The sequence below is a fragment of the Marinobacter alexandrii genome (assembly GCA_039984955.1).
Lineage (GTDB): Bacteria > Bacteroidota > Bacteroidia > Cytophagales > Cyclobacteriaceae > Ekhidna.
Map to the genome: position 1 here is coordinate 1 of JBDWTN010000007.1, position 57,671 is coordinate 57,671.

Sequence of the window (57,671 nt, forward strand, 5' to 3'; positions counted from 1 at the left end):
GGGCGTCAAGTACCAAATCGCCCAATAGGTCAACGTAACATCGTTACCTGGTTAGCGCGTGGTTCTCACTTGACGTCCTTATCTTTAAGTTATTAAATTCAGCTTCTTTAAATAGTTATAGGAAGGGAAGCTAAAGGTTAATAGCTATTATCTGGTGGGCCTAATTACTTGCTCAAAAAGAAAGGCAAAAAATAGAATAGAAGCGAGGGATATTGAAAAATAGTACGTCCAAACAACTAAACGTATGTTTAAAATAAACCTTGTAGTAAATGAGACACTTAACATTTCTATTCATCGCCTTAATGAGTACCACTATTGTGCTCACCTCTTGTGGAGAAGATGATACAACATCAACTGGAGTTGCTACACCTGTATCTGCTTTTGACGAGTTTAATCCAGATGCCGTAACTGTCTCTTTTGATGGCGATGAAATTACCATTGAAACAAATGGTTTGCCCAATCATACATCTCCTTACTGGGAAGAGACGGATCCATTATATATTGAACCTGTAGTTGCTACACGTCAAACACCCGGTCGCATTGGTGGCGATCGAAGTTTAACTGTTACTGTTTCTGCTGCGCCAGAAATAGCCGCTTCCAGTTCAGCTACCGGATTAGGCCCTATTGGTATTTCTGTGACTGGTGTTCCTATTTTCAATGACACGGAAGGTCCTAATCGTCCCATAGAAGAAGAAATTGTCCAAACGTTTGATTATGCGGGAGCTCACAATGGTCCTAGTGGTTATCACTACCATATTGAGTCGTATGATGTTCCTGAAAATACCGTACTCTCTCATGATGATGAAGAACTGGTCGGTATCATGGCAGATGGATTCCTTATTTATGGAAGAAAGTGTAATTCTCTGGGAGATCACCCAGCAGACCTGGACGTTTCAGGTGGTCACACTTCATCCACACAACATGGCGATGAAGCATTTTATCATTACCACATCATCAACGAGTTTTATTTAGGAAATATCATCGCACTTTTTGCTTTTGATCTCCAGGGTACTCCTAGCAGTATCATGTAGCCACAGCTTAAATTATTGATTGAGAAGAAGCCGTCATTCATCTTTATGACAGATGGCTTCTTTGTTGGTTGAATTATGGAAGTTCTAAACATTAAAATGAAAATTATTTTTTGGATGTCTTTGCTGGCTAGCTTTCTACTGATTGGCTGTTCCGCAGAAAAAGCACAATCTCCAGAAAGCGATAGTGCTGAAATCTTTCTGGAAGTGCCAAATATTACCACCGTAAAGTCCACCTTGCATTATGATCATCAAATATCGTTATGGCTATTAAATGGGCAACCCTATTCAGGATTTGCTGTCAGCTATTATCCAGACAGTACTTTGATGGAAAGAATTGGAATTTTAGATGGAAAAAAGCAGAACGAGGCTATTAAATGGTATCCCGATGGGCATTTTAAAAATGTTTCTAATTACCATCAAGGAAAACAACACGGGGAGAAAAAAATATGGGCTAATGATTCAACACATGTGTTAATTGCTCACTACAATTTTCGCAAAGGCAAAGCACATGGGGAACAAAAGAAATGGTATCCAACTGGAGAGCTTTTTAACGTTTTAAACCTCAATATGGGAAAAGAGGAAGGCCTGCAAAAAGCGTTTAGGAAAAATGGTGCCCTATATGCCAACTATGAAGCTCGGGAAGGAAGAATTTTTGGGTTAAAAAAAGCGGCTCTTTGCTATGGGTTAGAGGATGAAACCGTACGAACTAAAAAAGAATAAAGAGAAAAGATGATGCAGGATGAATTGAATTATCACTGCTAATTTTATTTCTCTGCTAGGAAATGGATGATGAAGCCTTATGGATTGATGAAAGACTATATCGAAACGCTTAATATCCATTCCACCGCCTCTGTTGAACAGATCAGAAATGAGATATTGAAAATAGAATCCGCGAAACTTGAGTATACCTATAAACACTTCGAAGAATTAAAATCGATTTTAAATGAACAGCAAAAATCTCGTTTTGGACTGATTATCAAGGATATCACAATCATTCTAATTGGCGAAGAAAGAGAGCACCCCGTCCTCCGAGGGATTAGGAAACGCAATCACGTCTATAGTTGAAATAGAAACTATGGAAGTACGAAAATATCTTTTAACTATTACTTCCAATATTCTGATAGCCATATGACTAAATACATATTCATCCTTCTTGCTCTTACCGCAATAGATTGTAGCTCACCTGGCAGGGAAACCAGTCGAGTGGGTCAATTGCCCTATTACAATGAGGCCACATTTACGCCAAAGTGGTTTGCTTCATCAAAGGAAGTTCCGGAGGATTTTCATCAAATCCCATCGTTTTCTTTGATCAATCAACTAGGAGATACATTGACACAAAAAGACGTAGATGGAAAAATATTTGTAACTGATTTTTTCTTCACTACCTGTCCAGGTATCTGTCCAAAAATGACCTCTAACATGCTAATGGTCCAGAAAGCTTTTTTGGAAGATGAGGCTATCATTATTCTCTCACATTCGGTGACACCTGGGTATGACAGTGTGGCTATACTCAGGGACTATGCGGACATGAAGGGTGTAGTAGACGGAAAATGGCATTTACTCACGGGGGATCGCAATGAAATCTATGACTTAGGTAGAAATCAATACTTTGTGGAAGAAGATCTGGGTTTAGAAAAAGAACCTGAAGATTTTATACATACTGAAAATTTCATTCTGATTGATCATGAAAGACGTATTCGTGGCATTTATAATGGACTTAACAAAGCGGCAATCAATCAATTGATTGCCGACATCAAAACTTTAAAAAATTCAAATTCACTTTAAAATGTACAACAGATGAAAAAAATTACTTTAACACTCTCATTGATGATTTTAGTTATGCTTGCTTGGTCACAAGGGCCTAAAGAGGGAGGTCATAGACCAGAAAGACCCTCTGCTGAGGAAATGATAAAACGTGCTACCAGAGAGCTCAGTTTAACAGATGAACAAGCTCAACAATGGACTGAGATACATGAAAAATATGAATCAGATATGAAGAGTCAGTCCAAAACACGAGCGACGAAGGAAGCAATGAGAAAGGAATTAACAGTAAATCGAGAGCTAGACAATAATCAACCTTAATCTTAGTTTTGTCGTAAAGAAGTAGAGTTTCTAACTCTATATCCAAATGAGAATCCAATTGTCTAAAAAAGCACCTCCTATAAAAGAATTAACAGAAATCTTGAAACAAAGATTTTCAAATCAATACTCCATTAAGACATTTGGTTTAGGCAATAAAAACATTTTAATTACTAAGTCAACTTTAGTGGGTGCTGAAATATCAGTGAATGAAAATGAAATATCAGTTGATTCGCATTCAACTTTTGAAAAGGTTTCACGAACACTTGGTTACATAACAGGATTTATTCTTTTCTTTTTACCCTTTATGATCAGAGAAGGCTCAAATTCAGAAGCAAGATATAGAGAACTTGAATTAGAAATCGGTTATTTCTTAAAACGAAAGTTCGCCTAAACTACTCCTCAAGATCTGCATTGGTTCTTAACCGTGAGTCTTCCGCCAAGAAACTGAGGTTCATTCTATTGTTTTCAGTTCGATAGAGTTTTTCACTTCATCATGAACTGCCTTCTACAAACTTTGGAGGCACTAGCAGACTTCACTATTTTACAAGTATTAAATCCAGTGTCAGCACACAGCCTTTTACCAGAAATATATGAAAAATAAATTCACCTATCTTATCTTAACAGTGATTGGGATATTTTGCTTCTCTTGTAATCATCAAAGTGGAACAACAGATAATAGCGGTGTTGACAAAGAGACACCAGCAGTGACTGAAGAAGTCGTTTCTCAGCAATTAGAAATTCCAGAAGACACCATCTCGGATGAAGCATTAATGAATGAATCCACACTAACTAAAGCCATAATATTATCTGTAGGCGAAGAGCTGATTATGCCAAGTGACTATTTAACAACAGCTATGACGGTTAAAACGGTCACAAATGACACGTTAGTTTTCTTGGATATGTTTGGTTTTGAAGAATTGGTGAATCAAGAAATTACTATCCAATATAAACTAACCCCAGGAACTAAATTATTAGTTTGCTTTGATTGTACTTCTTACTCAGAAAAAATTCAACTACACGATATAACATCATTTCTTTCAGATGTTGTGTTTGAAAATTTGAAATTAAAAGAATATGTTCCAGACCCTTATATTGTACCAGCTGCAACTTTCAGCATGATTAAAAATGATGGAACTGTTGAGGAGTTTTATAGCAACGATAGTGATTTGATTTCTGACAGCCTCAGAATGAAAGCTGAATTTTATAGTTACGGGATAGTAACAAAGTTGTACCCCGAACTGGAAAACAGAGAAGAATTGGAACAACTGGTGAAATAAGTCACTTAACAAAAAATAAATTCGTAGGTCAAGGAAAACAAGGAGCTATTCAATCTCTACGTTTTTTATCAAGTCGTTGATGATCATTGAAAAAAAGCATACGAAATGACAGACATAATTAAGAAAAATAGAGTCTTAGCCATATTGACAATACTTGTCGTATTAGGTGTGTTGATTTTTAATATTTTCCACTATTCTTCGAGCTTTGGAATCGTAGAAATCAATAATATAAACTCACTATTTTTAGTTCCATTTATAACTTTAGTCTGCTGGCTTGGAATGACACTTGGAACAAATAAGAAAAATGAAGACTTTGAAATAGCATACCATAATCAAATTTCAGAGCGAGAGAAACAAGTCATTGAGCTAGTTTCCTTGGGTAAAAGGAACCAACAAATTGCAGACGAGTTGTTCGTTGACATTTCTACTGTCAAAACACATATCAACAACATTTATAAAAAAACAGGAATTAAGAATAGGAGAGAACTTGGTTTTTTGAGTAATAAGGTTTTAGAAAAGTAGTAAATCACTAATTCCACCTTTTTTTCCACCCCTTTTCAATTGGAATACTATGATACTGCAATGAATTTTGTCGAAACAAAAAGATTAAAGAAGATGATAAAATTCAAAGCACCTATCATTTACGGATTCGTAGTTGCATTTTCAGGAAGTGCATTAATGCTCACACTCATTTGGCTAAAACTGCTTGGCCCTAAGGCTATTTCATTAGATAATGAAATGGTTGGAGGTACAATTCTGTTTTTAATGCTTTATCTCTTTTTACTGTTTGGTATTTATTTCGCTATCAGAAAGAGGAAAGAACTGAATAGTCAAATCATATCATACAAAGAAGCACTTTTACAAGGGCTTGTTTTAAGCTTATCAACAGCTGCGTTTAGTATCGTATTTACCTATGTGTTTTATGAATTGCTTTATCCCGACTATGTTTCTGAGACGCTTAACGCCACGAAAATGAAAATGCAAGAAGCAAATGTTTCAGCAGAAAAACTGGAAATAAAACTACTAGAGAAGAAAAAATATTACAGCACTTCTGTGCAAAGTTTTTACTCCTTCGTAGGTAATCTTATTACTGGCTTAGCTTTCACACTACTTTTAAGTTTCTTTTTAAAATCGAATAAGAAATGAACCGCTAACAAAAGATAAATAAACATAAGGTTATCCACGATCTGGAAGTTTATCGGATTTCTGGAAAGTCCAACAAGTATATTTAATTTTATAAACTGGTCTTGGCTTGTACATTATGGGAGCAAGGTGCTATGAAAGCCCTTCTTTTTTATCAAGTCATTAATATCTCGCTTGTCACTTTAAACTTTGAGTATCATGGTAAACTTGAAACAAAAAAATATTGACATCATAAAAATCAATTTGATTAAGAACATACGGCTAGTTTGTATTTTTTCAATTGTATTTATCATCAATAGTTGCAAAACGGATAGCAGCCTAGAACAGGAAGAGAAAGTCGAATACGAAAAGACATCAATTGTCAAAGAAAAATGGCATTGGGACAACCCTGCTAAACAAAGCGAAAGCGCAGGATATGCACAGGTTGTGAAGGTTGGCAATACCATATATGTATCAGGAGTTCCGACAAGTGACTTAAGTCTAGATGGTATCACGAGGCTTTATCAAACATTAGAAGAATGTTTGAAGTCGTTTGGAGCCACTCCTAAAGATGTAGTGAAAGAAACCCTCTATACTACGGACATAGAAACAATGAAAAAATACAATGATGCAAGAAAAGAGTTTTATCAAGGCGACTATCCTGCTGCTAGTTGGGTGCAGGTGAGTAGATTGTATGAACCCAGCGCAAAGTTAGAAGTCGATTTGATTGCAGAAATCACAGACGGTGATTGACACTATTCGAGCGTCTAAAAGCATTAATTTAAAAAAATATTCAACTCACCAGAAACTCTTTAAACTGCTCATAATTAGTTTCCATCTCAATGAATATCTTCTCCTTCTCAAGGAGTGGTTGTGCAACATCTGGAATGGACAGCTCAGTTCCCAATGTATCATTCATCGTTGGGAGAAACTTACAATAATGAGCTGTCCCCAAGAAAACCCCCTTTTCTCCTTCCTTCAGTGAGTCTTGAAGTGCCTGATAGCCTATAGCACTATGAGGATCCATGATGTATTCATTTCTCTCAAAGCATTTCTTTATTGCAAGCTTTGTTTCCTCATCGTCCATACTAAAACCTGTAATATCCCTTCGAATAGCGGCAATATCATTATCATACAATGTTTGTAGTCTGGTAAAATTGCTAGGCATACTTACATCCATTGCATTAGAAATGGTTGGAACTGTTTCTTTGGGTCGATACTCTCCCTCTATAAGGTACCTAGGAACAACATCATTAGCATTGGAAGCGGCAATAAACCGGTGAATAGGGAGCCCCATTTTCTTGGCTAAAATTCCTGACGTAATGTTTCCATAATTTCCACTAGGTACACTGAAGACTAACTGCTCCTCTAACCCCATATTTATATACGGAACATAATAGTAAACCGACTGTGGAAGCCACCGAGCTATATTAATGGAGTTAGCAGAAGATAAATTCATTTGACTACTTAAATGCTTATCTAGAAACGCTTGCTTCACCAATGCCTGACAGTCATCAAAATCTCCATTTACCTTTATTGCTTGAATGTTTCCTCCCAAAGTAGTCATCTGATGCTCTTGCAGTGCTGTCACTTTACTTTGTGGATATAGAATCACGACATTGATTCCGGGCTGATTGTAGAATCCGGAAGCTACTGCTCCTCCTGTATCTCCTGAGGTTGCAACGAGAATGGTTGTTTCACTATTCTCTGACTCCTTAAAAAAGCCCATTACCCTGGCAAGAAACCGAGCACCAACATCTTTGAAAGCCATCGTAGGTCCATGAAATAACTCAAGACAATGCGTATTCTCTCCTACCTGAGTCAAAGGAATATCGAAGGTAAACGTATCTTGTAAAATGGATATAAGCTTATCTTCTGGAACATCCTTTTTACAGAAATGCTTCAACACTTCTAATGCAATATCCGGCAATCTTTTATCCCCAAGAGTGTTCAAGAATTCTTTTTGAAGCTTCGGAATTTCTGTAGGAAAATACAAGCCAGTATCTCCTGGTAAACTATTCAAAACAGCTTCTCTGAAGGAAGCAGTATTTGTTCTATCCTTGGTACTATAAAATTCCATTTTATATTATTCTACATCCTTGAAGGTCAATACTCGTACGATACAAGCTGAAATCGAAATCACTATTGAGATATAAATTTTCAATCTTATCTATAGCCGTTTCAACTCCACCATCATCCCTAAACAAAGCAAACATACTAGGGCCTGACCCTGAGATATTAAAACCGACCGAGCCAGCTTCATCAACAATTTGCTTTACATCATCATAAAATGGAATGAACTGGCTTCTAACTGGCTCTGCAATAAAGTCTTCTATCGATCTCTTCAACAATGAATAATCTTTATCATGTAAAGCATGGATCAAGGCTGCAACATTGCCCCATTGATTCCTGGCTAACGAAACCGAAACTTCTGATGGTAGCATCTTCTTTGACTCTGCTGTTTTTATCTGCACGTGAGGAAAAATGATAAGCACTTTTAACTCAATGTCAGTGCTTATCTGAAAAAGATCCAATGGTTCATAGCTCCTGACCACCTGAAATCCACCCAATAGAGAGGGGGCAACATTATCCGCATGATAGCATTTTGAGGCAAATGCCTCTCCTTCCAAAGCAAACGGCAGGAGTTCGTTTCTCGAAAAAGGATTTCCAAGTAATTCATTAGCGGCAAACACAGCGCCTGAAGCACTGCTTGCACTCGACCCTAAACCACTCCCTGGTTTAAAAAATTTTTGAATTGAAATATCAAATCCTTGATCAGAAGCTAATTGGGAGAGTAATGCTTTTATCGCAATTGTTGCTACATTCTGATCTGGGTCTTTACTCAAATCCGCGCCTAAGATTTCGTCAATCACCAATTTAGAATCATTTCTTTTTGTAAGCGTCAACTCTTCTCCAATGGACTCGACAGCAAATCCAATGGTATCGTATCCGCATCCTAAATTAGCTACTGATGCCGGAGCAAAGACTTTTATCTTTTCCATATCAATTAGTCTGACTGAACAATTCGTAATACATCTGCAAAAATGCCGGAGGCCGTCACCTCAGCCCCTGCTCCTGCCCCTTTAATCACCAACGGCTGCTCATTGTAGCGATTGGTATAAAAAAGTACAACATTGTCTTTTCCTTCCAGGTGATAGAAAGGATGTGAGGATGACACTTCTCGTAAACTTACACTTCCTTTATTGTTTTCATATGAAGCTATGAATTTCAACTTTGTCCCATTGTCAACTGAGGCTTTATAAAGCGATCTAAAGTATTCTTCCTCTTTCTCTACCAACTCATAAAACTCTTCTAAGCTCGCGCTTTTTAAACAAGACTCAGGAAGAAATGAAGTTGAACCTAATTCCTTCATTTCCATCGAATACCCACTTTCTCTAATCAGAATAAGCAGTTTTCGCATTACATCTTCGCCCGATATATCTAACCTAGGATCTGGTTCTGTATAGCCTAATTCTTTTGCATACCTAATCACCTCAGCAAAAGACCTGCTGCCATCGTATTCATTAAACAAGAAATTCAATGTGCCAGACAAGACTGCTTCTAGCTTTATTACCTGATCACCACTTCGTACAAGGTCGTTCAAAGTAGAGAGCACAGGGAGTCCAGCACATACGTTTGTCTCTATCAAAAACTGACTTCTGTATTTCTTTGCTGAAGACTTGAGCTCCAGATAATCTTTGTATGATCTTGTAGCCGCAATCTTATTGGGAGTCACTACCGAGATACTCTTCCTTAGTATTTCTTGATACAATTCAGAAATGGCTGATGAAGCAGTAATATCAATAAAAATACTGTTTCGATAATTTAGATCGGTCATGGACTTAATAAATCCCTCTTTAGAAAATTTTTCACCTTCAGGTAAAAGACCCTCCCACTTGGAAAATGGAATACCATCTTTTTGAAAGATCATTTTCCGTGAATTCGCTATGCCAATCACTTTGATATTGAGATGATGATGTTCTTTCAGGTAAGAAAACTGCTTAGTGATCTGATTCAAGAATGCCTTACCAACATTCCCTGTTCCAATAATAAACAGATTGATTCTTTTCATTTCTGAAAGGAAAAAACTCTCATGTAAAACATTTAATGCTTTACTAAGATCAGATTTAGGAAGAATAGCTGAGATATTTCGCTCAGAAGAACCCTGTGCGATTGCCTTTATGCTTACGCCATTTTTTCCCAATACATTAAACATATTTCCACTCACCCCTACCTGATTCTTCATGTTTTCTCCTACCAATGCCAGTAATGAATACCCTTCTTCCATCACGGAAGATTGAAGTGATTCATCAACATTTCGAAACTCAGCTTGTACAACCTTCAATGCTTTTTTTGCCTCTGAAGATTTAAGTCCCAAGGTTACTGTGTATTCTGCATTTGCATAGGTGGTGAAAACCACTTGTATGTTGTTGTCTGCGAGTACTCTAAAAAGTCTGGCAAAAAAGTTTGCACTTTCCTTTAAGTAGTTACCACTTACAGATAAAACCGAAATATCATCCGTACTGGCTATGCCTTTTATCAAATCGGGATCACCTTTTTCATTGGATATGAGTGTTCCTTCAGATTCAGGAGAAAATGTGTTTTTAACTCTAACTGGTATGCCTTCCTTGAACACAGGAAGTATGCTTTGAAAATAGATCACTTTTGCTCCAAAGTGAGACAATTCCAACGCTTCCTTATAAGAAACGTGATTCAACGTATGCGATCTCTTTACCAGTCTTGGATCTGCTGTCATGATACCGTCTACATCTGTCCATATCTCCAGCACATCAGCTTTAAGAATACCTGCCAAAATAGAAGCTGTATAATCTGACCCACCCCTCCCAAGAGTCGTCATAAGACCTGTATCTGTAGATGCAACGAATCCAGGAAATACATTTACATCCACAAATTGGTTTTTCAATTCATCAAGTATTTCTTTTGTTCTATCAAGGTTTACCGTTGCGTTTCCAAAAGAATCGTCTGTCTTTATTACTTCTCGTGAATCAAAAAAAGCAGAAGCTACTCCTTCCTCCTTCAGATAAGAATTTATTACACTAGCTGAAAGTAGTTCCCCCGCACCAAGAATAAAATCCTTACTTCTATCAGTGAGCTCCTTGAGAAGGTAAACTCCTTTGCAAACTTGCCTAAGCTGATCAAAAACAGCTGTTACTTCATTGCTTTCATCTTTTTGCACCAAGTCATGGTACATTTTCTGATGCCTTTCTTCCATGGTAAGCAATAGGCTTAAATAAGACAGATCTCCACTACAAGCCAAATGCCCAACACGTTGGAGATCATCTGTAGTACTTCCTGTTGCAGAAACGACAACTATCATTGGAGAATCGCTTGATGCAATAATGTTTTTCGCCTTTCTTATTGACTCGCTAGAACCAAGAGATGTACCTCCAAATTTTAATACTTTCATAACTGTACAATAAAAAAGCGCCATCCTTTTTAAGAATGGCGCTTCGGTTGTTTATTTAATAAGCCGCAACTACCATTCACCCGCTCGGGTAATCCCGATGGTGTCTGTGATAATCGTTGTGCTTGTATTTCTCATTATAACTTAAATGTAGTCGTGAGATTCAATAATCAAAACAAATGCCTATAAATAATTTGAAATAAGTACATTTTTTTATTTTAGACATATGAAGAAAAAAGCACTCACACAAATTGCCTTTGAATTCTTGTCCGTAGTATTCGCAGTGCTTCTAGCCTTAGGTCTTAACTCATTCAAGCAAAACATGGATCTTGAAAGTGAAGGTGAGTTTCTTCAAGAAAAAATCATTAAAGAAACAAAAAGAAATCTTTTAGAACTCGACTCAGTATTAATCACTAACAAGGCATTTTTTATCCAGTTAGACTCTCTCAGAAAGACTGATAAGCTTATAAGTGATCAACTTAACATTAGTATCGCAAGTGAATTATTGACTCGAAGTGCTTGGGATTTCACTAAAGCATCAAGATCGTTTTCCTACATAGACGAAGAATTTCTAAGTGAAGCAGCTTTTTTATACGAAAGCCAAGATTATTATATGACCATCTCCAATCAAATGTTTGAAAAGTTGGGGGATATGTTACTGACAGATCCAGATATGGAAAAGGTGATAAAACTAACTCACTACTACATATCAAACCTTAATGTTACAGCCGAAAATTTAATAAAAACCTATCAGGAATTTTTAGATAGATATACCCAGTCTATCTCTGAAGAAATGATCTGAATTAATCATTATCTTGGCGTCCCAATTTTAAGAAAACAGCATGACCTACCTCATTGTAACCATTGGCTACATCCTCTTACTAGCATGTATTATTATTTACAAAAGCCGCTCTGTAAAAAGTGAAGAAGACTTTGTTGTAGCAGGTAGGAATGTTCCTGTATATCTACTCGTGGGAACACTCGTTACCACATGGATAGGATCTGGTAGCTTGTTTGGAACTGCTGGTCTTACATTTCAAGTTGGCTTCTCGGAATTATGGTTCTCACTTGGTGCTTGGATAGGTATTTTAGCGGTCTATTTTATAGCAGCACGTGTCAGGAGAATTTCGCAATATACCCTCACTGACATCTTGGAAAAGCGATACTCACCTATCGCAAGACTTCTGGGTACTATTACCATCATAGTGGCCTACTTGATTATCGCTGGATATCAATTCAAAGGCGGAGGGAAATTTCTATCTATATTAACTGAAGGTGGGATTACTGAAGGTCAAGGAACATTGATCACTTTTCTAATCATTATTGCATTTACAGCACTAGCAGGAATGGTATCTATCGTTTCAATAGATATTTTTAATGGTATCATCATGATAGCAGCCATTATTCTTGCTGTACCATTTGCCATCAATGGTTTTGGTGGATGGGATAATGTGGTAAACACCATTAACGAAGTAAGTCCAGACCATTTATCCATCACCGAAGGACACGAACCAATGTGGTATATAGGCATCATGCTGCCAACATTGATTCTTTTGCTAAGTGAAAGTAGTGTTTACCAAAAATTTTCATCCGCAAAGGATGCCAAGTCAGCTAAGAAAGCGGTGATGGGAATGTTTATAGGTGTTGTAGGTATTGAATTTCTAATGTGCCTATTAGCTGTTGTCGGTTTTGCTATCTACGCACACGATCCTCGTTTCTTTGCGGCAGATGGCTCTATAATTGCAGAAAAGTCAGAAGAGATTATTTTACTAATCGGTTTTGAACAGCTACCAACTTTTGTTGGATCATTACTATTTGCCGGTGGTGCAGCAATCATTCTCTCTACAGGCAACACCTTTTTGATGGTTACATCTACGAACTTCTCACGAGATATTATGGAAAAGTACTTCATTAAAAACCCCACAGAAAAAACGAAACTGATTATTCAAAGAAGTGCGATCGTCATTCTTGGGTTTGTAGCGTACTTGATCATGACTCAATTTGAAGAAATATTATCAATGGCCTTTATCTCTTACACTATGATTGGAGCTGCATTGGCACCCTCCCTTTTAGCAACATTCTTTTGGAAGAGAGTTACCAAACAAGGAGGTATTGCTTCTATCCTCTCAGGAATGCTTTCTGTCGTTATTATTGAAGTTTTCACACGTTCAACGGCCGAAAACCCGATAGACCTTGGATGGTTTTCATTTATCTACGATTCTAAAATGATTGCCATACCTGCTCTAATTACTTCATTACTGGCCCTGATCATAGTCAGCCTGCTTACTAAGCCTACTCCAAAAGAAATAGTCGATCCTTTTTTCGAGAAAGAGTGAGTTAAAGTAACTTCGCGCAAACGTTTGAGGAGCTTGATAGTTAAACCTATTTATTGGGTATCATTGAGCTACTCACATTTTCATTTTATTTGAAACCTCACAATATAAAAATGCAAGAATACGGCGTAAAATCAACAAAAAGCGACCTTTCTAATTTAGGAATCAAAGTAAAAGAAGCTCACTGGAATTTAAGTCAATCGGAACTTATAGAGGAGACACTTAAATCTGGTGAAGGTGTACTTACTTCTACAGGTGCTCTAATGTGTGATACTGGAAAGTTCACAGGGAGATCCCCAAAAGACAGGTTTGTCGTAGAAGACGCCAAAACCAAAGATTCTGTTTGGTGGGGTAACATTAATATTCCATTCTCAGAGGAGAACTTTGATAAGCTTTTCCAAAAAATGACAAAGTTCGTCGAGGATAAAAAAGTTTACGTGCGCGAAGCTTATGCTGGAGCGGATAAAACACATCGTCTTAGGGTGAGAGTCATTAATACAATGGCTTGGCATAATCTTTTTGCTTACAATATGTTTCTACGTCCTGATGCGTATAAGCTAAAAGATTTTGATCCAAACTTTACCATTCTATGTGTACCGGAATTTCAGGCCAATCCTGAAGAAGATGGAACAAGACAATCAAACTTCGCGATAATCAATTTCACCAAACGGATGATCCTTATAGGAGGCACAGCATATTCTGGTGAAATGAAAAAAGGTATTTTTTCCGTACTTAACTACATTCTTCCTCATGACGAAAGTGTTTTAAGTATGCATTGTTCTGCGAATATGGGTATCGAAGAAAAAGATACAGCGATATTCTTTGGTCTTTCAGGGACAGGGAAAACAACTCTCTCTGCTGACCCCAATAGATTATTGATTGGAGATGATGAGCATGGATGGACGGAGAAAAACGTATTCAACTTTGAAGGAGGATGCTATGCGAAAGTGATAGATCTAACGGAAGAGAAAGAGCCAGACATCTATAAGGCTATTCAGTATGGGGCAATACTCGAAAATACTAGATTCAAAGAGGGTACTCGAGAAGTGGACTATGAAAATGCAAGTGTAACTGAGAACACCAGAGCCTCCTATCCCATCCACCATATTAGGAATGCAATGGAACCATCTATTGGTGGTATTCCAAAAAATATTTTCTTCCTAACATGTGATGCTTTTGGCGTAATTCCTCCAATTCAACGCTTATCTAAAGGCCAAGCTATGTATCACTTCATTTCCGGATATACTTCAAAAGTTGCTGGAACAGAAGCTGGGGTAACAGAGCCAGAGCCTGTATTTTCAGCCTGTTTCGGAGCTCCGTTTCTTCCGCTTCACCCTACAAAATATGCAGAAATGCTGGGTGAAAAGATGGATAAGCATGAGGTAAATGTTTGGCTTATTAATACTGGCTGGACAGGTGGTCCATACGGAGTAGGCAATAGAATAAGCCTTAAATACACTCGAGCAATGATTACAGCTGCTTTGAATGGACAGCTTGATAATGTTGGTTACCGCACCCACTCTATCTTTGGTGCCGAAATACCAATGACATGCCCAGGTGTACCAAGTGAGATTTTAAGCCCTAGAGAAACTTGGAAAGATGATGAAGCTTTCTATCAGAAAGCGAATGATCTGGCTTCTCGCTTTGTAGACAATTTCAAAAAATTTGAAGAATATGCTAATGATGATATCATGAACGGTGCTCCTAAGCAAAATACCAATCATTAATTAGAAAAGTCCTAATTTCCAAGCCTGACCTTCGAAAAAAGGTCAGGCTTTTTTTTTAACTTTAGTCTTAAACCTAACTATTATGAAGAAGATTAAAGTACTTACCTTACTATTACTGTGGGCAGTAACTCCTGCTCTTTCCCAAATAAATTGGGTAAAAGATTTAAAAATAGCACAAGCTAGTGCGTTGACTACCGACAAATTTATTGTTATGGATTTTTGGGCTACCTGGTGTGGTCCTTGCAAAAAAATGGATAGCGATATGTGGAACACCGAGGAGATGGCGAAATACAAAGACAAATTCGTATTCCTCAAAATTGATGTTGATAACAACAAGGCATTAGCCATGGGCTATCAAGCCAACTCAATTCCCAAAGTAATTGTTATCGACGCTTCAGGAAACGTGCTTTGGAATCAGGTGGGATATCAAAATGCCATTCCATATTTTAAAATCCTTGAAGGATTGCCCTTCGATAAACTTCCATCAAATGATTTAAAAGCTTATCTCAATGACACAAACAAAGAATCTGCTGCTCTAAACATTGGGCTTTGGTATCAGTCAGTCAGTGCTAATCTTGAAAATCAAAAGCTTGCTATGAGTTTTCTTAACATGAGTGACCAATATTTAAAAACAGCAACAAAATCTAAAAATGAAAATGTTGCGATTGAAGCTGATTTTAGTTTAGTCCTAAATCAAGCCTATAAAGGCAATACAAAAAAAGCTATAAAGAAGGTTGCAAAGATGGATGAAACGGAGATGAAAAATTTTATCCTTGCCTATTGCTATAAATGTGAAGGACAAAACGAGTTGATGAACAAGTTCACAGAAAAAATCAAATCAGAAGAACTTCTAGCCAGGCTAGATAACTAGACTAAAAAATCTAACGCTACTAAAAAGCCCTCCTAATCGAGGGCTTTTTAAATTTATAAGAATTTGTACAACCATTTTGAAATACAACCATCCTATTATTGAAAACACTTATTATCTGTGACTGAAACACAAATTGCATGGATTAACCAACTTAAAAAAGGGAATGAATTGGCGGCTTTCAATTTATACAACAGCTATTCAAATGCCATGTATAGTACACTAACTAGGATGACAAACGATGCTGAAATTGCTAAGGACATATTACAGGAATCCTTTGTTAAGGCTTTTAGGAAAATACATGATCTAGATGACCCTTTAGCTTTTGGTGGATGGCTTAAAAGGATTGTGGTAAATGCCGGACTTGAGCACCTCAGAAAAAAGAAGTTTGATTTTGAAGACATTCATGAACAAAATCAAATCGAGTCAGAGGAAGTTGATGAGCAGTTGATAGATGATAAGAGCCTTCATGATGCGATCAAGGAATTACCTGATGGATGTCGAACGGTACTCTGTTTATACCTATTAGAAGGATATAAACATAAGGAAATAGCTGAACAGCTTGGTATATCTGAATCCACCTCCAAAACGCAGTTCCGTCACGCTAAGCAATTATTAAAAACTAAACTTCAGCATTATTATGAATATTGAAGAGCTAATAAAAAGAAGAAAAGATAAGTTAGACGTAGAAAACACTCCCCCTGAAGTTTGGGGTGACATCCAAAAAGAATGGAAGAAAGAATCACCTAGAAAGCATCTCTTGTGGCAAGTAGCGGCTGTCATCTTTATCGTCACATCTATAGGTCTTCTTAGTCAGAATATCATACTTCAAAACAAGGTAGAAGATTTAGCTTCTTTAGGAGATATCTCTGAGAAATATTCGGAAATAGAAAAAAATTATCAAAAAGAAATTGATCAAATAGAGTCTTCCATTTCTATTATTCAAGTAAAAAAACAGGAAGATTTTTCCTGGATTTTTAATGAATTAACAGCACTAGATGAAGTTAATGAGATTTATCGGCAAGATATTGGAAAAGCAAATGAAGAGCAATTGGTGAGTGTTCTGATAGACTATTATGAAAAAAAATTAAGGCTTTTGAAAAAGCTTGAATTTGAAATAAAACGGACTAATAAACTGAAAAATGATGAAAAAATTAATACTGATAGCATTAGCATATAGTATCTCATTATCATTAATTGCTAGTAATGAAGGTGAGACAAGAACCACAACAGTAAAAAGGGAAATTGCATCTTCAGATGTAATCGTAATCGAAGCTAAAAACACAGAATTGGCTATAGAAACATGGAATAAGTCTGAAGTGGAAATAGAAGCAACTGTTCGATTCGATGGTAAACTCACCGATAAGATGCAAGACTTTCTAAATGACTTTGAAACTAGGGTACGCGAAAATATATCTTCTTCAGAAGGAGAATTTAAAATTGATTCAGATCTTGATCTTCCTAATAAAATTCAAATAGGTAGCAAAAGTGTAGGAATCAACATTTCATTCGGAGATGACGAGTTAAAAATCATCTATCGTATCAAAGCGCCAGGAACCAATAAGTATGTTATATCTAATTCATATGAAGATGTGAGGCTTGTGGGCTCCTTTGATAATATGGAACTCAAACAATATTCTGGTGAGCTGGAAGCAGAAAAAATAGATCAGGCTAAATTGAATCTTAAATATGGCTCAGCCACGATCAAAGAAATAGGGATAGGAGACATAGAACTGTATGAGCAAGAATTAAATATATCAGATATTAATAAACTCACATTGAATGCTAAATATTCTGATCTTGAACTTGAGCGTGTTAACGAAATTGATGCGATTTCTTATGAAACAGATTTTCAGGTTTCTACCATAGAGACTCTTACGGGTAATTATAAATACGGTGAGATCAACATTGGCAGAAAATTGGATCAATCAGAATTGGTTTTGTACGAAATGGAGATTGAAGCAGAAGAAATAGGTTCTTTGAGATTAGAAAACAGCAAATACAGCAAAATATTTATAGACAAAATAGGTTCTCTTGTATTTGATCAGTCTTACGAAGATGAAGTAGAAATCGGAGTTTTGGGATCTTTCCAAAGTCTTGAATCAAAGTATGGAAATCATTCTATTGATCTTCTGGAAGGAAAATTAGAATTGAATGCGTATGAAAATGATATTGAAATAGACAGATTGGCATCTACAGTAACGGAGGTGACTATAGATGGAAAGTACATAGAATCATCTATTGGTATCGGAGATATCTCTTACATACTTAAGACAAACATCAAATATGGAGAGCTAGATTATGATGAGTCAGCCATGGATGTTAGGAGATACATTAAGGAAAGTGATCGACTTGAGGTTGAAGCTCATTCAAAAAATATGTCAGGAAATCCGGTGAAGATTTCTATTAAGGGATACGAGGTAGATGTAAAGCTGTATTGAATATAAAGAACAAGAAAGACTTTTGATAAAGTCTTTCTTGTTCTTTATCAATCTAGCTATTTAACCTCCAAGAGTTCAATTTCGAAGACCAATATTGTATTTGGAGGAATGGTTTGATTGCCTGAAGGGCCATATCCATATATCGAAGGAGTGTATATTTTAATCTTTCCTCCCTCACTCATCGTTGGTATCATAATTTGCCAGGCCTCTATCAAATTTGTTAACGCAAACTGAACTCCTACATCATTCGAATCAAAAACAGCTCCCGACAAAACCGTTCCTTCATACTTCACAACTACCTCATCTTCGGATGCTGGAGTACCCCCCGTCCCCTCAACTTCAGTAACAAACCGGATACCTGAAGAGTGTGTTTCTGCTTCAATACCACTTTCTGAAAGAAATTCATCAATGATAGCTTCATCCACGCTTTGTTGTTCTTCTACATCATCTATTATTGATATCACCTCAATGGTATAGATCAGATTTGCATTTGGAGGAATAGGTCCATTACCTACAGATCCGAAACAATAGATTGATGGAGCATAGATTGTGATAGATCCTCCTTCTTTTATTTCAGGTATCATTAGTCTCCATGCTTCTATTAACTGAGAACCAAAATCAAGAGTAAAACCAATTGTGTCTCTGCCTATTACTCCACCATCCAAATAAAACCCTTCAAATTTTAGTGCTATTTTATCACCAATGGAAGGTCCATCTCCAGTTCCCTCCACATTCATCACATATCTTATACCAGATTCATGCTCTTCTGTATCTATATTATTTTCATCTAAATGGTTATCGATGACCGCTAAATCAATAGATAACTGTTTTTCTCGGCTAACAGGCTCATCATCGTTTCCACAACTAGTCATCCATATTGATGATAGTATCACTGAAGTATAAAATAACTTTTTCATCTTTCTCGTTTTAATATTAACTGAATAAAGCCCCAGCAATTGTAGCCGTCATCATTGTAGCTAAAGTAGCAGCAACAAGGGCTCTCAACCCTAGCTTTGAAAGATCAGCTTGTCTATTGGGTGCCATTCCGCCAATTCCTCCTATTTGAATAGCTATTGAACTAAAGTTTGCAAACCCACAAAGAGCATAAGTAGATATGATTATAGACTTTTCATTTAATAGTCCAGCCGACTTCATATCAGCAAGGCTGAGATATGCTACAAATTCATTTATGACTGTTTTCTGCCCTAATAAACTCCCCACTTTAATAGTTTCAGCCCAATCAACTCCCATGATAAATGCAAAAACTCTAAAAACCTGTCCCAATATGTACTGCAATGAAAACCCATCAAACGCACCATCGGTAGTTCGTACGACAAATTCATTCAGTCCCGTCCATTCGCCAATACCATCGACGAGAATCCAGTTCAATGCAAAGATGACTGCTATAAAAGCAAGTAGCATTCCTGCAATATTCAATGCAAGTTTGACTCCATCAGAAGCTCCTCTCGCTAAAGCATCCACTAGATTCACTCCAATATTTTCTTTATTTACGCTGAGGCTACTGTCAATTTTTTCAGGTTCATTTTCAGGTAAAAATATTTTAGCCATCACTATTGCCGCCGGTGCATTCATGATTGAAGCACTTAATAGATAGGTAGCAAAAATTTGTTGTTGGACTGGGTCTCCTCCGCCCAAAAAAGAGACATACGCTCCTAATACACTACCTGCAATGGTTGCCATACCTCCTGTCATGAGGCAATTAAGCTCAGAGTTAGTCATCTTAGAGATGAAGGGGCGAACAAGAAGAGGTGCTTCCGTTTGGCCTAGAAAAATGTTTCCAGCTGCTGAAAGACTTTCAGCTCCTGAGAGTCTCATAGTTTTTGCCATAAGCCACGCAAATCCATAAACTATCTTCTGTAATAGTCCGAGGTAATATAGTCCTGCCGTGACGGCTGAAAAGAATATGACTGTAGGAAGGGCTTGAAAAATAAATAGAAATCCCAGATTATGTTTTGCATCTCTTACCGCTTCGCTATTTTTTGCTAAGTCTCCGTATAAAAATTCAGCGCCTTTTAATCCGAAATTGAGGAATTTTACAAATCCAGCACTTGCCCACGAAAAAAGTTGATTTACAAAATCAACGTTCGCTATCATTAAGCCTATGATTACTTGAATGGTAATCCCGATACCAACTAATCTGAAGTCTACATTTTTACGGTTACCTGATAGTAACCAAGCAATACCTATGAGTCCTATAAGTCCGACAATTCCTCTTAGGTAATCCATACTAGTTTCGCTTATTCAACACATCTCTAATATGGGCAGCTTTTTCATAATCTTCTTTATCTAGCGCCTCATTGAGAAGTTTTTCAAGCTCACTTGATGACAGATCCTCTATGTTTTTATTTTCTGATTTACCTACTTCTCTCTCTACAATCTCATCCTCAAATTCATCTGTGAGAACTATACCTGCTTCAGTTAGAATGCTTTCGTTAGTAAAGAAATCAACATTGAATCTTAATCCTATGGCTATTGCATCAGAAGGTCTTGAGTCGATTTCAAATACTTTACCTTCATGCTCACAGATAATTCTGGCAAAGAATACCCCTTCCTTTAAATCTGAGATGTATATTTCTTTGATTTCAATTTCGAAATTATGAGAAAAAGTTTTGAAAAGATCATGCGTCATAGGTCGATTTGGAACAATCTTCTCTATTTCAATCGCAATTGCCTGAGCTTCAAACATACCTATGATGATTGGAAGTCGTCTATTTCCTCCAGTCTCTCCTAGAACTAATGCAAAGGAGCCTGATTGGGATTGGCTAGAAGACAATCCTAAAATCTCCAATTTTATCTTATCATTGGCCATTAACCCTGTGCCTTCTTAATTGCTTCAGTAAGTTTTGGAAGTACATCGAAGGCATCACCAACAACTCCATAGTCAGCCGCTTTGAAAAATGGAGCTTCTGAATCCTTGTTGATTACCAAAATGTACTTTGAGGAGTTTACACCAGCTAAGTGCTGAATAGCTCCTGAAATCCCTACAGCTATGTATAGTGAAGGACTTACTTTAATACCTGTCTGTCCCACATGCTCGTGATGAGGCCTCCAATCCATATCCGATACAGGTTTACTACAGCCAGTAGCAGCTCCAAGTGTCTTTGCCAGATCTTCTATCATTCCCCAGTTCTCTGGGCCTTTGAGTCCTCTACCTCCTGAAACAACTAAATCCGCTTCTGGTAAAAGAATATCTCCTTCCGCTTTTTCTACCTTGGTCGTTTTTACTGTAAAATCACCATCACTTATGTTTGGTGAAAATCCAACTACTTCTGCAGATCCGCCATCTTCTTTAATAGCGATCGCATTTTTCTTGATAATGATAATTTTCTTATCTCCCTCAAGGTTGGTATTCGCGAATGCCTTTCCTGTATAAATACTTTTCTTAACTGCATACCCACTTGATGTGTCAGGTAAATCGGACACATTTGAAGCCAACGCAGCATCTACTTTAATGGATACTCTTGCTGAAACTGGATCTCCCAAAGAGCTTTTAGCTAAGACCAAGAGGTCTGCGTTTTCCTGATTCATAGCCTCTGCTATAGCCGACGCATAAGCCATAATGTTAGGTGAAGATAATTTCTCATCTGTCACATTCAATACCTTCCCAGCTCCTGCTTTTCCTATTTCATCAATGTCTGAAACATTGCCAAAAACTATAGCAGTGACATCACCTGCCACTGCGTGAGCATAACTTACAGCTTCAAGTGATGATTTCTTTACTTTTCCTTCGTCCGTTTCTACAAATGCTAATGCTGCCATATTATATCACTTTTGCTTCGTTCTTCAATAAATTCACCAATTCATCCATATTATCTGGATCTACCAATTTAACGTCTCCTTTTGCTGGAGGTAGTTCAAACTTACTAACCTTAGTCTTAGCTGAATCTCCAGTTGGGTCTTTCACCTCTAGGGGCTTAGTTCTTGCGCTCATAATTCCTCTCATATTTGGAATCTTCCATTCAGCTATTGGCTCTTGGCACCCAGCCACGAAAGGTAGTGGCAATTCCATATATTCTTTTCCTCCTTCTATCTCTCTCGATATTTTAGCTGTGGTTCCTTCAATATCTAACGTCATAACTGGTGACAAGGAAGGTATTCCTAGAAGCTCACCTACCATACTATGAACCTGACCCCCATTGAAATCGATAGATTCTCTTCCCATCAGGATTAAATCATATCCGCCATCCTTTGCTATGGAGGCAATCTGTTTTGCTACGAACAAAGCATCTTCTGGAAATGCATTAACTCTGATAGCATCATCCGCTCCTATAGCCAACGCCTTTCTTATAGTCGGTTCTGTTTCTGCCTCTCCTACATTCAGGACTGTAATACTTCCTCCGCTTTGCTCTTTCAACTCTACAGCCCTTGCAAGAGCATAATCATCATAGGGTCCGATGATAAATTGAACACCATTTTTGTCAAACTTCGTATCATCATCGGTAAATCCTATACGAGATGTAGTATCAGGCACATGCGTTATACAAACTAATATTTTCATTTATTAAATCGAGTGTTTTTAGAAGAAACAAGCGAGAAGCGAAACAGTTCAACCCCTCTGATTTTCGAACCTCGAAGTTAGCAATTATGTCGAATTTGGGAAGACTGAATCTATGCTTTTCATAAAATCAGCAAATGATTTATTACGAAACATGAAATACTTAATCAAAAACGCTCAATACAATTATTATTCCTGATAATGGTTTTATAATTCCAAATTATATTTTAAATTCATTATTAAGAACCAAATATTAATTATTATGAGAAGATTAAAAACGCTGGGCTTCTATGCCCTAGCTATGATCATACTATGGTCATGTCAAGAAAGTGAAACACAAACTCCGGAGTTAGATGATGTTCCTCCTGAGGTATTGGCTAAAATTTCTGCATTAGGATTTAATGCAGATGAAGTAAAAATGTATGACGATCAGTTGTTTATTGAAGGTGATATTTTAATCTCCCTTGAGCAATTGAATCAAATGTCTCCAAGTGATGGGCTTCTTATTGAAGAGCATTACCACACAGACAATCTAGTGACTGCAACTCCAAGAACAATCAATGTTTACGTTCAGAATATGCCCGCTAACTATGCGCAAGCAACAGACATTGCTATTTCAAGGTATAATTCGGAAAGCCTGAATTTGACTTTTCAGCGAGTGACGAGTGCCGGTCAAGCGGATATCACAATAAGGGCATCTCCTTGGTACTACTATTTCTTTGGAATTTTGGGTTCAGCTGGCTTTCCAGAAAATGGGAACCCGCACGGAACAATTCTGATGACCAGAGCCTTTTATGACAATGTCTCAAACATTAATGGGTTAGCCACAACCATAGCTCATGAAATGGGTCATTGCATAGGGTTTCGTCATACAGACTATATGGACAGAAGCTACAGTTGTGGCGGGGCTCCTGACAATGAAGGTGATGGTGGTATAGGAGCTAATTATATTCCTGGTACACCATCAGGTCCTAGTGCAAACTCCTGGATGCTGGCATGTGGATCCCCGGAAGGAGATAGACCATTTACTACCGATGATCAAACAGCTCTAGAATATGTGTATTAAATAGGAAAACACCATATCGATTGATTTTAGGGTGCAGAGTTTTCTGCACCTTTTTTCATTCTCAATTTATAATACTAATTCCCATATTGAGAAATTGTTAATACCCTTAATTGCAACTCATAAGCTCTAACAGTATTGGCACAACTTTCGAAGCTCTTACTCGGAAATGATAACTATGAAAAATACATTTTCGATACTCGTCTTAATATTCAGTCCCCTTTTCGCCTTACCACAATCTCAAATTGTGAATGAAGAAATTGAATTGATTGAGACATTCCACAGCGTCAATCTAAACTCCCGATATAATGTTTATTTGAAACAATCGAATGAGACGAAAATTGAAGTCAAAGCATTAAAAGAATTTTTGGATATCTCCGAATTCACTGTAGAAGATGGCGTACTAAATATTGATATTGAACGTGACGAAAAAGATAAAAGCATCTGGGAACAAATCGATGATATCAAAATAGCTCCCAAACTTGATGTTTACCTTTCCATGCAAGAAGTAAAGGCTATATCGGTGAATGGAAATGGTAAACTAGTATCTAAAAATTCCATCTCCTCGAATACATTGACATTAAATATTTCAGGATCAGGAACTTTAGAACTAGATATTAAAGGAAAAGATCTGTCTATAAACAATTCAGGAAATGGTTTGATTAAACTTAAAGGCTATGCAAATCATGTAAATCTGGAACAGTCAGGTTACGGGAAAATAGAAGCTTTCGATTTAGACTTAAAAACAGCAATTGCCAAATCTACCGGTTCAGGTGACGTTGAAATTAGTGTTTCTCAAGACTTAAAGGCCTACGTTTATGGAGATAGTACTATTAAGTTCAAAGGGAATACAAAGGAAGTAAAGAAGAAAGAATATGGATCCGGTAAAGTAGAGCGCACTTACTAGAAATACGAATTTCATTTTTCTTAAAACTCTGGCACTACCATCCATCCTATGGATGGTTTTTTAGATCAAAGGCAGCTTCATTTAAATTGACGGGCAAATGACGGGTATATTGCAAGTTATTTATTTGGCAAGAAATCCAAGTCGAGATAGAATTGCAAAAACAATTACAAAAATGAAACAGCCCGAACTTGGAATACGATTGGCAGATCTTCGACAGCAGAAGAATCTCACACAGGAAGAGTTGGTAGATGCTTGCAATGTAAGTGTACGAACAATTCAACGAATAGAGTCTGGTGATGTAACACCTCGAATTTCTACCGTTAGAATACTCCTTTCTGCCCTCGGTGAAGATTTCGAAATTTTTAAAGAAGAGGTCAAAATCACTAAGCCTAAACGCTACCTTTCTTCATTAGAATCTTGGCTCACGGTAGCATGGATTTCAGGGATTATCTATTTTATCGTTGGGTTTATTGATGCTGCATATGATTTCGCCAGATATGAAAACCTAGGGTTTGAGACTATTCAACTTGACTCATCACCACAATTTTACATACCTATTAAGATCATTTATTTCATATCATACGTTTTCTTCTTCTACGGCTTCATTCGGCTTTCAGACTACTTCGACAACTATCTATTGAAAATTACTTGCTATATAATGATTGGTCTTTTTGCTCTATCGACATCTTTAGACATTGCTTCACTTTACATTAAAATCAGTGAGGGGAACCTAATCATGTTTGGGGTAGGTGAATCTATTTCTGTAGGTGCGGTAGGGATTATTCTGGGCATAGGTTTTATGAGACTTCAGGATGGAATGGGAGTACTCGCAAGAGCAGCTGGAATAACTGAAATTATTGCAGGAGCATGCTTTGTATTAGTCATTCTATTCTTTTTGGGTTTTGTTGTATTGGTGCCAGCAATCATTCTAGAGATTATCCTGTTATTCAAGGGATATGAGTTCATCAAAGCAGAACGTCTCAAAGCCTAATCATCATGAAAAAAACGTTTTTATGCTTCGGGCTGATTGGTCTGATATCAATAACCTATTGCCTCTTCCAAAATATCATAGAATGGAATTTTGGATGGAATGATATTCCAAAACAAATTGATCAAGAGGGTTTTACAGGAATCCAAGATTCTTCTTATCTAGCTGCTATTTCTCTAGCAGAAAAATCTGCGCGAAAAGTTCAGAAAGAAAGCTCATCTCCATCTATTTCAATTGCAGCAATGATCGATGGGAAGATGGTTTGGACATACGCTGCGGGCATGCAATCAATCGAAGATAAAACTCCTGCAGATACGAGTACCCTGTATCGCATTGGAAGCGTCTCCAAGGCTATAACATCTATGGGATTAGGGAAGCTTATTGATGATGAGAAAATCAGTCTGGACTCATCTATTCAATATTATACCGACGCATTCATCGATAAACCTAAAATTACACTTCGACAACTAGCTTCACATCAATCAGGTATTCGAAACTATGGTGTATGTTTTTGCTTTCCTATTTGGGAATATTATCGAAACAAGGAGTTTTCCAGTGTAAAAGAGAGTGTCGATGAATTTTCTAATGATCCGCTACTATTCAAACCTGGAACTGATTTTTCATATAGTTCATATAACTACACTGCTTTAAGCTTCGCTATAGAGAAAGTTGCTAACAAGAGTTTTATTCAATACATGAAAAATGATGTATTTGAAGTACTTGATATGAAGTATACACAGCCTGACATAAAAGAATCAGAAATATCAAATAGATCAGTCCCTTATGAGATTGATAGAGGGATATTCAAGCAATCTTTTTCCGTGAACCTGAGCAACAAATGGGCCGGTGGCGGACTTCTTTCTACACCATCTGATTTAGTTAAAGTCGGTAATGTATTATTGGATAGTACATTTCTCAATCACAGAACCATAAAAGAGCTAACTACTCCACAAGTACTTTCAGACGGAACCATCAATGAGCAGAACTATGCATTGGGGTGGCGTCATGGTTTTTCAAAACGATACTTTGATGGAGCAAAGCAAATTGAAGTGATTCATCATGGAGGAATGGCTGTAGGTGGACTCGCTCTTTTAATCGTATATCCAGAATATAATTTAGTAATGGCACTTACCATGAATAGATCCGGTCAGCATGGGCGCTTTGAGTTATTTGAGTACATACGACCCATTGCTGAAATATTCATGAAGGAAATAGATAGATAAGTTTAGTCTAGACTATTTTTGAAAAAAAAGTTATGAAAGCTTTAAAACTCTCCTTTGTCTCATTAGCATTTTCTGTTTTTCTACCTGCTTGTGGAGATGATGATTCAGATTCAGGCCCCTCATTTGACTTTATAGACCAAGACCTTCAAGGTAGCATTGATGGTATCAGTTTTACAAGTAAAGGAGGTTTTTTTGATGAAGGCTTTGATGAGGGGACAATCAGTATCAGATTATACGACGTTTCTGAAGAAGGTGATATATGTGAGATTTTTGGCAATGAATCTGTTTCAGCTTCCGCGATACTGCCTGATGAGATTGGAATACATGAATTGTTCTTCGATATTAGTTCTTTTAGTGGGATTGTAGTTAATCTGGTCAATCCAAATGGCGAAGATGGAATTCCTCAAAACAATTTAGCTTTTATAGGAGCTGTTGAAATTTTAAGCATTTCAGAAACACAAATAACTGGTAGAATGGATGCAACACTAGACAGTGATAATACCGTAAACGGAAATTTTACAGTGATTTCATGTGACGCAAACTAAATCCTTGTGATCTTTTGTCATTAAAGTGACTTAAGCAAATAGATAGTAGTGATAAAATTATCTAGCAAACTACCTTCGTCCTATGAGTGAAGAAGTTGATATTTTAATCGTAGGAGCTGGCCCTATTGGATTGGCATGTGGAATAGAAGCGCAAAAAGCTAACCTTTCTTATATAATTGTAGATAAAGGATGCTTAGTGAACTCCCTCTACAATTACCCTAAAAATATGACCTTCTTCTCTACCTCTGATCGCTTAGAAATTGGCAAGGTTCCTTTCATTTCCCATAACCCTAAACCTACTAGAGCGGAAGCATTGGAATACTATCGTAGAGTAGCCTCCTCCTGGAAACTACAAACACGATTGTATGAAGAAGTGGAAGAGGTGAAAAAAAAGGGTAAAGGCTTTATAGTCAAATCCAATAAACGAAATTATACTGCAAAAAATTTAATTATAGCAACTGGTTTTTATGATCTGCCTTACTTATTGAATGTACCCGGAGAGGATTTATCAAAGGTTAAGCATTATTACGATGAACCTCACCCCTACTATGACATGGATGTCGTGATAGTTGGAGCTGCTAACTCCTCTGTCGATGTGGCACTTGAGGTGTATCGTAAAGGAGCTAAAAGCGTTACTATGGTGATTCGGGAGGAGGAAATTAATCCTAGAGTAAAATATTGGGTAAGACCTGATATTGATAATCGCATAAAGGAAGGATCAATCAAAGCTTACTTTCAGAGCAACATTACAAAGATTTCAGAGCAATCTGTCGATATAAAAACTCCTAAGGAAAACATTACTATTCCAAATGATTTTGTCCTTGCCATGACTGGTTACCAACCAAATTTTTCATTTCTTAAAAGCATAGGTGTTGAAATTGGAAAAGATGAATTTAAAACTCCCTTCTATAATGCTAAAACCATGGAAACAAATGTAGATGGAGTTTATTTAGCAGGTGTGATCTGTGGTGGGCTGAAAACCAATACATGGTTTATTGAAAACTCCAGAGAGCATGCAGAACTAATTATCAGTCACCTTTCTAAGAATTAATACATTGGAACAATACATTGGCCTCATTGCCGCCTTTCTTACAACTGTATCGTTTGCGCCTCAGGCGATCAAAACTATCCGAACTCGAAACACCGAGAGTATCTCTCTAGGTATGTATGTCTTATTTACAACCGGCGTTGGTTGCTGGCTGGTGTATGGCTTATACTTAAACAATTTGCCTATTATTCTAGCGAATTCAATAACGTTGATTCTTACAGGAATCATATTGATAATGAAAGTGAAACATGGCTAAAGTTAGCCCTTCACCTTACCACTGAGCACACTAATATTCTGATTGTATGGGTTTCCATTCGTCCGTCTCAATGAAATAATTTGCCCCACATGATTGATTGCATCTGCAATAGGACCATTTAGTAAATTCCAAAAAGGGTATTCAGTTCCTGATGAAAATATCATGTCATATTTCATCAAGTCATCAGGAGTTGATTCTTTTAAGCGTTCACTTGACATTCGTATACTACTGAGGGTCAGCTTTCTTTTGTCCTCATAGGACATCCCTTCTATATCGATACCATTGAATGGCTTCTGATCAACTGCATTGGAAAGAATTCCTACCAATACAACTATATGATTTATTGTTTCTTCAATCGTTCGAGCCTCCTCGCTAGGCTTAAATGCAAGGTCTTCAGCTCTCAGCCCTTCAGTGGCCCAATAGTATCTAAACCCTAATCCATCCACTACACGGGCCGCTACAGTTCCTGCAGTATACTTCTTCGGAGAATCCGGTATTTCATAGTAATGGTCATTTCTATTTCCCTGGCCGATAACCGAACCAAGTAGTGTAATAAACAAAGCAGTTGAACATATTGATTTCATTCGATAAACTTAAGCTAAATCCTAACAAATAATGATCTACCTAATTTGATACTGATTTAAGCTCTTTTCATTGACTAGATTCGCTCCATGAATGCTGAAAGAATCAAATTATTAAAGCAATTCATAGACGAAGAGCCTTCCAACCCTTTCAATAGGTATGCATTGGCCATGGAATACTATGATGTAGACGCTGAAGAATCATTGGAATTGTTAAGGAAACTACTTTTAGAATATCCTGATTACTTGCCTTCTTATTTCAAAGCCGCCCACTTGCTATGGGATAATGAAGAATGGGAGGAAGCAAATAAGGTTTTTCAAGAAGGTATTGAATTGGCAGGTAAGCAAGAGAATCAAAAAGCACTTGCTGAGTTAAAAGCAGCTCATCAAAATTTCGAATTTGATAGAGAATAGATACAAGAAGAAAAATCTAAACAATCTGTACCTAAGGCTGTTTGTAAAATAAGATTGAAATAATATAGATTAACATGAACATTATCACGATAGCATTCATAATTATTTTAATAGCTCTAATTGTTTGGGTCATAAGTTCATTTACACAATTCAAAAAAATGGATGACCAACCCGATGATTACACAAGTAGAAGAACTTTCAAGTCATTGAGTGATGGCTCAGATGAGATCTGAAAACTAGACATAGATTTCGTATGACTTAAATTTGGTCTATGAAAATGGCCAAGACTACTCAAGAATATTTCGATTCGAATCCCAGCTATCTCTCCATTCTTGAAAAACTCCAGCATATCATTCTTCAGACAGAACTAGATGAAAGAATGAAATGGGGAATACCTACTTACTGTCTTGGGAATAAAAACATAGTCAGCATTGGCGCTTTCAAAAGCTATGCTGGCCTCTGGTTTTTCAATGGGGCTTTCCTGAAAGATTCCGCATGTGTATTAGTCAATGCACAAGAAGAAAAAACGAAAGGTCTGAGACAATGGCGATTTACATCTTCTGATGATATTGATGAAAAACTGGTTTTGAAATACGTGCAAGAAGCCATACAAAATCAGAAAGACGGTAAAGAAATAAAGTCAGAGAAAAAGCCATTGATTATTCCAGACGAACTGAAAGAAGCACTGGCTTCTAATAGTCCACTTTCGGAAGCATTCGAAAATTTATCGCTTTCTTACAAAAGAGAATATGCTGAATACATAGCCACAGCAAAGCGAGACGAAACAAAGCAAAAGCGACTTCAAAAAATCATTCCAATGATTCTTGACCAAGTTGGCTTGAATGATAAGTACAAATAATCTTATCTATTTAGCTTCTAAAATCAATCACAATCTTTCCCACAGAGTCTGGGTCTTTGAATCTGTCAAATGCCTGAATGTAGTCTTCTAAATCAAATGTTTTATCTATAGTTGGAAAGATTTGATATTCATTAACCCACTCCAACATTTCCTTAAACTCATCATCACTACCCATAGTAGATCCCATAATCTGTGCTTGGGACCAGAATAGTCTGAATACATCTAATTTTTCCGGATGTCCAGTAGTACTTCCATACATGACTATTCGACCAGCAGGTTTTATCATTTTCAGGTAATTATTTAGCTGATTACCTCCTGCACTATCAATAATCGCATCAAACCCTCCATGTTTACTTGCCTCCCTCTCCCATTTTTCATTTTTATAATTAAAACCCTCCTTCACTCCCATCTCCTTTAATCGATCAATCTTCTCCTCGCTACCGCTCGTGACATAAACTTGCGCTCCAGAGGCTATGGCAAAAGCAATTGCAAACTGACTCACTCCACCTCCTGCTCCCGTAACAAGCACTCTTTTTCCTTGATTTGAGAGTCCTTTCTTTATCGTAGCTCTGAAGGCGGTAAGCGCTGCAAGGGGCAATGCCGCTGCTTCTGCATCACTCAAATGAGCTGGTTTTTCATGTAATCTGTGAATTGGTACTTTGATGTATTCAGCAAGTGTTCCATTGGTAGGCATGCCAAGAACTGAGTAACTAGCAGATTGAACATCTGGATTATTCCCCCAATCTACATTTGGATTGATAATAATTTTTTTTCCTTTCCACTCAGCAGGGCCTTCTTCTACAATTCCGCATCCATCTGATCCCAGTATTGTGCCAAATTGGATACCTGGATACATACCTTCCCTTATCCATTGATCTCGGCGATTAAGTGCAGAGGCAGACAACTTAATCAAGCACTGGTCTTCTGAAATTTCAGGCTTGTCAACCTCAACTAATTGTAATGGTTCCGATTCTTCGGTAATCGTAATCGCTTTCATTTCCTTAATAGCAAAATTCTAAAAGTTCTAAATTGTCAGCATCATAGCTTTCGAAGCTGGCCTCTATCCTTTTCTAGAAAGGAGCATCGTCTTCCTGCTGATCACCACCATTTGCTTTACTTGGCAAAGTAATTGTGAAGTCAGAATTGGTTGGACCTGAAGTTGGAAAACCTCCAAAACCATCGCCCTGATCTCCATCCCAGTCCGTAAACTTGGTAAATTTGCCTATGAACTTAAGATTGACAGTATCCAATGAACCATTTCTGTGTTTGGCAATAATCACTTCACCTAACCCTTGCAAAGGCATACCCGATTCATCCGTATCTAAACCATAATATTCTGGACGGTAAAGGAACATTACCATATCTGCATCTTGCTCAATAGATCCTGACTCCCTCAAATCAGAAAGTTGAGGTCGCTTATCTCCTCCTCTTGTTTCCACGGCTCTACTCAATTGAGATAGTGCAAGTACTGGCACATTCAGCTCTTTAGCAATTCCCTTCAATGCTCTTGAAATTGAAGCAATCTCCTGCTCACGATTTCCCATGCCTTTGCTGCTATCACCACTCATCAGTTGTAAGTAGTCAATGATGATCAGCTTCACTCCATGCTGAGCAGCTAGTCTTCTACACTTAGCTCTTAGCTCGAGGATACTCAGTGCAGGTGTATCATCAATAAAAATTGGAGCTTCAGATAATTTTCTCGTTTTGTGAATCATCTGCTCCCACTCATAGTCTGCAAGGTCTCCCTTTTTAATTTTTTCACTAGGCAGCTCAGCTTCAGCAGAAATCAATCGATTGACTAACTGAACTGAGGACATCTCAAGAGAAAAAATAGCCACTGGATGATTAAAGTCAATAGCTGCGTTACGAAGTGCTGATACGACAAATGCAGTTTTACCCATACCTGGTCTTGCTGCAATAATGACTAAATCTGACGGCTGCCATCCTGATGTAACGCGATCTAATGCAGAGAATCCACTAGGCACTCCCGTCAATCCATCTTTACGATCTTTTCTAATTTGAATCTCATCAATGGCTTGATGCATCAATGCACTCATCTTATCATAGTTCTTTCTTATGTGAGATTCAGAAACGTCAAATAGTGATTGCTCTGCCCTGTCCAACAATTTGAATACATCAGTCGTATCCTCATAGGCATCTTTTTGGATCTCTGAAGAAATACGTATCAACTCACGCTTGATTGACTGCTCGGCAATGATACGAGCATGATACTCAATGTTTGCAGCAGAGTTTACTTTAGTGGTAAGTTCAGCTACATAATGCGCTCCGCCTACAATGTCTAGCTTGGCCACTTTACGAAGCTGATGAGTGACTGTCTTGATGTCAATAGGCTGGCTATCATTGAATAGCACTACTATTGCTGCATAAATTTCGCGATGAGCATCTTTGTAAAAACTTTCTGAATGCAGAATATCAATAACGTTGGAAAGTGCATCACGCTCCAACATGAGTGCCCCTAAAACTGCTTCTTCTATCTCAACTGCTTGTGGTGGTAATTTCCCTAAATGCTCTTGAACTGTGGAAAGGCCGATTCTACGGCTTTTTGCTTGTGTTGTTGACGGTTTTTGAGCTCCTTCCATTAAGAATTTTTTCAAAGTTGAGATTGGTCCTGCAAACTTAGCTTTTGCTTGACCATGATCCGCTAATTTTTAAGTTGACTTACTAACACTTTTCCACCGTACTTATCCACAACGATTAATTAGTCTCTTTGGTGCTTTATATTATCTTTGATCCATACCTATTTAATAGCAACATTTTGTTCAAACTCAATCTTAAAAACCCCCTTGTCGTTTTTGATCTCGAAACGACAGGAACCAATATTTCTCAGGACCGCATAGTCGAGATGGCAATGGTCAAAGTAATGCCTGATGGTACTATTGAAGAGAAGTCCAGAAAGATCAATCCCACCATTCCAATACCCACAGAAACCAGCATGATTCATGGGATATATGATGAGGATGTAAAAGATGAGCCTACATTTAATCAAATAGCTAAATCACTGGCTCAATACCTTGAGGGGTGTGATTTATCTGGATTTAATGTACTGGGATTTGATGTTCCCATGCTTGCTGAAGAGTTTTTACGTGCCAATGTCGATTTTGACACAGAACAAAGAAAAATCGTTGACGCTCAAAAAATTTTCCATCTGATGGAAAAAAGAAACTTGACTGCTGCACTTAAATTCTATTGTGACAAAGACCTAGAGAATGCGCATAGTGCGCTGGCAGATACCAAAGCTACTTATGAAGTTTTGGTATCGCAGATTGAAAGATATGAAGGACAGGATGCATTCGACACACTCGGGAAGAAGCTAGCTACCATCGAAAATGATATGGGCATACTTCATGATCTTGCCATGTCTTCAAGAGTTGATTTTGCCGGACGCATGATTTATAAAGACGGAATAGAGGTATTCAATTTTGGAAAGCATCGAGGGAAGCCTGTCTCAGAAATTCTTCAAAAAGAACCCAGCTTCTATGACTGGGTAATGAAAGGAGATTTCCCACTTGATACTAAACGAAAGCTAACCAAAATCAAATTGAGAGGCTTTAATCGGTAAATATGTATGACAAACAATCCATAGTTGTTCACTTTAAAGGATGGATCAATAGTTTGGAACCCGTACATAGATTATCTGAACAATTAAGAGAAGTTCTAAATGATAACTCACTAGGAATTTTCGACGGTCACGAAATTGCGATGGATGGTAGTCATGGATCTTTATTTGTTTATGGTCTAGATTCAAAGGCTCTCTTTGAAATAGTAAAACCCTTTCTAGTTTCTGCTGATTTGCTGAAGTGTACACAAGCAATATTGAGATCTGGCACTTCAGAAAGGGAGAATAATGAAATAATTATCGATCTTTAGAAAAAGTAGATAAGTTATCGTATCTCTTCAACTCAAAGACATCTATAAATCGTACGGCCAAGTGCCTGTACTTGAAGGAGTTTCGCTAGCAATACAACCTTCAGAAACGATTGTATTGCTAGGCCCAAGTGGATGTGGAAAAACAACTCTTCTTAAGTTAATCAATCGACTCATTGAACCAGATAGCGGTGCAATACTGGTAGATGATCAAAACATCAACGTATTAGAAAAGCATACTCTTCGTAGAAACATTGGCTTTGTAATTCAAGATGTTGGCTTGTTACCTCACATAACCATTGAGGAAAATATTTCCCTGGTCAATAGGATTGACCGTAAACTTTTCACTCAAGAAAAGCTCAAAGAGCTCATTACTTTAGTTGATCTGAATGAAAGCCTACTTTTAAAATTCCCTTCTCAATTAAGCGGAGGACAACAGCAACGTGTTGGTATTGCTAGAGCTCTTGCAAATGATCCTGATCTTATTTTAATGGATGAGCCCTTCAGTGCGCTGGATAACATTACACGAAATCAACTTCAGGAGGATTTCCTAAACCTTTCTGTTTTACGTGAGAAGACCATCGTATTGGTAACACACGATGTTCAAGAAGCATTTAAGCTGGGCGATCGAATAGCTATTTTAAATAAGGGTCAAGTCCAACAATTTGCTACACCCACAGAAATTCTTTCAAATCCTGCTAATGATTTTGTGGCCTCTTTCATAGCTAAGGATAAAGTGTCGTTATTCCTTCACAGTGCACAAATAGATGGGGAATCTTTAATTGACTTCCTGAATAATGATTCAATTGACGAGAAGAATCGTAGATCTAAACTCAATGAAGTTTTAAACTCTTACAAACCATGAGTCTGTGGGAATTCATCATATCGCATTGGGATGAAATCGTTGATCAAACAGCGGAACACTTAAAACTCACGCTTGTTTCAATGATCATTGCAACGATTCTTGGAATTTCAATAGGGATTCTCATTACAAAAATCGAAAAAATAGCCTCAGTCACTTTAGGTTTTGTAGGTGTAATCCAAACTATTCCTAGCCTTGCCTTACTCGGATTTTTGCTACCTCTTGTTGGTATTGGTACCACTCCTGCCATCATTGCCCTCTTCCTTTATGCACTACTACCGATTGTGCGAAATACTTACACTGGTATCAAAGAGATAGACCCAGCAATCAAAGAGGCTACAGTGGGTATGGGGATGACTAAAATCCAATTGCTTAGGTATGTTGAATTTCCCTTAGCATTTCCAGTTATCCTGGCAGGTATTCGTACATCTACCGTTATTAATGTAGGTATAGCTACACTTTGCGCATTAATCGCCGCAGGTGGCTTAGGTGAGTTTATTTTTAGAGGTATTTCGTTGAATAATTCTCAAATGATTCTCGCTGGAGCAATTCCAGCTTCTATTTTGGCAATTGGATTAGACTCCCTACTTGGGCTTATTCAAAAAAACTATAGAAGCAAATCAACGTGGATTCTAGTTGTGAGCCTCGTGGGTGGGATTCTTATTGCAAGCAGTTTTTCTCAATCAGAGATTGAAAGCAAATTAGTTGCGGGGTTTAATTCCGAATTCATTGAAAGAGAAGATGGCTACATGGGGCTTGATTCAATGTATGATCTCCCTATCGAAATAAAAGAAATGGAAATTGCTTTAATGTACCACGCACTGTACGAAGGAGATGTAGATGTAATAGATGGGTTTAGTACCGATGGTAGAATTCAGGAATTCAATTTGCAATCTTTAGTAGATGATAAAGATTACTTCCCTCCATACTATGCCGTGCCTCTTGTCAACAGCAATTCTTTGGCTAAACATCCCCAATTGAATGAATGCTTCGCTCTATTATCAAACGCTCTATCTGATTCCTTAATGGCAAGCTTAAACTATGAAGTAGATGGAAACAAAAGAGAGTTATCAACTGTAGCCAATGAGTTTTTAAAGACCTTGAATATCTACGCAAACCCAGAAGCTGGTTCTTGGCCGAATCCGGATCTAGTAATAGGTTCGAAAGCATTTTCAGAAAATTTCCTTTTGGCCTACATTTTCTCACAACTTATTGAAAATAAAACTTCCTTAAAAACCAAATTACAACTAGGTTTTGGGGGCACTAAGTTGGTTTTTGATGCATTGAGATTTGGCGAAATTGATATTTACCCAGAATATACTGGCACTGCCTATTTGGTACTTCTAAACAAGAAACCTGCAGACGTATCAGACTTCAATGATACAGAAATTGTGTTGGAAAGTGTTCGTTCTGAATTAGCTGAAAAGCATAGTATCACGGTAATGCCTCCGTTAGGTTTTAATAACACTTTTGCCTTAATGATGAGAAAAGCACATGCCGATTCTCTCCAAATCAAAACCATCAGTCAGTTATCCGACTATCTTAAAAAGTAACTCCCATCACAATAAACTAAATCAAAATTAAGCCTATATTATGTTATATTTGATTTTTACCTAGCCCTATGCCTAACACCTTTAAAAAGAACGCTAGCCTACGTTTATTTAGCCTTGTCTCCTTAGTCATTGTCATCTACTTGATATTGGTATGGCTATTGGTTTTCGTAGAAAAAGATAGTGATCAATCTGCACTTAACAATTACTCCAATGCATTTTGGTATTCTTTGGTAACGCTAACAACAGTGGGTTATGGAGATATATTTCCAGCTACGATTTGGGGTCGATATATATCTCTCATTTTCATACTTACCAGTATTGGTATTTTCGGAATTTTAATTGGAAAACTTACTACGCTTATGACAACTATTAAGGAAAATAAGAAGCTTGGATACGCCGGCACAAGTTTCACGAATCATGCTGTAATCATTGGATGGAATGACTTTGGGTGGCATGTAGTTGATCAACTGGTAGGTGTAGGTAGAAGAGTTTCTGTTGTCACCAATAAGAAAGATGATGTTGATCTCATTCGAGAAAAATATAACTCTAAGAATGTCTTCGTACTGTTCAGCGATTATAATAATCATGAACTCATCAAAAAGTCCAATATTGAGGAGGCTACTATTGTGTTTGTCAATATGATGGACGACACAGACAAATTGGTGTATGTCTTGAACTTGAAGAAAATCTTTCCTGAAACTGAGTTCGTAGTGACACTTGAAAATGGAGATTTGAAAAACACATTCCTATCTGCTGGTGTCAGTAACACTATCTCGACTCAAGAGATATCATCTAAATTACTAGCATCGTACATGTTTGAGCCTGACGTAGCTACTTACAGTGAATCTATCCTTTCTTATGCTAAGTCAGATAGCGATTATGATATCAAACAGCTTTTGATTACCCCTAACAATCCTTACAGTGGCAAAGCCTATCAGGATGTTTTCTTTGACCTCAAGAAACGATACAATTGTGTACTTATTGGTATCACCAAACGTGACAAGTTTGGCCAAAAAAAGCTAATTAAGAATCCTTTGGGTGATTTAAAGATCACATCTGGAGATTACTTAATCATCATTTTAAATGGAAAAGCTTTTAAACTGTTGAAGAAAATATTTGGTGTGGAAGAAGGTACTGTAAAGGATAGAAGAAAATGAAAAAGCTATTATCTCTCTCACTGCTGATTGCAGCATTAATTGGTTGTAAAAACAAAGACATTAATGAAGGTGAAGAGTTTAGGCCCAGAGCTGTCAAAGATAGTTTTGAGGATACGCACTTTACTAAAATATCCGTGGATGGTGTAGAATACATTTTGACTGAGAGAGACAATAACAATCCTCACGAAGGTTTTGGTTTTATGGCTTTTAGAGCCAATACTCTGATGGAAAAACAAGACACTATTTTATCTTATCTGAGAGCTTTACAGCATTTTCAAAATAAGATGTATTCAAGAATGTACAATATTTCTACTGACTCAGGTCAGTCAGAATTTGATACTAAATTAGTTGAGTTTCTATCCCTTGAAAAAGGGGAATTGGAAGAATTACGAAAAGAGGATCTGGTAACTAAAGAAAAAGAAGAGAACGAATAAAATCATTCTCTTCTCCTAATTGTATATGTTATGCGAAAAACGCTTTTAGTTGACTAAGCGCATCTGCTAGAGAAGCATCAACTCCAGAATTTGCAACAATATCTTTCCCAATTTTTTCCGCGTCTATCAACTCATCTCTATCCTTAAATACTTCACTAAGAATGTTACAATCATCAATGATTGAGTAAAGAATAGTAAATGCAGGCGAAGGCTTAGCGCTTTTGAAAACAATTGCCTTCAAGTTATTTCTAATTTCTTGTTCGAAGGCATAATTTGCATTGTCCATTCGATCTGAAAGAGGAATCCAAAGCAATTTTGTTTCTTCCTTCCTTAGAATACCTCTCTGTACTAAAAGCGCATTCAAATCTTCTTGAATGTCTTTAAACTTAGAAGACATTGCCTTTACTTGATCAATAAAAGATGGGCCTGTCTGAAGCTTCTTCAATACATTATCTAGAATACCATTACCTGTACCAATGGTGTCAATTACTGAAACATTTCCACCATCAAGCTTAATCTTTTTCAAAAGGTATAACTCCAGAATACATGCAGAAATCACTCCAGGAACTACGGTTTTTTCTGCAGCAGCCAAGATTCGACCTTCTTCGTCATCTAAAGCAATTAAATAAAATCCTTCAGCGATACTTAGTTTCATAGTTGGTTACTTTCTTTTATCTACAGTTTAGTCAGAACAGCGAAGTTCATAAATTTTAATTAAATGTGGGATGGTATTAATCTATTTTTTCAACAAAGCTCCAATTGTGAGTCCTTGAACTAAAATCGAAAACACCACAACACAATAAGTTGTGAATAGAATTGTATCTTTTATCGAGGTGTCGATCCACTCCAAATCAGTTAATGAAAGAGCTAGTGCCACCGAGATACCTCCTCTTAACCCTCCCCAAGTTAAAATTTGAATTGTTTTTGGTTCAAAAGTTCTAAATCGCTTCATCACTGTAATAGGAATACTTACACCTAAAAATCTTGCTGTCAATACAATAACAATACCTATACCTCCTATTGCAAGGTTGCCAAGTGTGAAGGATTCAGCTATTACCAACATCTCCAATCCAACCAATATAAAAAGAATCGCATTTAAGGCTTCATCAAGCAAATGCCAAAATTTAAAAACATATTCTCCCGTAGCATTGGCCAGATGCTCATCTCTTCCTTGGTTACCAATAAACAGTCCCATTACCACCATTGCAAGTGGTGCCGAAACATGAATCATCTCCGAAACACGACCGCCAACCATCACAAGAGTCAGAGTAACGAGCACTTCAAGCTCCACATGATCATTTTCAATAAAGTTCAGCAGCTTGAAGCCACAAAACCCAAACACAGCACCAAGTAGCAATCCTCCGAATACTTCAACACTGAATAGCATTGCAACACTAGCAGCCGTTATTTCGCCTGAACCATGTCCACCAGGCTCATGGATACCGGCCTGTGCTTTCGCTATTCCGAGGATAGTTAGGAATACAACAACACCAACTCCGTCATTGAAAAGTGATTCTCCAGCAATTTTAATTTCTAATTTCTTCGAAAGTCCTGCCTTTTTTGTCAATGCTAATACGGCTATCGGGTCCGTTGGTGAAATCAAAGCACCAAAAAGCAAGCAATAGATCAAATCGATTTCATAGCCCAAGAGCGGGAAGATATAAAAGATTAAGAAGCCTACTATAAAAGTTGACATTAACGTCCCAACCGTTGCAAGTATTACAACCGGAACACGTTCCTCCATCAACTTATTCAAATTGATAGAAAGTGCTCCTGCAAATAGAAGAAAGTTGAGCATCACATTCATCAGTACTTCTTCGAAATCGAATTCAGCGATTATATGCTCTGCTCCTTCGGTAACTGACGGCACAAAATAGCCCAAAATAAGTATTGCGAGAGACATGATCAAGGCAATCAACATCAACCCAATGGTCGAAGGCAGCTTTACTACGGTAATATTAATTAGCGTAAAAGCAGCGGCCATTAAAATCAGCAAGGTGATTAATTCTAATATACTCATCGGCGAAGTAGGTAGAAGTTTCTTTTGGTTTTAGATTAGTGAGCAAAATAAATAAATAAAGGGTATGAAAAAAATTGTACCCCGCGAATCACAAACCGTTCTAGCAACGAAAAATACGCAAAAATCAACTATGAAAATGACATTTCTTGGCACCAAAAACCCCTCACTATTGAAACTAAAAAACAGCTTCTTTGTGCCATTTTTTCTTGCTCTAATTGGGTGTTCTACAGTTAAAAAAATTGCCGTGGAACAAGATGTAACCCGTCAGCTAAATCAGTCGGAGGTTTTCTCAAATCAATTTACTGGGTTTAGCCTTTTTGATATTGAGAAAAATGAATTCGTTGCTGGGTATAATTCGACCCTTAAGTTCACTCCCGCATCAAATACAAAACTACTCACGATGTATGCAGTTCTTAAATCATTTTCTGATTCCATTCCCTCACTTATCTATCAAAGAAACGATTCTGATTTACATGTCCGACCGATTGGTGACCCCACTTTTCTTTATAAGCCTTTTAAGAGTCAAAAAACATTCGATTTATTGAATTCAGTTGATACCATTAAAATAGATTGGCCAAAAGAAGAGCTTGCTTCATTTGGAACTGGGTGGGCCTGGGACGATTACATTTACTCATTTCAAGCTCAGCGAAACTGGTGGCCCATCTACGGCAATACAATAAGTGTAAAAAAGGTTAATGACTCGCTCACTATAGCTCCCCCTTTTTTTAAAGATTATGTAGAAGTCTTGGAGCAAACCCGCCCTGGGGAATTAGTAGCTAGAGAACTGAGATTCAATGTATTCAAGGCTTATCTAGAAAGTGACACCTCTAATTTTGAACGAATTATTCCATTCGAATCTTCAAAAGATTTATTGAGTCAATTATTGTTGGATACTCTACAATCAGAAGTGCTATTTACAAATAATCAGGAGGTATTTCAAGATACTTTGTATTCACATGCTACAGATTCCGTATTGGCATATATGCTCAAGCCGAGCGATAATTTTCTAGCTGAGCAGCTTTTGATCATGGCCGCCTGGCAAAACGGATTCTCAGAAATAAAACCATTTATCAAGCAGGTCAATAATACTTGGCTAACAAACCTTACTGATATGGTGTGGGTCGATGGCTCTGGTCTTTCCCGATATAATTTAATTGCACCTGTAGACCAAGTAAGACTGCTCAAGAAATGTCATGATGAGTTTGGATGGCAAAGAATGACGTCAATTTTGCCAACAGGTGGTGAGGGTACGCTTGAGGAAAGCTTTCTTATGGAGGACGAGGAAACACCATTCATTTTTGCAAAAACAGGAACACTAAGCAACAATCATAATTTAAGTGGATACTTGATTACTCGATCAGGTAAGCGTATGATTTTCAGCTTTATGAATAACCATTATACCAAGCCAAGCGAAGACATAAAAAGAGCTATGGAGAAATTCTTGATTGACGTTAGAGACGCCTATTAATAGGGCTTGAAGCGAGTAAAACAGAGCGAATACCATTAACAGATGTTTATGGGTATTCGAAAGACTCCAAAGCTATAGTAGTGAATTATTGGAACGCCATTGAAATTGATGGTGAACGTACCGCTGGGAAATTTCAACGATTACAATTAATCTCTAACTCTATTGATATTCCCTTATCAATCCTCCGGTTAGTCTCATCAATTCTATCTTAGAGTTGACGAGGTTATAGGTGGCCTGTAGTTTCAATATAGATGAAGACAGGTAGTTATTTTGAACGTCTCTAAAATCAAAGGAATTGATACTACCGTTTTTAAATTTCTCTTCAGAAAGGTCAAGATTGGTCTTAGCAGCAGCTTCTCTCCTCGCATTAATACCATAGAGTTGTCGTCTTATATTGTATCTATCTAAAGCAGACAGCAGGTCTCTATCTAGTGAATTCTCTAACTGATCCACTCTAAGTTCTCCTACTCTTTCATTGACAATGGCATTTTTGATTGCTCTCTTAATTTTTCCGCCATTGAAGAGGGTAAATGACAATGTGAAATTGGCGAAATACGTATCAGTTACCGAACTCAAAGGATCATTGAAATTTGGTATAAAAACGGCATTAGGATTTCTACTTAATGAGTCTTGCTGAGATCTTCCTGCGCTTGTCCTTGACAAGTCATTCCGTCCTCTATTTTCAGAAAAACCTGCATTTACTATTAGACTAGGGTATTGAGAAGCTCTTGATAGTGTAGTTGCAGTCCCTAAAATTGACTGGGTTATATATTGCTTTTTTAAATCTACATTTTCCGTAAACATTCTGGATCGGAGAGTTTCAGCGGTGTATGTTTCATCGGGAATGTTCAACGAATCGGTAAACAGATATATTTTTGAAATATCATCCTCTGCTAAAAGAACATTTAAATCTCTAACAGCATTTCTGAAAGCTAGTTGTTGATTGATGTAATTAATTGAATCAGTTAGATAGTTTCCTTCTTCCAGAAGTATTTCAGTAGTAACAGCACTTCCCAAATCAGATTTTATCTTCATGTAATCATACTTATCTCTTGATAGAGAAAGTTGTTTCTCAAATTCTTCCAGTCGCTCACTTTCAAGAACTGCTAAGTAATACCCTAGTATTACACTTTGAAGCGTATTAGCGATAACTATGGAAGCATTTCCTTGCGTTTCAGCTTGCAACTGATCAAGTCTTCTTTTTGAAATGTTGGCTCTAAAGCCATCAAAAATTGTCCAGTTTAGATTGACCGCTGGCACCACACTATTTGATTGAATTTGTCCTTGAAGGGAAAAAGGGTTAGCTACTTTAACATTATCAGTAATACTATTATTTTGATTTACATTTAATGTAATAGTGGGCCACCTTCCTGCTTCTCCCCAGTTGTTGTTGTTCTGAGCAACCTCTACATTGCCTTTTTCTATAAGAATGCCATAGTTTCTTTGTAGACCTGTCTGAATTGCATCAGACAAAGAAAGTTGGTCCTGACTATTCGCCTGAAACAGGCATAATATTCCTAGTGAAAAAATTAGTTTCTTCATTTGTAGTTGAGTCTTGGGTGATTTAAGCTGATTCTTTGTACTCTTCGATTCGTTGTTCATCAATGAGTACTCGTTCTACTTCTTCTCGTGTAGGTTTTTCTCCTGTCCACAACCATTTGGCAGCTCTTCTAATATCATTGAATAAAACGATGAATACAGGGAAAAATAGTAAGATGATAAATGTACCTATCAGCACCCCATAAGCTACAGAAATAGCCATTGGAATCAAGAATTGTGCTTGAAAACTGGTCTCCTTAATCAATGGGTACAAACCTAAAACAGTTGTTAAAGACGTCAACATGATTGGTCTGAATCGTGATAATCCTGCATTATACGCAGCTTGATATACGGTCATTCCCTCATCCTTTACCAACATATTGAATTTGGAAAGGAACACAACAGCATCGTTGATAATCACTCCGGATAATGCCACCATTCCCCATACGCTTAATAAAGAAACGGGCAATTCCTTTCCTGGGGATATCCAATCTTCAATTCCATGTCCAAGTATAGCTCCAAACCACCCTAGCGGAATCATCATGATGATCAATACCGCCTGATAGTACGAACGGAACGTAATCATCAGAATGAAAAATATGAGTAAAAAAGCCCCTCCAAAGTACAGCCCTATCTCTTTCCCAGCTCGAGCGCTTTGCTGTGACTGACCTCCATAATCTACTATTACCGAAGGGTACTTAGTATTTAGTTCAGGGACAATTTCTTCTTTAATCTTCTTTAAGATCGGTGGTACCTCGCCAAATGGGTCAATCATCTCCGCCTCTACAGTAATAGCTCTGGATGTATTGTAATGCTTAATGCCGGACACTCCTCTTTCAATATTGTAATCTGCTAACTGCGTAAGAGGAAATTCTTCCCCATTCTGGGTTTTGATCTTGATATCTTCCAGCTGATTAATACTTTTTCTGCCAGATTCAGGGTACCTCACCCAAACTCTAAGTTCATCGTTTCCTTTCATGAACCGTTGAACTTCCTCTCCGAAGAAACCTTGTCTCATTTGCTTAGTAATATCATTGTGATTCAGGCCAAGAAAATACGCTTCAGGTCTTAAATCAAACAACATCTCTCTTCTTCCGACTGGTACATTGTCTTCAATTTCTTTCAAATCGGCAATGCCAGCAAGCTCATCTTTCAAAAACTGTTTTGCATCTCCAAGTTCAGCATAATTTTTACCCATTAATCGTATGGAAACAGGCTTCCCAAAACGGTTACCTCCACCAATAGCAAATTTCTCTGCTTCCGTAACTGGGCCAATCTCTGCTGTGATTTTATTGATTAAATCAAATTGATTAATACCATAATCATCTAACTCTTTGTAGAAGATGTTGATTGAGCCTGTATGTGACCCAGATTCCCATTGAGAGGAACCAACATTCGAAAATGTATTGTTTATGATATCATCCTCAATGCCAAATTCAGCCTTCAGATCATCATTCACTTTCCAAATGGCATCTTCAAATGTGCTTAGGTACTTTTCTACTTTCTGCTCTCTCTCACCAGGCTTAAAAGCAATGTTTACATTAAAGCTATTGAAAGGGATTTGCGGAAAAAATGTAGCCTTAATCTGCCCTCCAGCTAATAACCCCACGATGATGATTAGAAAGCCTGCCAGCATTGATAGAGAAACCCATCTATTTTGCATGGTGAATCTCAAACCTCTGCCATAAATTTTATCCCGAGAATAATCTATGACACCATTTAATGCTTTTCTAATTTTATAGCTTCTGGTATTTTCCTTTTTAACCTTCAAGACTCTCTTACTAGCCAGATGTGCTGGCAATACAAAAAATGCCTCAAGCAGCGAGAAACCTAAACTAAAGCAAACCACAAATGCCATATCTCTTAGGAATTCGAAACCACCTGTCAATAGCAATAGAGGTGTAAAAGCAACGATTGTAGTGGTTACGGATGTAAATACAGCCGGCAATACTTCTATGGTCCCATTTACTGCTGCTTTTATTGGGTTACCATGCTTCTCGAAATGTGCGTAAATATTTTCAGCGATAACAATCCCATCATCAACTAAAATACCGATGACCAGAATCATCCCAAAAAGTGAGATCATGTTGATGGTTAATCCCACAAATGCTCCCAAAATAAACATTCCTAAAAATGAAGAAGGAATCCCCCACGCAACCCAAAAAGAGAGTCTTAAGCTTAGAAATAATCCCAAAGAAACCAGAACAAGGATTAAACCCACAATTCCATTATTGGTAAGCAAATCAAGGCGCTGAGATAGCATGCTCATAAAGTCCCATGTCATGTGAAGCTCTACGGCATCATTGCGAGCATTAAACTCTTCCACATAGGCATTGACTACAACTGATATTTCTTCAAGATCTTCTGTTTCTAATTTCCTGACCTCAATGAATACAGCTTGTTTTCCACTTAACATTGCCTTTGAGGGCACATCTGCAAACTGCTCTTTTATAACTGCAATCTCTTTAAGGAGAACTTCACTCCCATCTTGATTACTTCGTACAACGATATTGGATATATCTGAAGCTTCCGTTTCTTTCGCCTTTGATCGGATTAATATCTCTTCTTCTGAGGATTTTACTGAACCTGCAGAAATATCTCTATTGTTTTGACGTACGGCATTAGCTACTTGGTCAAATGTGAGATTGTATCTTAAGAGATCTTGCTCACTTACTTCAATAGAAACTTCCAGTGCCGGGAAGCCACTCACATTTACTTGAGAAATTGCTTCCTCAGCTAACAGGTCATCTTCTATTTCTTCGGCAAACCGCTTCAACGTCTTTAGGTCTACATCCCCAGTCAAACCTAGCCATTGGGCTGTAGAGCGTTGTTTTTGTTTAAATACAATGGGCTTTTCTGCACCAGCAGGGAAAGAATTTATACCATCAACTGCGTTTTTAACTTCAGTGTAGATATCATCGATATCGAAATTATCAAAAGTAACTAATGTAATATTTGCAGAGTTTTCAGATGATGTTGATAGGATCTCATCTATTCCTGCAACTGAATTGATCGCTTCTTCTATTTTCAAAGTTACTCCTTCTTCCATCTCCTCCGGGGAAGCTCCAGGATAAGTTACCGTAATGTTGATATTTCGGTCACTCCTAGTCGGGAAGAAAGATTTCTTCGTGTTAACGATTGAAACAACACCTCCAATTAAGGTTAGTGCAATAATTATATTTGCCAGAATGGGAAACTTGACAAAGTATTCAACGAGATTTTTAATAAAAGTCATATCTCTCTGCTTTTAGTTTGATGCTGCTGGTGATTGTCCTTGACTAGCTTCCGGATCATTGCCCAATTCTAAATCAATGTCTTTTTTTTCTCGCTTTTCCACGATCATATTATTGAATGCTCCTATTAATGGTTCAATCACCAAGTCTTCACCTTTATTTAGGCCACTTATGATAGCCTCCTCGTTGGCCAACCGAATGACATTGATTCTTTTCACTTTGAGGAGTGTATCTTGAACTACAAATACCTCATTACCATTATATATTGCATTTCTTGGCATGATCATTCCATCTTGAATAGTTCTTGCAGGAATAGCCGCTTGAAAAAATTGACCATCGTAAATTTTCTTTCCTGCTGATTCTATGGTGATAAAGACATCTACTGATTGCGTGTTTTGATTTACAAAATCACTGATCCTTGTCACTTCTCCTCGCCAATATTGATCCATTTCGTCAGAGTAGATCTTCACAGGAGAATTAACCTGTATCCAAGGAATGTCTTTCGTCTCCACTGCTACCTTGAGCTCATGTACTCCAGCTCTCATTATTTTACCAATGCTTGTTCCAGAATTTAAGAATGATCCAGATTGGATATTGACTTGCATAATGCTACCAGCAAATGGTGCATAGTATCTGTGCTTATCTAACCTTGCTTCAGTACTTTTAATTGTATAGTAACTACTGTAGATACCCTTTGTCGCTAGAAAAATTTTCTCCTTTTCAGAACCTGCCTCAGGAAGTGGTGCAAACTTCTTATCAATATCTAATGCACTGAAATACGTATTCCATGCATCAAAATTATCATTGAAGTCTACCTTCAAATCAGGCAAAATACCAGCTAAATCTCTTAAAAAGTTACTTTTTGCAGATTTAAGATTTAGAGAAGGTTCTAAGTCATCAACATAGAACAAAAGATCGCCTCTTTTAAATCTCTGTCCTTCCTTAAGCCTTACGTTCCCTTGATACATTCTACCGGAAACCTCAGAAAGTAGATCCAACGTCTCAGCCGTTTGTACTCTACCATAAGAAACCACATCTGTTTGTAACGTCTGGTAGTTCACTTTTTTGGTTTCCACTGTTTTTTTAATAGCCACAGTAGTCTTATCCTTGGGATCTTCCTTTTGACCAGCAAATACTCCTGCCAGAACAAATGCCAGAACGAGGATTCCGACAGATGAAAGAATGATGATTAGTTTTCTCTTCATAATAAGTTAGTAGTGTCAAGTACTTAAAGGTGAAATCATCCTTTTAGTTACACGATTTTTTACATATGTGATAAGTGGGCATATCAGTATTTGAACTGTTTTATCTTCGTATTAGTTGGTATTACCCAGAACCTATAAAAACCGCAAAAGAAATGGAAAAAATCAATAAAGGTGAAGAAGAGTGGAAAAAAGAACTCTCGGATGAACAATATCACATCTTGAGAGAAAAGGGTACAGAAAGGCCTTGGACAGGAGCTCTATTAGAAAATAAAGACAAAGGAGTCTATGAATGTGCTGCGTGCGGAAATGAGCTATACTCCTCGGAAACCAAGTATGATTCAGGTTCGGGTTGGCCAAGTTTCTTTGATCCAATCACGGCTGACGCTGTTGATTTCGAAAAAGATAAATCTTTTGGAATGACGCGTACTGAAGTGAAATGCGGAAAATGTGGGAGTCACTTAGGTCATATATTCCCTGATGGCCCACAGCCAAGTGGTCAGCGATATTGCATGAATTCTGGCGCCTTAAGTTTTAAGAAAAAAGATTAAGCAACCGTATTCAGCTTTGTAATTCGGATGAAGTTTTCATCTATCATCCATAGAAAGTGTGGGGCTATGTTTACTACAGTACCATTCAGTGTGGACTTTACAAAAAAGTTTGTTTTGTTCAATTCGTTCTCATTCTCCAGATAATCATTTACCAACTCTCCTTTGATATTCCGAATGATCGGCACATCACCTATTACCTGAACTCCCAAAAAATCTGATAGTGCGGCGATAGACATATTTGCTATCAGGTTTTCAATCTCAGACATGAAGTCATGCTTCATCATTTTTGTATGAGAAGATCGTGATGTCGTGATGTCTGCTGGTAAGCAAACTTTATTTATCAGGTCCATTTCATGATTGTTAATCACGAAATAGAAAGCACCGTTGATCTCTCCACTAAAAGCAACCTTCATTAGGTTTACTTTGAACCTACCAAGCTCATCAAACTCTCTCAGCGGCATAAGTTGACCTTCGCCAAAATGTATGAGTTCAGGATCAACTCTTATCCTAAGCATTTGCGCCATAGATGCTGCTGCCTTCGTCAGTGACTCTGACAGCATTTCTTTTATGATCTCCTTATGTATGTCTGAAAGACTGCCTCTACTCACGGTTCAATTAAAAATGATATAATACGATTGATAAAATTAAAAATACTGAACGGAAAACATGTTCCATCTATACAAATTAAAGACCTCTTGTGTAGGCTGTACGATGAACTGCTCCTCTTTAATGATTAAATTCAGAATTTGATAACCTAAATGATATGAAGAAAGTTTTATTAACTCTATTAATTGTTGGATTTGTCTTATTTGAAGGACAAGCTCAGCGAAAGAAAAAGACATCATCTACCTCTCCTACTTTTAGTAGTAAGCTTTACGATGGCATGCAGTGGAGAAATATTGGCCCCTTTCGTGGCGGTAGATCTGCTGCTGTTACGGGGGTTCCCGGCAAACCCAATCTCTATTATATGGGAGCTACTGGAGGAGGTATCTGGCGTACAAAGGATGCTGGAAGTACATGGGAAAACATTTCTGATGGCTTCTTTGGAGGATCTATCGGAGCTGTCGCTGTAAGCGAATGGGATAATAATGTCATCTATGCCGGCGGTGGTGAAGTCACTGTCCGAGGAAATGTTTCCTCTGGATGGGGAATGTGGAAGTCTGTAGATGCTGGAACCACTTGGCAAGAAATTGGAATGAAGAATGCGCGGCATATACCAAGGGTACGCATACATCCAAAAAATCCCGATTTAGTTTATGCTGCAGTTATGGGAGATCTATACAAGTCGTCAAGTGAGAGAGGCGTGTATCGCAGTAAGAATGGCGGTCAAACTTGGGAGAGAATTTTATTTGCTAACGCTGATGCGGGAGCGGTTGATTTGACATTTGATCCGAATAACCCAAGAATTTTGTATGCATCTACCTGGAGAATTAGAAGAACACCATATAGTCTAGAGAGTGGAGGTGAAGGGTCTGCACTTTGGAAGAGTACAGATGGAGGAGACACTTGGACTAATATTTCTTCAAATGAAGGGCTTCCAAAAGGCACTTGGGGGATCTCTGGCGTGACAGTGTCTCCTGTTAACTCGAACAGAGTTTGGGCTATTATTGAAAACAATGCAGGAGGCGTCTATCGATCAGATGATGCAGGAAAAACCTGGAAGTTGATCAATAAGGAGAGAAAATTGAGACAAAGGGCATGGTATTACACAAGAATCTATGCAGACACGCAAGATGAAGATGGACTATATGTAATGAATGTTAGGTACCATAAATCAACTGACGGTGGAAAGACCTACGAAACGTACAATGCTCCACACGGAGATCACCATGATTTTTGGATAGCACCAGAAGACAATCAACGTATGGTTATCGGTGATGATGGTGGAGCGCAAGTGTCATTTGATGCTGGCGAAAATTGGTCGACCTACAATAATCAACCTACCGCTCAATTTTATCGAGTTACCACGGATGACTCATTCCCTTATCGAATTTATGGTGCGCAACAAGACAATTCAACAGTACGAATCGATCACCGCTCTGGGGGAAGATATATCGATGATGATAATTGGGAATCTACTGCTGGTGGTGAGAGTGCTCACATTGCTCCAAATCCTGAAAATAGCGATATCGTCTATGGCGGTAGTTATGATGGTTTCTTAACAAGGGTGGATCATCAGACAGAGCAAATACGTGCCATCAACGTTTGGCCAGATAATCCCATGGGACATGGTGCGGAAGGTTTCAAGTATCGATTTCAATGGAACTTCCCTATTTTCTTTTCTCCTCACAATGCTAACCGACTTTACACAGCCTCCAATCAGCTACATGTCACTACTGATGAAGGACAAACATGGGAGGTAATCAGTCCGGATCTAACCAGAAATGATGCCTCAAAATTAGGATCATCAGGAGGACCAATAACGAAAGATAATACGAGTGTCGAATATTATTGTACAATATTCGCTGCAGTAGAATCTTATCATGAGGAAGGTGTAATATGGACTGGATCTGATGATGGATTAGTTCATGTAACAAGAGACGGTGGAAAAAATTGGAATAATGTTACTCCAGCTGGCATGCCGGAATGGATGATGATCAACAGTGTTGAAATTGATCCTTTCAACAAAGGAGGGCTTTATATTGCAGGAACAAGATATAAACTGGGTGATTACACTCCATACCTTTACAAAACTGAAGATTACGGCCAGACTTGGACTAAAATCACTTCAGGTATTTCATCCGAACACTTTACAAGAGTATTAAGAGCTGATCCAAACAAAAAGGGGTTGTTATATGCAGGAACAGAGGCAGGTATGTATGTTTCATTCAATAATGGAGCAAACTGGCAGCCATTTCAAATGAACCTACCTATCGTTCCAATTACAGACTTGGCACTTAAAAATAATAACCTCATTGCAGCTACTCAAGGAAGGAGTTTTTGGATGATAGATGATTTAACTCCATTACATCAACTTTCAATGGCAAATGGAAAAACTCATTTCCTTTATAAACCATTGGATAGCTATCGAATGGGTGGAGGAAATGGACGAACTTCTAAAACCGCCGGAACAGATCATCCAGGAGGGGTTTTAGTTAACTATTTTGTGAAGGATACTGCAAGTACAGATACAATTGCTATCAGTTTTCATGAAAATGACGGTGATTTGATCAAGAAGTATTCTACCCATCCTGACAAAAAAGCCAAAGAAGGTCAATTAGAAATAAAGCCCGGCTTCAATACAATGAATTGGAACTTGAGATATGATGGAGCCAAGACTTTCGATGGTATGATCTTGTGGTGGGCAACTACTCAAGGGCCTATGGCGGTTCCTGGCGACTATAAAGTTCAAATGTCAGTGAATGGGAATGAGACTATGCAGAATTTCACACTTCTAGCGGACCCAAGAAGTGAGTCTACTCAAGTAGACTATCAAGCTCAGTTTGACTTTTTACTTAAGGTCAGAGACAAACTAACGGAGACGCATGAAGCCATCATCAATATACGAAAAGCTAAAAGCCAAATTAGTGATGTGATGAAGAAAGCGGATAATGATGAGATTAGTGAGCTCGGTAAAGGCATCATTAAGGAAATGTCTGAGATTGAAAAGGCCCTCTATCAAACGAAGAACGAAAGTGGGCAAGACCCTCTTAACTTTCCTATTCGTTTGAATAATAAGCTAGGGCATCTTGCTTCTTTATCTGGTATGGGTAATTTCAAACCAACTGATTCATCCCTTGCATTCTATGATGAAGTCACCGCAAATATTGATGAGCAATTGAAAGCACTTAGTGAAATATTTGATAGTCGAATCAAAGAATTCAATCAGGCCGTGAAAGATGCTGAAGTAGCTGCTGTGAAATTGGATGAGTAACGAATACTTTGAAAGGTTTATAAAGGGGGTGTAATAAACACCCCTTTTTTGTTTACTAACCTACCAAAACTGTTACTGCTATGACTTACTCTATTCATTTCAAAAAACTACTCCCGATAGTACCATTTATCATTCCTATTCTGTGTATCGTGGTAGCCAGTTCTTCTCTATTTGTAGAGAATACAGTACAGCTTTCTATGGCGATGACTTTTGATTTGCTAATCACAACTCCCGTCATATACTTTCTTATCATTAGAAAAAGAGCCATTCCAAAAACGACCATTGTTCCTGTATTTATTTTAGGAATAGTCACTGCTTCCGTCATTCTTCCTATTGAACATCAATATCACCTCTCCCTCGTTAAGAAATGGTTTCTTCCTCTTCTGGAAGTATCTATTGTTACCTATGTGATTTTTACAATTCGGAAGGCTTACAAGAGCATTAAAAAGAACGGCTCCAAGGGTTTGGATTTTTTTACTGCTGCAAAAGATGCAACAAGTAACATTCTTCCTAAAAGATTGGTGTCTCCATTCGCAACAGAGCTATCTGTATTCTACTATGGTTTTATAGCTTGGAAAAAACGTATTTTATCAGAAAATGAATATTCTTATCACAAAACAACAAGCACCTCTATGCTGCTCGGTGTTTTTGTTTTCTTGATTCTCATTGAGGCTTTTGCTGTTCATTTGTTATTACAAGAATGGAGTACACTTGCTGCTTGGATTCTAACTGTTTTAAGTGCATATGGAATTTTCCAGATTATTGGAATAGCTAGGTCATTAGCTAAAAGACCCATTGTTCTTCAAGATGATCAACTCATCTTACGATATGGTATTATGGGTGAGACAGCAATCCCTTACGAGCTTATTGAAACCGTGTCTGAATTCAAAAAATCAGTCGAAAAAAATGAGGGTTATGTTCATTTATCGCCGTTTAAAGACATGGAAGGACATAATACACTTATAGAAGTGAGAGAAGATGTTCAGTTTTTTGGGTTTTATGGATTCAAAAAAACATTCAGTAAACTATTGATTTATGTAGATGAGCCTGAAGGTTTTAGAGCTGCTATTGAGGAAAGGATCATTCCATCTGAGCAATCCACCTCCTGATGAGTTCTATACCTTCTTCATGAGGAACGGTTCTTCCTAATTCGGGCATCATTTCACCAGGTTCCAGAGACTCTATTCTATGGATTAGAATAGATTGATCAGGTTTTCCTGGTACAATACTGTATTTTAATCCCCCAGAACCTTTGCCTGCCGCAATAGGTGGTTTATTAACCCCAATCCGATATGGGTCTTTTTGAGATGCTAAAAGATACAATCCTGAATTTTTAGCCGGCCCCTCCTTTCTGTGGCAATGAGCACAGTTTACTTCCAGCCAGGCTCTTGCACGAAGGTCCAAAGCGACATTATCGTCTGAGTAGTTAGCCAATTTTGGAAATTGAACGTTAGCGTCCGTATTAAGCCAGCCCTTCTCTTTCCATTCACTCAACTGATTGTTTCTGTTGAGTTGCCGTGCTGATGGTCCAATAGGCGTCATTTTTCCACCTAAATCATGACAGCTTTTGCATTGAGGTTGAGAAGGTATTGCATAATTGATACGCTTCAGATCACCCCGAACGTCGGTCCATTCTACTGAATTTTTTTTTCCTAGAATCACTCTTTTAGCATCAATCTGCTTCTCATCCCATTGATAAACAATTGCTTTCCACTCCTTTTTCTCGTGAATTAACAATCTGGTTTCTATGATTTTTCGCTCTGACTCATCTTCTCTCAGGTCTTTTGAATAATAAAAATTCTTCACCAGAATTGTTCCTTTTGGGAAGTTTAGCACCTCCGTTTCTTCATAATTGATCTTACCCTCATCGGGAAGTTTTATAAACCGAGCTTTGAAAGCATAATCTGAAAAAAGTGCTGAATTGATTTCATATGGAAATATCCGATTTTCGCTTGGTACGAGATCCTTTAATGGCTCTTTGAAAAGGTTCCATTCGCTTAAGTATTTAGGATAATCAGCTATTTCGGAAACTCCTAAGCTTACCTGTTCTATTTCAAAATTTTTCTGCTCAGGTTTGGAACATGATATTGATACCAAAACGAGAAAAAATGTAAGATATCTCATTGAAAAATCGGCTCAATGGTTTCAGAATCGCATGCATACATTGTCCAATCGGTAGACCTATCGACAAATTCATTTGCAGCATCAATGTTGGCAAAGTTGAACTCACCATTATTACTTAAGCATAATTCAAAAGCTTGATCTTCTGGCAAGATTCCATCCATTGCAAAATCAGGTAAACTGAATGTGAAATATCTTAAAAACAACAAGCCAAAATCATTTTTTAGCGTCGGCAGCCAATGCTTGTTTTTGAATTCATTATCGTGGAAATAGATCTGATTTGGATATGGATCATAAACTTCATCAATGCGATTATTGGCTGACTCTAACTGTGAGCCTTCTTCTGCCCCAAGTGCCTCTACTAAAATATAACTTGCCAGAGCAGTGCCAACTGTCCTGTTATGATGAATCCGATTATTGAATACTTCAATTTTACGAGTAGCCATCATCATAATACCAGTCCCTGGAGGAACAACTGCTACTACGTTCCCCTCCGGAGCAAAATTTTGATGATTGTTACTAATCACATCGTTATCAAAAACTCTCGTGGTATGCCCACTCTGAGTAAGTCCTGGCATATCAAAAATGAGAATACCTCCTGTATTATCATGTGCATGGTTCTCGTATATTTCTACCCATCTACTGTTTTCACTTTCTATTCCAGCCACATTATGATATACCTCATTGTTTCTGATAATTACACTGTCTGACTGCCCTACATAGATACCTGCGTCTGAGGAACCAATAGCTAAGCAATTTTCCACGACAACTCGCTTACAGAGAACTGGATAAAAAGCATACGCTCCGTTCTCCTCACTGGGCTCTCCTGTCCATTGAGATCTTACATTTTTGAATGTAACTCCATCCGTATCAGTCACCTTAATGTTATCTCCAAGGGCATCTTGGACAGTAAAGTCTTGAAAAGTTAAATTGGTACAATTTGCAGCTCGAATCCCTTCCGCACCTCCCTCCTGAATTTCAAAAGATAGAATAGTTTCATCTATACCTGCTCCTTCAAAAACCACATCAGATAACCCATCTAAAATCAACGGATTCCTAAACATGAAATTACCAGAAGGTATTTTGATCGTATCACCATCATTCGCCTGAATTACTAAGCTTTGTAAGTCATTTTCAATTGATTGCCATTCAACAGAATCCTGCGAAGGTGAGCAGGAAATCCAAATTCCTAATGAGATGATTAAAAGGTATTTCATAGCTGTGAAATTCTACCTTAAAGATAACTGGTTTTAAGTCGGAATAAAACACCCTAGTTTTGCTAAAAAAATAAATGGAGAAGGTGAATCTGGACATCAAACCTGGCGAAGGCTTAGGTAACATCAAATTCGGGATGAATAGAGATGAGGTTGAAAGACTTTTGGGAAAACCTGATCATCAGGAAGTGACGCACTATGGTGAAGATGAATCTGACCAAAGCGATGCTTGGGAATACCATCCTCTTAGATTAGATCTTAGCTTTGAAGAAGTAGAGGGCTGGCGTCTGATGATCATATCTGTTTCATCTGAAGACTACCTCTTAAAAGGATCCTCACTAATCGGTCTAAATCAAGACGAGTTAATGGAGGAATTGGAAATGCTCAGCATCAAGGATTTAGAGATTGAAGATCTTTCTTCTGAAGATCATCCAAATCAAAAGCTTGTTTCTTCAGAAGAACTGGCTGTCAACTTTTGGCTGCATGATAACATACTCGAGGAAATTCAATGGGGGCCTCAATTTCTTGATGATGATACAATTAAGTGGCCTTAAAACATCATAGAAACCCCAATAGATCCGTCCGTTCTGGTACGGTTTCCTGACAAATATTTTTCCTCCTGAAACCCAACGGAGGCATTAAGCATGAATTTTTCTTTGAAAAGCGTATGGTAGCTTACCCTTACCGTGGTAGCCTCAAGTCTTGATATTTCAGAAAAATTGCTGACCTGAAGTGGTGTAGTTCCTCTACTTGCATTTATTTGAATGTAATGAAATCTGTTACTAAAATTTCGTCTTATCAAAAACGTATGTGTCAAATCGTTTGATCTATTGTCTAGCTGGGCCAAATATGCTTTATAATTCGCGTAGTAATCTCCTTTATAAATCCCCATTCCTGCCGTATGAATGAATATTTGATTTTCAGAAAATTTGAAACTCATGATTCTACTTCCAGCTCGAAATTCTAATTTCCTAACATCCGCAATCAACTCAGCTCCGGCTCGATATTCAGGGAAAATTTCGGAATCACTTCCTCCTAAGTCTATTACCGCTCTAAACGTTTTCCCAAAAGAAGGGTAAAAGGCTCCATCAAAAGACACTCCGTTTTGAGAAAACATATTTCCGTGACTCACACCCAAGCTCCACGAATGTTTGGCTTCATTATGATAAGATGCTCGTATTACTGACCAAGGTGAAAATGTATTGTTAAAATGCGAATAGATGAAGTCTATGCCTACCCGTTGATGATTGTAAAGTTTGGAGATCAAAGCAAGTCTTGTACTCAAACTGCTTGCCACATCAATAGTAGAAAAACGCTTACTTGCCTCTTTATATTCTTTCAATTCCCACAAAGCAATGATTTCTTTTTCTTGAAAAAATGGATCATTAGGATAATGAACCAATGAACTTCTAGAGGTCTCTTTTAGCCTAATCCAATTATTACTCCACCAATATGAAGTGGCCTTTAGTTGCAGCGTCTCATAATCATTTGGATAATCATTTAGAAGGCTCTCAATTTTATTATCTGCACGATCAAAATCTTTTTGCCAAAGCAATATTCTAATCTCGTAAGACTTCAAATCATGATCTTCTGGAAACTCTTCAAGTCCTTTACCTATTGCTTTTAGCGCTTGATCATAAAGCTTTACTTCTGACCATTTTTTTGCTTTTAGTAGGTGTTCCTCTGGCTTATTCTGAGCCATACCAGCTAAGAAAACCAACATTGTTAAAAGGAAAATAATCTTTTTCATGGCAATTCATAGGTTAATTTTGACGGCTCTTCGGCAAGTTTTGATGAATCTTCAAATCCATCTCTTTTCATTTCTCCCCAACTCTTCACTCCTTTTATTTCA

The 57,671-nt window shown here is 37.6% G+C and carries 59 protein-coding genes (1 of these 59 running past the window's edge); 38 read left to right on the forward strand and 21 right to left on the reverse strand.

Translation table 11 applies throughout. The features are described 5' to 3' along the window. The first annotated feature begins 269 nt into the window (after nt 1-269). The 10 genes from ABJQ32_06250 (at nt 270) to ABJQ32_06295 (ending at nt 6,265) form a co-directional block, all read left to right on the forward strand. On the forward strand, nt 270-1,031 hold the full coding sequence (locus ABJQ32_06250) for a YHYH protein (protein MEP5289233.1): 762 nt from the start codon (nt 270-272) through the stop codon (nt 1,029-1,031). 96 nt (nt 1,032-1,127) lie between these two features. After that, complete coding sequence (locus tag ABJQ32_06255; protein MEP5289234.1) at nt 1,128-1,751, forward strand: hypothetical protein; 624 nt, start codon at nt 1,128-1,130, stop codon at nt 1,749-1,751. A gap of 66 nt (nt 1,752-1,817) precedes the next feature. After that, on the forward strand, nt 1,818-2,096 hold the full coding sequence (locus tag ABJQ32_06260) for a hypothetical protein (GenBank protein MEP5289235.1): 279 nt from the start codon (nt 1,818-1,820) through the stop codon (nt 2,094-2,096). Nucleotides 2,097-2,159: 63 nt separating this feature from the next. Beyond that, complete coding sequence (locus ABJQ32_06265) at nt 2,160-2,816, forward strand: SCO family protein (GenBank protein MEP5289236.1); 657 nt, start codon at nt 2,160-2,162, stop codon at nt 2,814-2,816. Between the two features lie 12 nt (nt 2,817-2,828). Next, the gene (locus tag ABJQ32_06270; GenBank protein ID MEP5289237.1) at nt 2,829-3,113 is read left to right on the forward strand and encodes a Spy/CpxP family protein refolding chaperone; all 285 of its coding nucleotides are present in this window, start codon (nt 2,829-2,831) and stop codon (nt 3,111-3,113) included. A gap of 58 nt (nt 3,114-3,171) precedes the next feature. Beyond that, entirely contained in the window at nt 3,172-3,504 is a 333-nt protein-coding gene (locus tag ABJQ32_06275; GenBank protein MEP5289238.1) for a hypothetical protein, read from the forward strand. 199 nt (nt 3,505-3,703) lie between these two features. Beyond that, nucleotides 3,704-4,390 (forward strand): hypothetical protein, encoded by a 687-nt coding sequence (locus tag ABJQ32_06280; GenBank protein ID MEP5289239.1) that lies wholly within the window; start codon nt 3,704-3,706, stop codon nt 4,388-4,390. 105 nt (nt 4,391-4,495) lie between these two features. Continuing rightward, nucleotides 4,496-4,912, forward strand: a complete 417-nt coding sequence (locus ABJQ32_06285; GenBank protein ID MEP5289240.1) for a helix-turn-helix transcriptional regulator — start codon at nt 4,496-4,498, stop codon at nt 4,910-4,912. A gap of 93 nt (nt 4,913-5,005) precedes the next feature. After that, nucleotides 5,006-5,536 carry a DUF4199 domain-containing protein gene (locus ABJQ32_06290; protein MEP5289241.1) on the forward strand — a complete coding sequence of 177 codons (531 nt, stop codon included), beginning with the start codon at nt 5,006-5,008 and terminating at the stop codon, nt 5,534-5,536. Nucleotides 5,537-5,731: 195 nt separating this feature from the next. Next, on the forward strand, nt 5,732-6,265 hold the full coding sequence (locus tag ABJQ32_06295; protein ID MEP5289242.1) for a RidA family protein: 534 nt from the start codon (nt 5,732-5,734) through the stop codon (nt 6,263-6,265). Nucleotides 6,266-6,305: 40 nt separating this feature from the next. Here ABJQ32_06295 and thrC read toward each other — a convergent pair whose 3' ends face one another. The 3 genes from thrC to thrA are packed head-to-tail and all read right to left on the reverse strand — an operon-like array spanning nt 6,306 to nt 10,940. Beyond that, nucleotides 6,306-7,592, reverse strand: coding sequence for a threonine synthase (gene thrC, locus ABJQ32_06300; protein ID MEP5289243.1), 1,287 nt, complete (start codon nt 7,590-7,592; stop codon nt 6,306-6,308). Between the two features lies 1 nt (nt 7,593). Further along, nucleotides 7,594-8,514, reverse strand: a complete 921-nt coding sequence (locus tag ABJQ32_06305) for a homoserine kinase (protein MEP5289244.1) — start codon at nt 8,512-8,514, stop codon at nt 7,594-7,596. Between the two features lie 5 nt (nt 8,515-8,519). After that, nucleotides 8,520-10,940 (reverse strand): bifunctional aspartate kinase/homoserine dehydrogenase I, encoded by a 2,421-nt coding sequence (gene thrA, locus ABJQ32_06310; protein ID MEP5289245.1) that lies wholly within the window; start codon nt 10,938-10,940, stop codon nt 8,520-8,522. 223 nt (nt 10,941-11,163) lie between these two features. Between thrA and ABJQ32_06315 the strand changes: the two genes are divergently transcribed. From ABJQ32_06315 to ABJQ32_06345, 7 genes are all read left to right on the forward strand, one after another. Next, nucleotides 11,164-11,739, forward strand: coding sequence for a hypothetical protein (locus ABJQ32_06315; GenBank protein ID MEP5289246.1), 576 nt, complete (start codon nt 11,164-11,166; stop codon nt 11,737-11,739). Nucleotides 11,740-11,779: 40 nt separating this feature from the next. Further along, nucleotides 11,780-13,273 carry a sodium:solute symporter family protein gene (locus ABJQ32_06320; GenBank protein ID MEP5289247.1) on the forward strand — a complete coding sequence of 498 codons (1,494 nt, stop codon included), beginning with the start codon at nt 11,780-11,782 and terminating at the stop codon, nt 13,271-13,273. Between the two features lie 110 nt (nt 13,274-13,383). Further along, nucleotides 13,384-14,997 carry a phosphoenolpyruvate carboxykinase (ATP) gene (gene pckA, locus ABJQ32_06325; GenBank protein ID MEP5289248.1) on the forward strand — a complete coding sequence of 538 codons (1,614 nt, stop codon included), beginning with the start codon at nt 13,384-13,386 and terminating at the stop codon, nt 14,995-14,997. Between the two features lie 82 nt (nt 14,998-15,079). Next, a complete protein-coding gene (locus ABJQ32_06330) occupies nt 15,080-15,868 on the forward strand; it encodes a thioredoxin family protein (GenBank protein ID MEP5289249.1) in 789 nt (262 codons plus the stop codon). 117 nt (nt 15,869-15,985) lie between these two features. Beyond that, a complete protein-coding gene (locus tag ABJQ32_06335) occupies nt 15,986-16,516 on the forward strand; it encodes a sigma-70 family RNA polymerase sigma factor (GenBank protein ID MEP5289250.1) in 531 nt (176 codons plus the stop codon). Then, nucleotides 16,506-17,045 carry a hypothetical protein gene (locus ABJQ32_06340; protein ID MEP5289251.1) on the forward strand — a complete coding sequence of 180 codons (540 nt, stop codon included), beginning with the start codon at nt 16,506-16,508 and terminating at the stop codon, nt 17,043-17,045. The genes ABJQ32_06335 and ABJQ32_06340 overlap by 11 nt, the downstream gene beginning before the upstream one ends. After that, nucleotides 17,011-18,306 carry a hypothetical protein gene (locus tag ABJQ32_06345; protein MEP5289252.1) on the forward strand — a complete coding sequence of 432 codons (1,296 nt, stop codon included), beginning with the start codon at nt 17,011-17,013 and terminating at the stop codon, nt 18,304-18,306. Before ABJQ32_06340 ends, ABJQ32_06345 begins: the two co-directional genes overlap by 35 nt. A 56-nt stretch (nt 18,307-18,362) precedes the next feature. Here the strand turns inward: ABJQ32_06345 and ABJQ32_06350 are convergent, their stop codons facing one another. From ABJQ32_06350 to ABJQ32_06370, 5 genes are read right to left on the reverse strand one after another with little or no spacing between them, the layout of a single operon-like run. Further along, on the reverse strand, nt 18,363-19,223 hold the full coding sequence (locus ABJQ32_06350; GenBank protein MEP5289253.1) for an FKBP-type peptidyl-prolyl cis-trans isomerase: 861 nt from the start codon (nt 19,221-19,223) through the stop codon (nt 18,363-18,365). A gap of 16 nt (nt 19,224-19,239) precedes the next feature. Then, nucleotides 19,240-20,553 carry a nucleoside transporter C-terminal domain-containing protein gene (locus tag ABJQ32_06355; protein ID MEP5289254.1) on the reverse strand — a complete coding sequence of 438 codons (1,314 nt, stop codon included), beginning with the start codon at nt 20,551-20,553 and terminating at the stop codon, nt 19,240-19,242. Between the two features lies 1 nt (nt 20,554). Next, a complete protein-coding gene (locus tag ABJQ32_06360; protein ID MEP5289255.1) occupies nt 20,555-21,136 on the reverse strand; it encodes a bifunctional nuclease family protein in 582 nt (193 codons plus the stop codon). Next, nucleotides 21,136-22,086: an electron transfer flavoprotein subunit alpha/FixB family protein gene (locus tag ABJQ32_06365; protein MEP5289256.1), complete on the reverse strand. Its 951-nt coding sequence runs from the start codon at nt 22,084-22,086 to the stop codon at nt 21,136-21,138. Before ABJQ32_06365 ends, ABJQ32_06360 begins: the two co-directional genes overlap by 1 nt. A 1-nt stretch (nt 22,087) precedes the next feature. Beyond that, nucleotides 22,088-22,825 (reverse strand): electron transfer flavoprotein subunit beta/FixA family protein, encoded by a 738-nt coding sequence (locus tag ABJQ32_06370; protein ID MEP5289257.1) that lies wholly within the window; start codon nt 22,823-22,825, stop codon nt 22,088-22,090. 259 nt (nt 22,826-23,084) lie between these two features. Between ABJQ32_06370 and ABJQ32_06375 the strand changes: the two genes are divergently transcribed. From ABJQ32_06375 to ABJQ32_06405, 7 genes are all read left to right on the forward strand, one after another. Continuing rightward, on the forward strand, nt 23,085-23,888 hold the full coding sequence (locus ABJQ32_06375; GenBank protein ID MEP5289258.1) for a M57 family metalloprotease: 804 nt from the start codon (nt 23,085-23,087) through the stop codon (nt 23,886-23,888). A 175-nt stretch (nt 23,889-24,063) separates the two neighbouring features. Beyond that, a complete protein-coding gene (locus tag ABJQ32_06380) occupies nt 24,064-24,792 on the forward strand; it encodes a head GIN domain-containing protein (GenBank protein ID MEP5289259.1) in 729 nt (242 codons plus the stop codon). 172 nt (nt 24,793-24,964) lie between these two features. Then, entirely contained in the window at nt 24,965-25,783 is an 819-nt protein-coding gene (locus tag ABJQ32_06385) for a helix-turn-helix domain-containing protein (GenBank protein MEP5289260.1), read from the forward strand. Nucleotides 25,784-25,788: 5 nt separating this feature from the next. Beyond that, complete coding sequence (locus ABJQ32_06390) at nt 25,789-27,003, forward strand: serine hydrolase domain-containing protein (GenBank protein ID MEP5289261.1); 1,215 nt, start codon at nt 25,789-25,791, stop codon at nt 27,001-27,003. Between the two features lie 32 nt (nt 27,004-27,035). Continuing rightward, nucleotides 27,036-27,548, forward strand: coding sequence for a hypothetical protein (locus ABJQ32_06395; GenBank protein MEP5289262.1), 513 nt, complete (start codon nt 27,036-27,038; stop codon nt 27,546-27,548). 82 nt (nt 27,549-27,630) lie between these two features. After that, the gene (locus ABJQ32_06400) at nt 27,631-28,599 is read left to right on the forward strand and encodes a YpdA family putative bacillithiol disulfide reductase (protein MEP5289263.1); all 969 of its coding nucleotides are present in this window, start codon (nt 27,631-27,633) and stop codon (nt 28,597-28,599) included. 4 nt (nt 28,600-28,603) lie between these two features. Further along, complete coding sequence (locus ABJQ32_06405) at nt 28,604-28,852, forward strand: SemiSWEET transporter (GenBank protein ID MEP5289264.1); 249 nt, start codon at nt 28,604-28,606, stop codon at nt 28,850-28,852. A 2-nt stretch (nt 28,853-28,854) separates the two neighbouring features. On the opposite strand, the gene ABJQ32_06410 is transcribed toward ABJQ32_06405, so the two are convergent. Next, nucleotides 28,855-29,436: a hypothetical protein gene (locus tag ABJQ32_06410; protein MEP5289265.1), complete on the reverse strand. Its 582-nt coding sequence runs from the start codon at nt 29,434-29,436 to the stop codon at nt 28,855-28,857. An 87-nt stretch (nt 29,437-29,523) separates the two neighbouring features. Between ABJQ32_06410 and ABJQ32_06415 the strand changes: the two genes are divergently transcribed. The 3 genes from ABJQ32_06415 to ABJQ32_06425 all read left to right on the forward strand — a co-directional run bounded on the left by ABJQ32_06415 (nt 29,524) and on the right by ABJQ32_06425 (nt 30,706). Continuing rightward, the gene (locus ABJQ32_06415) at nt 29,524-29,847 is read left to right on the forward strand and encodes a hypothetical protein (GenBank protein MEP5289266.1); all 324 of its coding nucleotides are present in this window, start codon (nt 29,524-29,526) and stop codon (nt 29,845-29,847) included. Nucleotides 29,848-29,921: 74 nt separating this feature from the next. Next, entirely contained in the window at nt 29,922-30,080 is a 159-nt protein-coding gene (locus tag ABJQ32_06420; GenBank protein ID MEP5289267.1) for a hypothetical protein, read from the forward strand. A gap of 38 nt (nt 30,081-30,118) precedes the next feature. Next, on the forward strand, nt 30,119-30,706 hold the full coding sequence (locus tag ABJQ32_06425) for a YdeI/OmpD-associated family protein (protein ID MEP5289268.1): 588 nt from the start codon (nt 30,119-30,121) through the stop codon (nt 30,704-30,706). 10 nt (nt 30,707-30,716) lie between these two features. Here the strand turns inward: ABJQ32_06425 and ABJQ32_06430 are convergent, their stop codons facing one another. Next, complete coding sequence (locus ABJQ32_06430; protein ID MEP5289269.1) at nt 30,717-31,703, reverse strand: zinc-binding dehydrogenase; 987 nt, start codon at nt 31,701-31,703, stop codon at nt 30,717-30,719. Nucleotides 31,704-31,776: 73 nt separating this feature from the next. Continuing rightward, nucleotides 31,777-33,321: a replicative DNA helicase gene (gene dnaB, locus ABJQ32_06435; GenBank protein ID MEP5289270.1), complete on the reverse strand. Its 1,545-nt coding sequence runs from the start codon at nt 33,319-33,321 to the stop codon at nt 31,777-31,779. 116 nt (nt 33,322-33,437) lie between these two features. Between dnaB and ABJQ32_06440 the strand changes: the two genes are divergently transcribed. From ABJQ32_06440 to ABJQ32_06465, 6 genes are all read left to right on the forward strand, one after another. Further along, the gene (locus ABJQ32_06440) at nt 33,438-34,286 is read left to right on the forward strand and encodes a 3'-5' exonuclease (GenBank protein MEP5289271.1); all 849 of its coding nucleotides are present in this window, start codon (nt 33,438-33,440) and stop codon (nt 34,284-34,286) included. A 2-nt stretch (nt 34,287-34,288) separates the two neighbouring features. Next, a complete protein-coding gene (locus ABJQ32_06445; protein MEP5289272.1) occupies nt 34,289-34,594 on the forward strand; it encodes a hypothetical protein in 306 nt (101 codons plus the stop codon). A gap of 61 nt (nt 34,595-34,655) precedes the next feature. Then, nucleotides 34,656-35,456 (forward strand): ATP-binding cassette domain-containing protein, encoded by an 801-nt coding sequence (locus ABJQ32_06450; GenBank protein ID MEP5289273.1) that lies wholly within the window; start codon nt 34,656-34,658, stop codon nt 35,454-35,456. Beyond that, nucleotides 35,453-37,006, forward strand: a complete 1,554-nt coding sequence (locus ABJQ32_06455; protein ID MEP5289274.1) for an ABC transporter permease/substrate-binding protein — start codon at nt 35,453-35,455, stop codon at nt 37,004-37,006. The genes ABJQ32_06450 and ABJQ32_06455 overlap by 4 nt, the downstream gene beginning before the upstream one ends. Before the next feature lie 68 nt (nt 37,007-37,074). Next, nucleotides 37,075-38,163, forward strand: a complete 1,089-nt coding sequence (locus tag ABJQ32_06460) for an ion channel (GenBank protein MEP5289275.1) — start codon at nt 37,075-37,077, stop codon at nt 38,161-38,163. Beyond that, complete coding sequence (locus ABJQ32_06465) at nt 38,160-38,597, forward strand: hypothetical protein (protein MEP5289276.1); 438 nt, start codon at nt 38,160-38,162, stop codon at nt 38,595-38,597. The genes ABJQ32_06460 and ABJQ32_06465 overlap by 4 nt, the downstream gene beginning before the upstream one ends. Before the next feature lie 28 nt (nt 38,598-38,625). Here ABJQ32_06465 and ABJQ32_06470 read toward each other — a convergent pair whose 3' ends face one another. Together ABJQ32_06470 and ABJQ32_06475 are read right to left on the reverse strand one after the other, a co-directional pair. After that, on the reverse strand, nt 38,626-39,252 hold the full coding sequence (locus ABJQ32_06470; GenBank protein ID MEP5289277.1) for a GPP34 family phosphoprotein: 627 nt from the start codon (nt 39,250-39,252) through the stop codon (nt 38,626-38,628). An 81-nt stretch (nt 39,253-39,333) separates the two neighbouring features. Next, nucleotides 39,334-40,617, reverse strand: a complete 1,284-nt coding sequence (locus tag ABJQ32_06475; GenBank protein ID MEP5289278.1) for a sodium:proton antiporter — start codon at nt 40,615-40,617, stop codon at nt 39,334-39,336. A gap of 64 nt (nt 40,618-40,681) precedes the next feature. On the opposite strand from ABJQ32_06475, the gene ABJQ32_06480 reads away from it, so the two are divergent. Further along, nucleotides 40,682-42,085: a D-alanyl-D-alanine carboxypeptidase gene (locus tag ABJQ32_06480; GenBank protein ID MEP5289279.1), complete on the forward strand. Its 1,404-nt coding sequence runs from the start codon at nt 40,682-40,684 to the stop codon at nt 42,083-42,085. Nucleotides 42,086-42,244: 159 nt separating this feature from the next. Here ABJQ32_06480 and ABJQ32_06485 read toward each other — a convergent pair whose 3' ends face one another. The 3 genes from ABJQ32_06485 to ABJQ32_06495 are packed head-to-tail and all read right to left on the reverse strand — an operon-like array spanning nt 42,245 to nt 48,062. Further along, nucleotides 42,245-43,627, reverse strand: a complete 1,383-nt coding sequence (locus ABJQ32_06485) for a TolC family protein (protein ID MEP5289280.1) — start codon at nt 43,625-43,627, stop codon at nt 42,245-42,247. 22 nt (nt 43,628-43,649) lie between these two features. Next, on the reverse strand, nt 43,650-46,859 hold the full coding sequence (locus ABJQ32_06490; protein MEP5289281.1) for an efflux RND transporter permease subunit: 3,210 nt from the start codon (nt 46,857-46,859) through the stop codon (nt 43,650-43,652). 12 nt (nt 46,860-46,871) lie between these two features. Continuing rightward, complete coding sequence (locus ABJQ32_06495) at nt 46,872-48,062, reverse strand: efflux RND transporter periplasmic adaptor subunit (GenBank protein MEP5289282.1); 1,191 nt, start codon at nt 48,060-48,062, stop codon at nt 46,872-46,874. A 152-nt stretch (nt 48,063-48,214) separates the two neighbouring features. Here ABJQ32_06495 and msrB point away from each other — a divergent pair, with 152 nt between their 5' ends. Beyond that, the gene (gene msrB, locus ABJQ32_06500) at nt 48,215-48,610 is read left to right on the forward strand and encodes a peptide-methionine (R)-S-oxide reductase MsrB (GenBank protein ID MEP5289283.1); all 396 of its coding nucleotides are present in this window, start codon (nt 48,215-48,217) and stop codon (nt 48,608-48,610) included. Here the strand turns inward: msrB and ABJQ32_06505 are convergent. Next, nucleotides 48,607-49,218, reverse strand: a complete 612-nt coding sequence (locus ABJQ32_06505; protein MEP5289284.1) for a hypothetical protein — start codon at nt 49,216-49,218, stop codon at nt 48,607-48,609. The two genes, msrB and ABJQ32_06505, sit on opposite strands and share 4 nt — an antisense overlap. A gap of 155 nt (nt 49,219-49,373) precedes the next feature. On the opposite strand from ABJQ32_06505, the gene ABJQ32_06510 reads away from it, so the two are divergent. Then, on the forward strand, nt 49,374-52,484 hold the full coding sequence (locus ABJQ32_06510; protein MEP5289285.1) for a hypothetical protein: 3,111 nt from the start codon (nt 49,374-49,376) through the stop codon (nt 52,482-52,484). Between the two features lie 80 nt (nt 52,485-52,564). Continuing rightward, entirely contained in the window at nt 52,565-53,593 is a 1,029-nt protein-coding gene (locus tag ABJQ32_06515; protein MEP5289286.1) for a hypothetical protein, read from the forward strand. Here ABJQ32_06515 and ABJQ32_06520 read toward each other — a convergent pair. Both ABJQ32_06520 and ABJQ32_06525 read right to left on the reverse strand, forming a co-directional pair. Further along, a complete protein-coding gene (locus ABJQ32_06520) occupies nt 53,565-54,608 on the reverse strand; it encodes an SO2930 family diheme c-type cytochrome (protein ID MEP5289287.1) in 1,044 nt (347 codons plus the stop codon). The two genes, ABJQ32_06515 and ABJQ32_06520, sit on opposite strands and share 29 nt — an antisense overlap. Beyond that, nucleotides 54,605-55,822, reverse strand: coding sequence for a parallel beta-helix domain-containing protein (locus ABJQ32_06525; GenBank protein MEP5289288.1), 1,218 nt, complete (start codon nt 55,820-55,822; stop codon nt 54,605-54,607). Before ABJQ32_06525 ends, ABJQ32_06520 begins: the two co-directional genes overlap by 4 nt. Nucleotides 55,823-55,896: 74 nt before the next feature. Here ABJQ32_06525 and ABJQ32_06530 point away from each other — a divergent pair, with 74 nt between their 5' ends. Beyond that, complete coding sequence (locus tag ABJQ32_06530; protein ID MEP5289289.1) at nt 55,897-56,373, forward strand: hypothetical protein; 477 nt, start codon at nt 55,897-55,899, stop codon at nt 56,371-56,373. Here the strand turns inward: ABJQ32_06530 and ABJQ32_06535 are convergent. After that, the gene (locus ABJQ32_06535) at nt 56,370-57,569 is read right to left on the reverse strand and encodes a YaiO family outer membrane beta-barrel protein (GenBank protein MEP5289290.1); all 1,200 of its coding nucleotides are present in this window, start codon (nt 57,567-57,569) and stop codon (nt 56,370-56,372) included. The two genes, ABJQ32_06530 and ABJQ32_06535, sit on opposite strands and share 4 nt — an antisense overlap. After that, nucleotides 57,566-57,671, reverse strand: the 3' end of a protein-coding gene (locus tag ABJQ32_06540; GenBank protein MEP5289291.1) for a glycosyltransferase. Its footprint extends 1,352 nt past the window's final position; 106 of the gene's 1,458 nt are visible here — the last part of the coding sequence; the start codon falls outside the window, past its right edge — the gene reads right to left on this strand; it ends in the stop codon at nt 57,566-57,568. The genes ABJQ32_06535 and ABJQ32_06540 overlap by 4 nt, the downstream gene beginning before the upstream one ends.

What these genes read in the sequence shown, in the direction of transcription:
- ABJQ32_06495 (MEP5289282.1), bottom strand. Translation starts at nt 48,062, where the DNA reads ATGAAGAGAAAACTAATCATCATTCTTTCATCTGTCGGAATCCTCGTT.
- ABJQ32_06460 (MEP5289275.1), top strand. Translation starts at nt 37,075, where the DNA reads ATGCCTAACACCTTTAAAAAGAACGCTAGCCTACGTTTATTTAGCCTT.
- ABJQ32_06375 (MEP5289258.1), top strand. Translation starts at nt 23,085, where the DNA reads ATGAGAAGATTAAAAACGCTGGGCTTCTATGCCCTAGCTATGATCATA.
- ABJQ32_06365 (MEP5289256.1), bottom strand. Translation starts at nt 22,086, where the DNA reads ATGGCAGCATTAGCATTTGTAGAAACGGACGAAGGAAAAGTAAAGAAA.
- ABJQ32_06530 (MEP5289289.1), top strand. Translation starts at nt 55,897, where the DNA reads ATGGAGAAGGTGAATCTGGACATCAAACCTGGCGAAGGCTTAGGTAAC.
- pckA (MEP5289248.1), top strand. Translation starts at nt 13,384, where the DNA reads ATGCAAGAATACGGCGTAAAATCAACAAAAAGCGACCTTTCTAATTTA.
- thrA (MEP5289245.1), bottom strand. Translation starts at nt 10,940, where the DNA reads ATGAAAGTATTAAAATTTGGAGGTACATCTCTTGGTTCTAGCGAGTCA.
- ABJQ32_06340 (MEP5289251.1), top strand. Translation starts at nt 16,506, where the DNA reads ATGAATATTGAAGAGCTAATAAAAAGAAGAAAAGATAAGTTAGACGTA.
- ABJQ32_06285 (MEP5289240.1), top strand. Translation starts at nt 4,496, where the DNA reads ATGACAGACATAATTAAGAAAAATAGAGTCTTAGCCATATTGACAATA.
- ABJQ32_06270 (MEP5289237.1), top strand. Translation starts at nt 2,829, where the DNA reads ATGAAAAAAATTACTTTAACACTCTCATTGATGATTTTAGTTATGCTT.
- ABJQ32_06420 (MEP5289267.1), top strand. Translation starts at nt 29,922, where the DNA reads ATGAACATTATCACGATAGCATTCATAATTATTTTAATAGCTCTAATT.
- ABJQ32_06290 (MEP5289241.1), top strand. Translation starts at nt 5,006, where the DNA reads ATGATAAAATTCAAAGCACCTATCATTTACGGATTCGTAGTTGCATTT.
- ABJQ32_06345 (MEP5289252.1), top strand. Translation starts at nt 17,011, where the DNA reads ATGAAAAAATTAATACTGATAGCATTAGCATATAGTATCTCATTATCA.
- ABJQ32_06490 (MEP5289281.1), bottom strand. Translation starts at nt 46,859, where the DNA reads ATGACTTTTATTAAAAATCTCGTTGAATACTTTGTCAAGTTTCCCATT.
- ABJQ32_06510 (MEP5289285.1), top strand. Translation starts at nt 49,374, where the DNA reads ATGAAGAAAGTTTTATTAACTCTATTAATTGTTGGATTTGTCTTATTT.
- ABJQ32_06480 (MEP5289279.1), top strand. Translation starts at nt 40,682, where the DNA reads ATGAAAAAAATTGTACCCCGCGAATCACAAACCGTTCTAGCAACGAAA.
- ABJQ32_06385 (MEP5289260.1), top strand. Translation starts at nt 24,965, where the DNA reads ATGAAACAGCCCGAACTTGGAATACGATTGGCAGATCTTCGACAGCAG.
- ABJQ32_06370 (MEP5289257.1), bottom strand. Translation starts at nt 22,825, where the DNA reads ATGAAAATATTAGTTTGTATAACGCATGTGCCTGATACTACATCTCGT.
- ABJQ32_06400 (MEP5289263.1), top strand. Translation starts at nt 27,631, where the DNA reads ATGAGTGAAGAAGTTGATATTTTAATCGTAGGAGCTGGCCCTATTGGA.
- ABJQ32_06380 (MEP5289259.1), top strand. Translation starts at nt 24,064, where the DNA reads ATGAAAAATACATTTTCGATACTCGTCTTAATATTCAGTCCCCTTTTC.
- ABJQ32_06415 (MEP5289266.1), top strand. Translation starts at nt 29,524, where the DNA reads ATGAATGCTGAAAGAATCAAATTATTAAAGCAATTCATAGACGAAGAG.
- ABJQ32_06525 (MEP5289288.1), bottom strand. Translation starts at nt 55,822, where the DNA reads ATGAAATACCTTTTAATCATCTCATTAGGAATTTGGATTTCCTGCTCA.
- ABJQ32_06470 (MEP5289277.1), bottom strand. Translation starts at nt 39,252, where the DNA reads ATGAAACTAAGTATCGCTGAAGGATTTTATTTAATTGCTTTAGATGAC.
- ABJQ32_06430 (MEP5289269.1), bottom strand. Translation starts at nt 31,703, where the DNA reads ATGAAAGCGATTACGATTACCGAAGAATCGGAACCATTACAATTAGTT.
- ABJQ32_06475 (MEP5289278.1), bottom strand. Translation starts at nt 40,617, where the DNA reads ATGAGTATATTAGAATTAATCACCTTGCTGATTTTAATGGCCGCTGCT.
- ABJQ32_06360 (MEP5289255.1), bottom strand. Translation starts at nt 21,136, where the DNA reads ATGGCCAATGATAAGATAAAATTGGAGATTTTAGGATTGTCTTCTAGC.
- ABJQ32_06350 (MEP5289253.1), bottom strand. Translation starts at nt 19,223, where the DNA reads ATGAAAAAGTTATTTTATACTTCAGTGATACTATCATCAATATGGATG.
- ABJQ32_06305 (MEP5289244.1), bottom strand. Translation starts at nt 8,514, where the DNA reads ATGGAAAAGATAAAAGTCTTTGCTCCGGCATCAGTAGCTAATTTAGGA.
- ABJQ32_06315 (MEP5289246.1), top strand. Translation starts at nt 11,164, where the DNA reads ATGAAGAAAAAAGCACTCACACAAATTGCCTTTGAATTCTTGTCCGTA.
- ABJQ32_06445 (MEP5289272.1), top strand. Translation starts at nt 34,289, where the DNA reads ATGTATGACAAACAATCCATAGTTGTTCACTTTAAAGGATGGATCAAT.
- msrB (MEP5289283.1), top strand. Translation starts at nt 48,215, where the DNA reads ATGGAAAAAATCAATAAAGGTGAAGAAGAGTGGAAAAAAGAACTCTCG.
- ABJQ32_06330 (MEP5289249.1), top strand. Translation starts at nt 15,080, where the DNA reads ATGAAGAAGATTAAAGTACTTACCTTACTATTACTGTGGGCAGTAACT.
- ABJQ32_06520 (MEP5289287.1), bottom strand. Translation starts at nt 54,608, where the DNA reads ATGAGATATCTTACATTTTTTCTCGTTTTGGTATCAATATCATGTTCC.
- ABJQ32_06455 (MEP5289274.1), top strand. Translation starts at nt 35,453, where the DNA reads ATGAGTCTGTGGGAATTCATCATATCGCATTGGGATGAAATCGTTGAT.
- ABJQ32_06395 (MEP5289262.1), top strand. Translation starts at nt 27,036, where the DNA reads ATGAAAGCTTTAAAACTCTCCTTTGTCTCATTAGCATTTTCTGTTTTT.
- ABJQ32_06260 (MEP5289235.1), top strand. Translation starts at nt 1,818, where the DNA reads ATGATGAAGCCTTATGGATTGATGAAAGACTATATCGAAACGCTTAAT.
- ABJQ32_06425 (MEP5289268.1), top strand. Translation starts at nt 30,119, where the DNA reads ATGAAAATGGCCAAGACTACTCAAGAATATTTCGATTCGAATCCCAGC.
- ABJQ32_06280 (MEP5289239.1), top strand. Translation starts at nt 3,704, where the DNA reads ATGAAAAATAAATTCACCTATCTTATCTTAACAGTGATTGGGATATTT.
- ABJQ32_06255 (MEP5289234.1), top strand. Translation starts at nt 1,128, where the DNA reads ATGAAAATTATTTTTTGGATGTCTTTGCTGGCTAGCTTTCTACTGATT.
- ABJQ32_06515 (MEP5289286.1), top strand. Translation starts at nt 52,565, where the DNA reads ATGACTTACTCTATTCATTTCAAAAAACTACTCCCGATAGTACCATTT.
- thrC (MEP5289243.1), bottom strand. Translation starts at nt 7,592, where the DNA reads ATGGAATTTTATAGTACCAAGGATAGAACAAATACTGCTTCCTTCAGA.
- ABJQ32_06485 (MEP5289280.1), bottom strand. Translation starts at nt 43,627, where the DNA reads ATGAAGAAACTAATTTTTTCACTAGGAATATTATGCCTGTTTCAGGCG.
- ABJQ32_06265 (MEP5289236.1), top strand. Translation starts at nt 2,160, where the DNA reads ATGACTAAATACATATTCATCCTTCTTGCTCTTACCGCAATAGATTGT.
- ABJQ32_06320 (MEP5289247.1), top strand. Translation starts at nt 11,780, where the DNA reads ATGACCTACCTCATTGTAACCATTGGCTACATCCTCTTACTAGCATGT.
- ABJQ32_06355 (MEP5289254.1), bottom strand. Translation starts at nt 20,553, where the DNA reads ATGGATTACCTAAGAGGAATTGTCGGACTTATAGGACTCATAGGTATT.
- ABJQ32_06295 (MEP5289242.1), top strand. Translation starts at nt 5,732, where the DNA reads ATGGTAAACTTGAAACAAAAAAATATTGACATCATAAAAATCAATTTG.
- ABJQ32_06250 (MEP5289233.1), top strand. Translation starts at nt 270, where the DNA reads ATGAGACACTTAACATTTCTATTCATCGCCTTAATGAGTACCACTATT.
- ABJQ32_06465 (MEP5289276.1), top strand. Translation starts at nt 38,160, where the DNA reads ATGAAAAAGCTATTATCTCTCTCACTGCTGATTGCAGCATTAATTGGT.
- ABJQ32_06390 (MEP5289261.1), top strand. Translation starts at nt 25,789, where the DNA reads ATGAAAAAAACGTTTTTATGCTTCGGGCTGATTGGTCTGATATCAATA.
- ABJQ32_06535 (MEP5289290.1), bottom strand. Translation starts at nt 57,569, where the DNA reads ATGAAAAAGATTATTTTCCTTTTAACAATGTTGGTTTTCTTAGCTGGT.
- ABJQ32_06410 (MEP5289265.1), bottom strand. Translation starts at nt 29,436, where the DNA reads ATGAAATCAATATGTTCAACTGCTTTGTTTATTACACTACTTGGTTCG.